Source organism: Pantoea sp. C8B4 (assembly GCF_051336905.1).
GTDB lineage: Bacteria > Pseudomonadota > Gammaproteobacteria > Enterobacterales > Enterobacteriaceae > Pantoea > Pantoea rwandensis_B.
The window spans coordinates 57,672-115,342 of record NZ_JBGMNK010000011.1; the positions used below are offsets into that span (position 1 = coordinate 57,672).

General features: G+C 53.9%; 50 protein-coding genes and 1 pseudogene (2 of these 51 cut by a window edge). 27 read left to right on the forward strand and 24 right to left on the reverse strand.

Going from position 1 to position 57,671, the window contains the following annotated elements; genetic code table 11:
- From ACCW76_RS14825 to ACCW76_RS14840, 4 genes are all read left to right on the forward strand, one after another.
- Window positions 1-163 carry the 3' portion of an ABC transporter ATP-binding protein gene (locus ACCW76_RS14825; RefSeq protein ID WP_045814894.1) on the forward strand. The gene continues 827 nt to the left of window position 1, outside the view, so only the last 163 of its 990 coding nucleotides appear in the window; its start codon lies beyond the left edge, outside the window; the stop codon is at window positions 161-163.
- A gap of 11 nt (window positions 164-174) precedes the next feature.
- Entirely contained in the window at window positions 175-1,005 is an 831-nt protein-coding gene (locus ACCW76_RS14830) for a phosphodiesterase (protein WP_436338984.1), read from the forward strand.
- 165 nt (window positions 1,006-1,170) lie between these two features.
- Window positions 1,171-2,763 carry a diguanylate cyclase gene (locus ACCW76_RS14835; RefSeq protein WP_436338985.1) on the forward strand — a complete coding sequence of 531 codons (1,593 nt, stop codon included), beginning with the start codon at window positions 1,171-1,173 and terminating at the stop codon, window positions 2,761-2,763.
- Between the two features lie 279 nt (window positions 2,764-3,042).
- A complete protein-coding gene (locus ACCW76_RS14840; RefSeq protein ID WP_038645487.1) occupies window positions 3,043-4,110 on the forward strand; it encodes an AI-2E family transporter in 1,068 nt (355 codons plus the stop codon).
- A gap of 34 nt (window positions 4,111-4,144) precedes the next feature.
- On the opposite strand, the gene bcp is transcribed toward ACCW76_RS14840, so the two are convergent.
- Entirely contained in the window at window positions 4,145-4,612 is a 468-nt protein-coding gene (gene bcp / locus ACCW76_RS14845) for a thioredoxin-dependent thiol peroxidase (RefSeq protein ID WP_034825761.1), read from the reverse strand.
- A 139-nt stretch (window positions 4,613-4,751) separates the two neighbouring features.
- Window positions 4,752-5,351 carry a glycine cleavage system transcriptional repressor gene (locus tag ACCW76_RS14850; protein ID WP_369800279.1) on the reverse strand — a complete coding sequence of 200 codons (600 nt, stop codon included), beginning with the start codon at window positions 5,349-5,351 and terminating at the stop codon, window positions 4,752-4,754.
- A 110-nt stretch (window positions 5,352-5,461) separates the two neighbouring features.
- Here ACCW76_RS14850 and dapA point away from each other — a divergent pair, with 110 nt between their 5' ends.
- From dapA to ypfH, 6 genes are all read left to right on the forward strand, one after another.
- A complete protein-coding gene (dapA, locus tag ACCW76_RS14855; protein ID WP_034825765.1) occupies window positions 5,462-6,340 on the forward strand; it encodes a 4-hydroxy-tetrahydrodipicolinate synthase in 879 nt (292 codons plus the stop codon).
- 14 nt (window positions 6,341-6,354) lie between these two features.
- Window positions 6,355-7,386 (forward strand): outer membrane protein assembly factor BamC, encoded by a 1,032-nt coding sequence (gene bamC, locus ACCW76_RS14860; protein ID WP_436338987.1) that lies wholly within the window; start codon window positions 6,355-6,357, stop codon window positions 7,384-7,386.
- Between the two features lie 144 nt (window positions 7,387-7,530).
- Entirely contained in the window at window positions 7,531-8,244 is a 714-nt protein-coding gene (gene purC, locus ACCW76_RS14865) for a phosphoribosylaminoimidazolesuccinocarboxamide synthase (RefSeq protein ID WP_034825771.1), read from the forward strand.
- 223 nt (window positions 8,245-8,467) lie between these two features.
- Window positions 8,468-9,331: a KPN_02809 family neutral zinc metallopeptidase gene (gene ypfJ, locus ACCW76_RS14870; protein ID WP_038645493.1), complete on the forward strand. Its 864-nt coding sequence runs from the start codon at window positions 8,468-8,470 to the stop codon at window positions 9,329-9,331.
- A complete protein-coding gene (locus ACCW76_RS14875) occupies window positions 9,331-11,412 on the forward strand; it encodes a tRNA(Met) cytidine acetyltransferase TmcA (protein WP_436338988.1) in 2,082 nt (693 codons plus the stop codon). The genes ypfJ and ACCW76_RS14875 overlap by 1 nt, the downstream gene beginning before the upstream one ends.
- Window positions 11,413-11,485: 73 nt before the next feature.
- Window positions 11,486-12,181 (forward strand): esterase, encoded by a 696-nt coding sequence (gene ypfH / locus ACCW76_RS14880; RefSeq protein WP_436338989.1) that lies wholly within the window; start codon window positions 11,486-11,488, stop codon window positions 12,179-12,181.
- Between the two features lie 120 nt (window positions 12,182-12,301).
- On the opposite strand, the gene ACCW76_RS14885 is transcribed toward ypfH, so the two are convergent.
- The 3 genes from ACCW76_RS14885 to ACCW76_RS14895 are packed head-to-tail and all read right to left on the reverse strand — an operon-like array spanning window position 12,302 to window position 14,013.
- Window positions 12,302-12,490 (reverse strand): YpfN family protein, encoded by a 189-nt coding sequence (locus tag ACCW76_RS14885; RefSeq protein ID WP_034825779.1) that lies wholly within the window; start codon window positions 12,488-12,490, stop codon window positions 12,302-12,304.
- Between the two features lie 25 nt (window positions 12,491-12,515).
- The gene (gene dapE, locus ACCW76_RS14890; RefSeq protein WP_436338991.1) at window positions 12,516-13,643 is read right to left on the reverse strand and encodes a succinyl-diaminopimelate desuccinylase; all 1,128 of its coding nucleotides are present in this window, start codon (window positions 13,641-13,643) and stop codon (window positions 12,516-12,518) included.
- 1 nt (window position 13,644) lies between these two features.
- Window positions 13,645-14,013, reverse strand: coding sequence for an ArsC family reductase (locus ACCW76_RS14895; protein ID WP_436338993.1), 369 nt, complete (start codon window positions 14,011-14,013; stop codon window positions 13,645-13,647).
- Between the two features lie 404 nt (window positions 14,014-14,417).
- Between ACCW76_RS14895 and ypfM the strand changes: the two genes are divergently transcribed.
- On the forward strand, window positions 14,418-14,480 hold the full coding sequence (gene ypfM / locus ACCW76_RS14900) for a protein YpfM (RefSeq protein WP_141399026.1): 63 nt from the start codon (window positions 14,418-14,420) through the stop codon (window positions 14,478-14,480).
- Window positions 14,481-14,575: 95 nt separating this feature from the next.
- Here ypfM and acrD read toward each other — a convergent pair whose 3' ends face one another.
- The 3 genes from acrD to narQ form a co-directional block, all read right to left on the reverse strand.
- Window positions 14,576-17,692: a multidrug efflux RND transporter permease AcrD gene (gene acrD, locus ACCW76_RS14905; RefSeq protein ID WP_436338995.1), complete on the reverse strand. Its 3,117-nt coding sequence runs from the start codon at window positions 17,690-17,692 to the stop codon at window positions 14,576-14,578.
- 195 nt (window positions 17,693-17,887) lie between these two features.
- The gene (locus ACCW76_RS14910; RefSeq protein ID WP_034825787.1) at window positions 17,888-18,520 is read right to left on the reverse strand and encodes a response regulator; all 633 of its coding nucleotides are present in this window, start codon (window positions 18,518-18,520) and stop codon (window positions 17,888-17,890) included.
- A gap of 41 nt (window positions 18,521-18,561) precedes the next feature.
- Window positions 18,562-20,250, reverse strand: a complete 1,689-nt coding sequence (gene narQ, locus ACCW76_RS14915; RefSeq protein WP_436338996.1) for a nitrate/nitrite two-component system sensor histidine kinase NarQ — start codon at window positions 20,248-20,250, stop codon at window positions 18,562-18,564.
- 242 nt (window positions 20,251-20,492) lie between these two features.
- Between narQ and ACCW76_RS14920 the strand changes: the two genes are divergently transcribed.
- The 7 genes from ACCW76_RS14920 (at window position 20,493) to nudK (ending at window position 27,329) form a co-directional block, all read left to right on the forward strand.
- Entirely contained in the window at window positions 20,493-20,765 is a 273-nt protein-coding gene (locus ACCW76_RS14920) for a YdgH/BhsA/McbA-like domain containing protein (RefSeq protein ID WP_045814881.1), read from the forward strand.
- A gap of 277 nt (window positions 20,766-21,042) precedes the next feature.
- Window positions 21,043-22,545, forward strand: a complete 1,503-nt coding sequence (gene ansP, locus ACCW76_RS14925; RefSeq protein WP_045831592.1) for an L-asparagine permease — start codon at window positions 21,043-21,045, stop codon at window positions 22,543-22,545.
- A 162-nt stretch (window positions 22,546-22,707) separates the two neighbouring features.
- The gene (locus ACCW76_RS14930) at window positions 22,708-22,998 is read left to right on the forward strand and encodes a chaperone NapD (RefSeq protein WP_200538116.1); all 291 of its coding nucleotides are present in this window, start codon (window positions 22,708-22,710) and stop codon (window positions 22,996-22,998) included.
- Window positions 22,995-25,481 (forward strand): nitrate reductase catalytic subunit NapA, encoded by a 2,487-nt coding sequence (gene napA, locus ACCW76_RS14935; protein ID WP_436338998.1) that lies wholly within the window; start codon window positions 22,995-22,997, stop codon window positions 25,479-25,481. Before ACCW76_RS14930 ends, napA begins: the two co-directional genes overlap by 4 nt.
- A gap of 11 nt (window positions 25,482-25,492) precedes the next feature.
- Window positions 25,493-25,924, forward strand: a complete 432-nt coding sequence (napB, locus tag ACCW76_RS14940) for a nitrate reductase cytochrome c-type subunit (protein WP_045814877.1) — start codon at window positions 25,493-25,495, stop codon at window positions 25,922-25,924.
- Between the two features lie 8 nt (window positions 25,925-25,932).
- Window positions 25,933-26,517, forward strand: coding sequence for a cytochrome c-type protein NapC (gene napC, locus ACCW76_RS14945; RefSeq protein WP_436338999.1), 585 nt, complete (start codon window positions 25,933-25,935; stop codon window positions 26,515-26,517).
- A gap of 233 nt (window positions 26,518-26,750) precedes the next feature.
- Window positions 26,751-27,329 carry a GDP-mannose pyrophosphatase NudK gene (gene nudK, locus ACCW76_RS14950; protein ID WP_038645520.1) on the forward strand — a complete coding sequence of 193 codons (579 nt, stop codon included), beginning with the start codon at window positions 26,751-26,753 and terminating at the stop codon, window positions 27,327-27,329.
- A 187-nt stretch (window positions 27,330-27,516) separates the two neighbouring features.
- On the opposite strand, the gene ACCW76_RS14955 is transcribed toward nudK, so the two are convergent.
- The 8 genes from ACCW76_RS14955 to ACCW76_RS14990 are packed head-to-tail and all read right to left on the reverse strand — an operon-like array spanning window position 27,517 to window position 35,440.
- Window positions 27,517-28,479: a ribokinase gene (locus tag ACCW76_RS14955; RefSeq protein ID WP_200681110.1), complete on the reverse strand. Its 963-nt coding sequence runs from the start codon at window positions 28,477-28,479 to the stop codon at window positions 27,517-27,519.
- Window positions 28,479-29,372, reverse strand: coding sequence for an allose kinase (gene alsK / locus ACCW76_RS14960; RefSeq protein WP_038645524.1), 894 nt, complete (start codon window positions 29,370-29,372; stop codon window positions 28,479-28,481). The genes ACCW76_RS14955 and alsK overlap by 1 nt, the downstream gene beginning before the upstream one ends.
- Window positions 29,369-30,061, reverse strand: a complete 693-nt coding sequence (gene alsE, locus ACCW76_RS14965) for a D-allulose 6-phosphate 3-epimerase (RefSeq protein WP_038645526.1) — start codon at window positions 30,059-30,061, stop codon at window positions 29,369-29,371. The genes alsK and alsE overlap by 4 nt, the downstream gene beginning before the upstream one ends.
- Entirely contained in the window at window positions 30,061-31,110 is a 1,050-nt protein-coding gene (locus ACCW76_RS14970) for an ABC transporter permease (RefSeq protein WP_038645528.1), read from the reverse strand. Before ACCW76_RS14970 ends, alsE begins: the two co-directional genes overlap by 1 nt.
- A gap of 13 nt (window positions 31,111-31,123) precedes the next feature.
- Entirely contained in the window at window positions 31,124-32,113 is a 990-nt protein-coding gene (locus tag ACCW76_RS14975; protein WP_436339001.1) for an ABC transporter permease, read from the reverse strand.
- Window positions 32,106-33,611, reverse strand: coding sequence for a sugar ABC transporter ATP-binding protein (locus ACCW76_RS14980; protein ID WP_038649967.1), 1,506 nt, complete (start codon window positions 33,609-33,611; stop codon window positions 32,106-32,108). The genes ACCW76_RS14975 and ACCW76_RS14980 overlap by 8 nt, the downstream gene beginning before the upstream one ends.
- 2 nt (window positions 33,612-33,613) lie before the next feature.
- Window positions 33,614-34,597 carry a substrate-binding domain-containing protein gene (locus ACCW76_RS14985; protein ID WP_038645532.1) on the reverse strand — a complete coding sequence of 328 codons (984 nt, stop codon included), beginning with the start codon at window positions 34,595-34,597 and terminating at the stop codon, window positions 33,614-33,616.
- A gap of 12 nt (window positions 34,598-34,609) precedes the next feature.
- On the reverse strand, window positions 34,610-35,440 hold the full coding sequence (locus ACCW76_RS14990) for a DeoR/GlpR family DNA-binding transcription regulator (protein WP_034825836.1): 831 nt from the start codon (window positions 35,438-35,440) through the stop codon (window positions 34,610-34,612).
- A gap of 578 nt (window positions 35,441-36,018) precedes the next feature.
- On the opposite strand from ACCW76_RS14990, the gene ACCW76_RS14995 reads away from it, so the two are divergent.
- Window positions 36,019-37,092: a DUF1176 domain-containing protein gene (locus ACCW76_RS14995; protein WP_436339003.1), complete on the forward strand. Its 1,074-nt coding sequence runs from the start codon at window positions 36,019-36,021 to the stop codon at window positions 37,090-37,092.
- A gap of 84 nt (window positions 37,093-37,176) precedes the next feature.
- Here the strand turns inward: ACCW76_RS14995 and ampH are convergent, their stop codons facing one another.
- The 3 genes from ampH to tal form a co-directional block, all read right to left on the reverse strand.
- Window positions 37,177-38,346 (reverse strand): D-alanyl-D-alanine-carboxypeptidase/endopeptidase AmpH, encoded by a 1,170-nt coding sequence (gene ampH / locus ACCW76_RS15000; RefSeq protein ID WP_038645536.1) that lies wholly within the window; start codon window positions 38,344-38,346, stop codon window positions 37,177-37,179.
- Window positions 38,347-38,491: 145 nt separating this feature from the next.
- Entirely contained in the window at window positions 38,492-40,501 is a 2,010-nt protein-coding gene (gene tkt, locus ACCW76_RS15005) for a transketolase (protein ID WP_436339004.1), read from the reverse strand.
- A 69-nt stretch (window positions 40,502-40,570) separates the two neighbouring features.
- Window positions 40,571-41,521 carry a transaldolase gene (gene tal, locus ACCW76_RS15010; protein WP_045814871.1) on the reverse strand — a complete coding sequence of 317 codons (951 nt, stop codon included), beginning with the start codon at window positions 41,519-41,521 and terminating at the stop codon, window positions 40,571-40,573.
- Between the two features lie 319 nt (window positions 41,522-41,840).
- On the opposite strand from tal, the gene maeB reads away from it, so the two are divergent.
- Window positions 41,841-44,120, forward strand: a complete 2,280-nt coding sequence (gene maeB / locus ACCW76_RS15015) for an NADP-dependent oxaloacetate-decarboxylating malate dehydrogenase (protein WP_436339006.1) — start codon at window positions 41,841-41,843, stop codon at window positions 44,118-44,120.
- A 752-nt stretch (window positions 44,121-44,872) separates the two neighbouring features.
- Here maeB and ACCW76_RS15020 read toward each other — a convergent pair.
- On the reverse strand, window positions 44,873-45,346 hold the full coding sequence (locus tag ACCW76_RS15020) for a hypothetical protein (protein ID WP_436339007.1): 474 nt from the start codon (window positions 45,344-45,346) through the stop codon (window positions 44,873-44,875).
- A gap of 216 nt (window positions 45,347-45,562) precedes the next feature.
- Between ACCW76_RS15020 and cui the strand changes: the two genes are divergently transcribed.
- Entirely contained in the window at window positions 45,563-46,093 is a 531-nt protein-coding gene (gene cui / locus ACCW76_RS15025) for a colicin immunity protein Cui (protein ID WP_436339008.1), read from the forward strand.
- Window positions 46,094-46,110: 17 nt separating this feature from the next.
- Here cui and ACCW76_RS15030 read toward each other — a convergent pair whose 3' ends face one another.
- The 4 genes and pseudogenes from ACCW76_RS15030 to amiA form a co-directional block, all read right to left on the reverse strand.
- Complete coding sequence (locus tag ACCW76_RS15030; RefSeq protein ID WP_436339009.1) at window positions 46,111-47,472, reverse strand: colicin-like pore-forming protein; 1,362 nt, start codon at window positions 47,470-47,472, stop codon at window positions 46,111-46,113.
- A 2,101-nt stretch (window positions 47,473-49,573) separates the two neighbouring features.
- Window positions 49,574-50,561 (reverse strand): annotated as a pseudogene (locus tag ACCW76_RS15035) (IS110 family transposase).
- A gap of 486 nt (window positions 50,562-51,047) precedes the next feature.
- Window positions 51,048-51,968 (reverse strand): oxygen-dependent coproporphyrinogen oxidase, encoded by a 921-nt coding sequence (hemF, locus tag ACCW76_RS15040; RefSeq protein ID WP_097118566.1) that lies wholly within the window; start codon window positions 51,966-51,968, stop codon window positions 51,048-51,050.
- A 47-nt stretch (window positions 51,969-52,015) separates the two neighbouring features.
- Complete coding sequence (gene amiA, locus ACCW76_RS15045) at window positions 52,016-52,873, reverse strand: N-acetylmuramoyl-L-alanine amidase AmiA (protein WP_038645549.1); 858 nt, start codon at window positions 52,871-52,873, stop codon at window positions 52,016-52,018.
- Between the two features lie 210 nt (window positions 52,874-53,083).
- On the opposite strand from amiA, the gene ACCW76_RS15050 reads away from it, so the two are divergent.
- The 6 genes from ACCW76_RS15050 to cysT form a co-directional block, all read left to right on the forward strand.
- Window positions 53,084-53,509: a GNAT family acetyltransferase gene (locus ACCW76_RS15050; RefSeq protein WP_034825851.1), complete on the forward strand. Its 426-nt coding sequence runs from the start codon at window positions 53,084-53,086 to the stop codon at window positions 53,507-53,509.
- Window positions 53,510-53,516: 7 nt separating this feature from the next.
- Window positions 53,517-53,975 (forward strand): DUF2919 domain-containing protein, encoded by a 459-nt coding sequence (locus tag ACCW76_RS15055; RefSeq protein WP_436339012.1) that lies wholly within the window; start codon window positions 53,517-53,519, stop codon window positions 53,973-53,975.
- Window positions 53,976-54,038: 63 nt separating this feature from the next.
- Window positions 54,039-54,659: an RpoE-regulated lipoprotein gene (locus ACCW76_RS15060; protein ID WP_436339013.1), complete on the forward strand. Its 621-nt coding sequence runs from the start codon at window positions 54,039-54,041 to the stop codon at window positions 54,657-54,659.
- 98 nt (window positions 54,660-54,757) lie between these two features.
- Window positions 54,758-55,654, forward strand: coding sequence for a Dyp-type peroxidase (locus tag ACCW76_RS15065; protein ID WP_436339014.1), 897 nt, complete (start codon window positions 54,758-54,760; stop codon window positions 55,652-55,654).
- A 194-nt stretch (window positions 55,655-55,848) separates the two neighbouring features.
- On the forward strand, window positions 55,849-56,865 hold the full coding sequence (locus ACCW76_RS15070) for a sulfate ABC transporter substrate-binding protein (RefSeq protein WP_436339016.1): 1,017 nt from the start codon (window positions 55,849-55,851) through the stop codon (window positions 56,863-56,865).
- Window positions 56,865-57,671 carry the 5' portion of a sulfate/thiosulfate ABC transporter permease CysT gene (gene cysT / locus ACCW76_RS15075; RefSeq protein ID WP_034825859.1) on the forward strand. It continues 27 nt past the right edge of the window, so only the first 807 of its 834 coding nucleotides appear in the window; its start codon is at window positions 56,865-56,867; the stop codon falls past the right edge of the window. The genes ACCW76_RS15070 and cysT overlap by 1 nt, the downstream gene beginning before the upstream one ends.

The following is a 57,671-nucleotide window of genomic DNA, read 5'->3' on the forward strand; positions in this document are numbered from 1 at the left end:
CCTTGCCAGCACCTTTTTAGGCGCGTCGCAGCGGCTGATGATCGACATCGGCCTTGCAATGCCGATTCAGGTCGATCGCCATGCGCGTGAAGCCTGGCATGCCGGGCAACCGGTGAGCTGGACGCTGGCGCAAGACGCCGCCCTGCAATTTTCTGCATCCTGAGGAAGAAATTCGTGTCTGAAGCATTGACGCTGATCGCGCAAATTAGCGATTTACACATCAAGGCGAACGGTCGCCTGTCTTACAAAAAAGTCGACACCCAGGCGGCGCTGTTGCGAGTCATTGACACCCTGAATCGTTTGACGCCGCGCCCGGATATTGTGGTGATCACCGGCGATCTGGTGGATTTTGGCACCGCAGAAGAGTATCAAACGCTGCGGACGGCGCTGCGTCGTCTGCAACTGCCGTACATGCTGATGGCGGGCAACCACGACGATCGCCAGCAGTTACGCGCGGCGTTCCCGGATCACCACTATCTGCAACGTGGCGAAACCCTGAACTGGCAGGCGCAGGTGAAAGGAGTGCAGCTGCTGGCACTGGATTCCAGCGTGCCGCAACAGCCGTGGGGTTACGTGGATGAAGCTCAGCTGGCCTGGCTGAAAGAGCAGTTGGAGCGCGAACCACAATTACCCACGCTGGTGATGCTGCACCATCCACCCTTGATCTCCGGCATTGGTCATATGGACAAGCAGCCGCTGCGCAATCCCGACGCGCTGGCGGCGATTATCCGCCAGCATCCGCAGGTTGAACGTGTGCTGAGCGGCCATCTGCATCGTTCGGTGCAGGCGCGCTTTGCCGGTACGTTAGCCTGCGTCGCGCCAGGCGTGTCGCATCAGGTGGCCTTTGATTTGTCTGAAAAGGGTCCGGCGAATTTCGTGCTGGAGCCGCCGGGTTTCCTGCTACATCGCTGGCATCCTCAGCAAGGTATGACGACGCACCAGTGCGCTATCGGCGATTATCCAGGACCGTGGCCGTTCTATGATGCGAATGGTCTGATCGATTAGCGCCAACGTTTGCTGAATAATTACGCGTGTCTGACAGGATGGTTCGTGCTCAATTTGGTTTGCAGGTGTACAATTGGCGGTTCCCTCACCAGGGGTAGCTCGTCCAACTATAACTATATTGTCAGGCACGCGAATAATGAATTTTCACACCAGGGCGGTTGCATCATGCTGATGCGCATCCGGCCAAAAACTGACCTGCGTACGCTGATTGCGTTGCTGGCAATCACCAGCATCGTCATTACGCTCGCCAATACCTTGTACGCCACCTGGCGCGTGCAGCGTATGGTGCTGATCGAAAGCACCCTTGAAGCCAACCGCGCCTATGCCACTAAACTCGCCGCGACGACAGAAGTCTTTTTCCAGCTGGCGCAGTCGCAGTTGCATTACAGCGCGACCCAATTAGGCAAGGATTTTGATAATCCAGAGCTGGCGCAGCAGGAAGTGAACCGTCTGCGTGAGCAAACCAATAGCTTTAACTCCGTTGCCGTGGTCGACACCAATGGGATAGTCAAAGCGATTTCGCCTGAGTCACTGATGCTTAAAGGTATGCAGCTCACCAGCCAGGCTTCACGGGAGGCGCTGGCACAGCGTCAACCGATGGTGAGTAAGCCGACAATTTCAGCGGCCAACAATCTGATTGTGTTCGTCTCCTGGCCGATCTGGAGCAACGAAGGGCGCTACCTCGGCTATGTGGGCGGCACCATCTATCTGAAGAAGAAAAGTATTCTTAATGCCTTACTCGGTGAGCAATTCTACCGGGATGGCACGCGCGTCTATGTACTGGATCGCAACAATCAGGTGCTTTATCACCAGAACAGTCAGCTGATAGGCAAAACTGCACCGGAAATCGTCAGCGAGCGTCAACGCAATGAGAGCACCAATGGCGAGGTGCAGGTCAAAGAAGAGGACACGGCGAAATTGGCGGGTTACGCCATCGTGCCAACCACCGGCTGGATGGTGGTGGCACTTAAGCCAACGGACGTCACCCTGCAACCGCTTTCTGGTTTGCTGCTGAAAGTGTTGAAAAACTCTGTGCCGTTTGCGCTCCTGACCCTACTGATGGCGGTGATCTTCGCCCGTCTGATTGCCTTGCCGCTGTGGCAACTGGCGCGTAAAGCCAGTCAGATGGATACCCAGGGCGTATCGGGTGAAATTGGCGGCATTCGTGCCTGGTACTTCGAAGCGGCTCAGGTGAAGCGCGCCTTGCTCACCGGGATCGGACTGGTACAGGACAAAATCGGTCGGCTTAAATCGGAAGTACAAACCGATCCGATGACCAGTTTGCTTAACCGCCGTGGCCTGAGTGCGGTGCTGAATTATTTCGAAACCATGCGTCAGCCCTTTGCGGTGCTGGCGCTGGATATCGACCACTTTAAGCGGGTGAATGACAACTTCGGCCATGATGTCGGTGACGAAGTGATCAAACAGGTGGCGCGGACCCTGCGTAACAGTGCGCGCCAGACCGATGTGGTGTGCCGTAACGGCGGCGAGGAGTTTCTGATGCTGCTGCCAGCCACCTCGACGGAAGAAGCGTGGGTGATTGCCGAGCGCGTGCGCACCAGCATTGCCGAGAGCTGGATTAACCATGTTGGGCATATCACGCTCTCAGTGGGCATCGCACATTGGGAGGCCGATAACGAGCCGCAAGATGTGAGCCTGAAACAGGCGGATGCCGCACTCTATCAGGCGAAAAATGCCGGACGTAACTGTGTGATGATTGCCGGCCAGGACGCGCTGGTGAGCAGTATTACCCGCTAGTGCCGCAAGGGTCGACCTAAATGGCGGCCCTATCACCAGCGTGCAGGATTTATCCGGTGTGCGCAAACGCACAAGATTCTGCAATTTATCCGGTGTGCATTAACGCACAATATCGAGTGATTTATCAGGCTCGATTGGACGCTAGCTGCGCAGGCTGTGCCGCCTGCATCTAAGCGCAGATCCTCATCGGGTTTCTTAAGATGCAGGTTTATGCACATCAGGTTTTCGCCGTAAATTTCTGTACAATCATCATCCCGTTTTTGGCGTCAAGGAAGTGAAATGCTGGCACTGCTTTTCCAATGGTACAAACGTCGCTTTAGCGATCCGCAGGCGATTGGCCTGCTGGTGATCCTGCTGATGGCGTTCTGTATCCTGTTTTTTTTCAGTGGTTTATTGGCACCGTTGCTGGTCGCGCTGGTGCTGGCTTATCTGCTGGAGTGGCCAACCGTTCGATTACAGCGCCTGGGATGCAGCCGCACCTGTGCCACCAGCATGGTACTGATTGTTTTTGCCGGTATTTTGCTGGTGATGGTGTTGATTGTCGCGCCAGTAGCCTGGCAGCAAGGCATCAACTTGCTGCGTGATCTACCGAATATGCTGAACAAGCTCTATGTGTATGCCGCCGGATTGCCAAAGCGTTTTCCGGCGCTGGTGGATGCGGGCATCATCGACATCATCGTTGAGAATCTGCGTAGTCGCCTGACCGGGCTGGGGGAATCATTAGTGAAGTACTCACTGGCCTCGCTGGTGGGGCTGATGACGCTGATGATCTATCTGGTGCTGGTGCCGCTGATGGTGTTTTTCCTGCTGAAAGATAAAGAGCAGATGCTCAATGCCGTGCGCCGTGTATTACCGCGCAATCGCGGTCTGGCGGGCGTGGTCTGGCAGGAGATGAATCAGCAAATCACCAACTACATTCGCGGCAAAGTGCTGGAAATGGTCGCGGTAGGTTTTGTCACCTGGATTGCCTTCCTGGTCTTAGGGCTCAACTACGCGCTGCTGCTGGCGGTGCTGGTAGGGATTTCCGTGTTGATTCCCTACATCGGCGCCATGGTGGTCACGATTCCGGTGATTGGCGTCGGTCTGTTCCAGTGGGGCTTAGGCACTGATTTCTGGACGATGTTTATCGTTTATCTGGTGGTACAGGCGCTGGATGGTAATGTGCTGGTGCCGATTCTGTTCTCAGAGGCCGTCAACTTGCATCCGCTGGTGATCATTCTTTCGGTGGTGATTTTTGGCGGGATGTGGGGGTTTTGGGGCGTGTTTTTTGCCATTCCGCTGGCGACGTTAATCAAGGCGGTGGTGCGTGCCTGGCCGGAAACGGCGCTGGAGCATCAGCAGGGGTAAAGAGAACGGGTGCACATTGTGCACCCGTTTTGTTTTATGCCGACTTCAGATAATCCAGCACGATGTCGTGGTGGTTCGACGTTTTGAAGTCGTCGAAGACTTTCTCAACTTTGCCGTTGCCGTCGATCAGGAAACTGATGCGGTGGATACCGTCATAGGTTTTACCCATAAAGGTTTTCTCACCCCAGACACCGAATTCCTGGCAGACCTGGTGATCTTCATCAGATAAAAGGGTGAAGTTCAGCACCTCTTTTTCGGCGAAGCGTGACAGTTTTTCAGGCTTATCGGTGCTGATGCCCAGCACTTCCACGCCCACGGTTTTCAACGCATCCATGTTGTCGCGCAGACCACAGGCCTGAACGGTGCAACCCGGCGTCATGGCCTTCGGGTAGAAATAGACCAGAACGCGCTGTCCCTGGAAGTCGGCCAAATTTACTTGTTCGCCGTCCTGATCGGGCAAGCTAAATTTCGGTGCGGTATCACCGGCTTTCAGTGGATTCATCACAACTCTCCATTTTTTCTTCATGCTGTGGGTAATACACCCTCGCGGCAAAAAGCCCCAGCGGGTGCCACCCTCTGGGTTATTTCACTACACGGTATGCCGCATGGCAGAGTGTGTGGAGAAATAACCCGGCGTTAGTTTACAGGGTGTTGTTGGCATCGTCGGTGACACTATAAAGACGAATTGAGCCTTGTGCATGCAGTTCTTCACACAGATTGTTGAAGGCCTGTTCAAACGGTGCGCTGGCCTGATTATCCGGGCTGTGTGCCGTCATCTGAATATACAGTGTCGGTGGGACACCTTCCTGTGCCGGGGTAATACGCGACACCAATTCGGCAATGTTCATCTGGTGTTTGTCGAACAAATCGGTAAAGCGCTCAATGAGATGAGGAGAATCCGGCACTTCCACCTGCACCCATACCGTGGCGGGCATCGGCGGGGTGACGCGCGCATTGGTGCGCTTCATCACAATCAACAGTTCCAGCTCAGCCCCTTTCATCGGCAGCGTGGATTCAATCAGGGTTATCGCGTTCCAGCTCCCCGAAAGCAGCATGATGAAGGTGAACTCATCACCCAACATCGCCAGACGACTGTCTTCAATATTGCAGCCGCAGCTACTGACGTGGCGAGTGATGGTATTGACGATACCCGGACGATCAACGCCCAATGCGGTGATCACCAGATGGTGCGGCTGTGACTGCGACAAAATGGTATTTCCTGTACGTTCGCTAATAACCATAAGGTAAACATAAAAAAAACTGCTGACAAGGGTAGGAATGGCTTGGCTCGCTTGCTTTTCTTTCGAGGTAAAACGTAACATGAGGCACTTGTTTGTCGAGGGGATAGCCCATGTTCACCGGAAGTATTGTTGCGCTCATTACGCCAATGAATGAAAAAGGTAATGTCTGCCGCGAGAGTTTGAAAAAACTGATTGATTATCATGTTGCCAGCGGCACCGCGGCGATTGTTTCTGTTGGCACCACCGGCGAATCCGCTACCCTCAGCCATGAAGAACATGGCGATGTGGTGATGCAGACCCTGGAGCTGGCGGATGGCCGTATCCCGGTGATTGCCGGAACCGGCGCCAATGCCACTGCTGAAGGTATCTCTCTCACGAAGCGCTTTACCGGCACCGGTGTGGTGGGTTGTCTGACTGTGACGCCTTACTACAACCGTCCAACCCAGGAAGGTCTGTTCCAGCACTTCAAAGCGATTGCCGAAAGCACCGATCTGCCGCAGATGCTGTATAACGTTCCATCACGTACTGGCTGCGACATGCTGCCAGAAACCGTGGCTCGCCTGGCCGAAATTAAAAATATTATCGGAATCAAAGAGGCCACCGGGAACTTATCGCGTATTTCTCAGATCCAAGAGCTGGTTAATGATGAGTTCATTATTGTCAGCGGCGATGACGCGACAGCTCTGGACTCCATGCAACTGGGCGGCAAAGGCGTAATCTCGGTTACAGCCAACATTGCAGCGCGTGAAATGGTAGAACTCTGTGCGCTGGCGCAACAGGGTAATTTTGCCGAAGCGCGTCGCCTGAATCAGCGTCTGATGCACCTGCACCAGACGCTTTTCTGTGAACCCAATCCAATCCCGGTTAAATGGGCAGCGAAACAGCTAGGATTAATCGCGGATGACACGCTGCGCTTGCCGATGACGCCACTGACCGAAGCCGGTCAGGCGAAAACGGCTCAGGCGCTGATTAAAGCGGGTCTGCGATAAATTAGGGAGAATCAATGAGTTATTCAGTTAAGCGCTCGACGCTGGCAACCGTGGTGGGCTTGTCCACCCTGATGCTGCTAACAGCTTGTTCCAGCGATCAGCGTTATAAGCGCCAGGTCAGCGGTGATGAATCTTACCTGCAGGCGCCTGAACTGCATGATTTAAAAGCCCCGGCGGGGATGATTCTGCCTCTGCAGAATGGCGATTACGATGTGCCGCACACTGTTGCGAAGGGTGCAGTAGGTAAAGAACTGGATATTCGTCCTCCGGCTCAACCTCTGGCGCTGCTGAACGGTACGCGTGCACAGTTCACTGGTAATACCGGTGTGCTGGCGGTTGAGAGCAGCCGTGGCTCTATCTGGTCACAGGTGGTGAATGTGATCCAGTCCTACAAGTTCCCGATTGCACAGCGTGATGATGCTGGGCAGCAGCTGACCACCGATTGGGTGCAGTGGAACCGTGCGGATGAAGATAACCAGTATCGCGGTCGCTACCAGATCAGCGTACAGAACCAGAGCTATCAGCAGGTGCTGACGGTTCGTCTGCTGGAATTGCAGCAGAAAGGTGAGACGGTGACTACACCTGCGCAGATCCAACGCTATACCGGCCAGATGTTGAACGACATCAGTACCGGTCTGGATAAGATTGATACCGCCAGCGCCGATGCCGCTGCAGGCCGTGCGACTGGACAGATTGACGTCCAGAGCGGTGCAGATGATACCGGTCTGCCACTGCTGGTGCTGCGTTCACCGTTTAACGTCACCTGGCAGCGTCTGCCAGCGGCGCTGAAGCGTGTGGGCATGGAAGTGACCGATGACAACCGCTCGCAGGGTAGTCTGAAAGTGACCTACAAGCAGCCGGGTAGCAGCGCGTTTGACGCGATTGGTGCGAAGGATCCTGAACTGCCAAACGGCGATTACAAATTGCAGGTGGGTGATTTGGATAACCGCAGCAGTCTGCAGTTCATTGATCCTAAGGGCCATGTGCTCACTCAGGCGCAGAACGATGCGCTGGTGGCGGTGTTCCAGGGTGCACTGAACAAATAAATTGCCAAAGGGCCGGAGATTCTCCGGCCTTTTTGTTTTGGATTTGGCATAATAGCGCCCGGCGAAGTAAACGATTGCGTCAGGCAGTCATCGCGCGGTGAAACACCGCTGAACACGGGTTCTTTCATGTTTGGAGTTAATGAGATGCAAAAGCGAGCTGAGTTGTATCGCGGTAAAGCGAAAACCGTATACAGCACCGATAATCCGGATCTGCTGGTACTTGAATTCCGCAACGATACGTCAGCAGGAGACGGTGCACGAATCGAGCAATTTGATCGCAAAGGAATGGTGAACAACAAGTTCAACCATTTCATTATGACCAAACTGCAGGAAGCGGGCATTCCGACCCAGATGGAAGCGCTGCTGTCGGATAACGAAGCGCTGGTGAAAAAACTGGAGATGGTGCCGGTGGAGTGCGTAGTGCGCAACCGTGCGGCAGGATCGCTGGTAAAACGTCTGGGCGTGGAAGAGGGCATGCTGCTCAATCCACCGCTGTTTGATCTCTTCCTGAAAGATGACGCCAAACACGACCCGATGGTCAACGAATCTTACTGCGAGACCTTTGGCTGGGTCAGCAAAGCCAATCTGGCGCGCATGCAGGAACTGACTTTCAAAGCCAACGACGTACTGAGCAAACTGTTTGATGACGCCGGTCTGATCCTGGTCGACTTCAAACTGGAGTTCGGTCTGTTCAACGGTGAAGTGACGTTGGGCGATGAGTTCTCGCCAGACGGCGCGCGTCTGTGGGACAAAGAAACCATGGACAAAATGGACAAAGACCGTTTCCGCCAGAGCCTCGGCGGCCTGATCGAAGCTTATGAAGAAGTGGCGCACCGCCTGGGTGTGAAACTGGATTAAGTCTTCAGTGATACCTTTTCGGTGCGCATTCCAGCGCACTGTAAACAGGGTGTCGTGATAAATGAAAGGTCGTCATCGCTGGCGGCCTTTTCTGTTTCTGCCCTGCCTGCACGTTATCTAATACGCCTCCTTTCTCTCAATCTCGCGACGCTAGCGCCGCAACGCTGGTGATTAGCGATGGCGCCAACTAAAATCATGCAAAACCTTTTAACAGGAGCGAGCCATGCGCTGGCAAGGTCGTCGTGAAAGCGACAATGTAGAAGATCGTCGCAATGATTCACCCGGATTGGGCGGCGGCGGTCGGCAAATCCGCATTCCGCGCGGCAAGGGCGGTATCATTCTGCTGATTGTGGTGGCCGTGGCGGGTTACTACGGTTACGACCTCACCGCGTTGCTGGAGGGGGGAACTCCGGTGACGCAACAGCAGCAGCGCCCGGTGAACTCTGCGCAGGATAATGAGGATGCCAAATTCACTAAGGTGATTCTCGCCACCACCGAAGAGACCTGGGGCACGCTGTTCCAGAAAATGGGCAAACAGTATGTGCCACCTAAGCTGGTGATGTACCGCAACTACACCTCAACCAGCTGCGGCACTGGCCAGTCGGCGATGGGGCCGTTTTACTGCCCGGCGGATCAAACTGTCTACATCGATCTGTCGTTTTACGATGATATGAAAACCAAGCTGGGTGCGGGCGGTGACTTTGCGCAGGGCTATGTGATTGCTCATGAAGTCGGCCACCACATCCAGAAGCTGCTGGGCATCGAGCCTAAAGTGCGTCAGATGCAGCAGGGTGCCACTCAGGCACAGGCCAATCAGCTGTCGGTGAAAATGGAGTTGCAGGCAGACTGCTTTGCCGGCGTGTGGGGCCATTATGTGCAGCAGCAAAATATGCTGGAAGTGGGCGACCTTAAGAAAGCGCTGGATACCGCAGAAGCGATTGGTGATGACCGACTACAGCAGAAAAGCCAGGGCCGCGTGGTGCCGGATAGCTTCACGCACGGTACTTCACAACAGCGCTATACCTGGTTCAAACGCGGTTTTGACAGCGGAAATCCGGGCGACTGTAACACCTTCGCCGCCAACTGATGTCGTTAGTTGATATCACCGCCGCGATGCAGCGAGCGGGCATTCGTCGCTTGTGTGTGATCGCCGGTGAAGCTAACTGGGCGCAGCAGCAGGCCGTTGAGTGGCGTGCGGCGCTGCCCGGCGACTGGCTCACGCTGAGCGACAGCGATGATTTCCCCCAACGCGTGGCGCCCGCCGCCCTGCGCACGCTGCTGGGGCGTGAATTCCAGCATGCGATTTTCGATGCCCGCAGCGGTTTCCATGCGGAGGCGTTAGCGGCGTTGGCGGGCACGTTGCGTGCGGGAAGCTGGTTATTGTTACTGACGCCGCCGTGGCAAGAGTGGGCCACGCAACCGGACTGCGACAGCCTGCGTTGGGCCGATGTCGCCGAACCCATCGCCACGCCTCATTTTATCCACCATCTGCAGCGGTTGATTGAGCAGGATCCGCAGGTCATGTTGCAGCACCAGCACCAGCACCAGCACCAGCACCAGCACCGGCACCAGCACGAGCACCAGTATCAACTTATTCGCTCGCCTGCATTGCCGGATCAACAGCAGCCTGCGCGTGCAGCCGGATTGCTGCACCAACATCGGCCTGCGCGTGCACCTGCGTTGCTGGACTTACCCGATTGGCAATGCCAGGCACCGCAGCAGCAGGCGCGGATCCTGCAACAGTTGCTGACAATGCCCTCTGGCGTGGCGGTGATCACCGCCGCGCGCGGACGAGGCAAATCCGCGCTGGCCGGGATGCTGGCACAACAGAATCAGCACTGCCTGGTAACGGCACCGGCCAAAGTTTCCACTGACGTGCTGGCGGCGTTTGCCGGTGAACATTTTCATTTTATGGCGCCGGATGCCATTCTCGCTTCAACCGCTGAGCGGTCAGCGCAATGGTTGATTGTTGATGAAGCGGCTGCGATTCCAGCGCCGTTGTTACAACAACTGATTCAGCGTTTTCCCCGCGTGTTGATGATCACCACCGTGCAGGGTTACGAAGGCACCGGGCGCGGTTTTATGCTGCGTTTCTGCGCCACCTTGCCTCAGGTGCAACATTTCCAGCTCGATGAACCTTTGCGTTGGTCAGCGCACGATCCGCTGGAACAGTGGCTAAGCCAGGCGCTGCTGTTTGAGGATGCCGCAGAAAGCGAATTTAACGGTGAGATTTCGGTTTTTCCGGCTAAACCAGAGCAAGGGGCACTGGAAGCGGGCTACCGTCTGCTGGCGAGCGCCCACTATCGCACTTCTCCAATTGACCTGCGGCGCATGCTGGATGCCCCCGGCATGCGCTTCTGGCTGGCAGGAGCGCCAGAAAATATTGTCGGCGCACTGTGGCTGGTGGAAGAGGGTGGGTTAGACAAGCCGCTGGCTGATGCCGTCTGGGCGGGGTTGCGCCGTCCGCGCGGCAATCTGGTCGCACAGTCACTGGCAGCCCATGCGGGATTCGCAGAAGCCGCTACCTTGCGATCGCAGCGTATCAGTCGCATTGCCGTGTTAGCCGCACAACGCCAGCGCGGTATTGGCAGCGCGTTGGTGGCCATGGCACATCAGCAGGCGGAAGGATGCGATTTCCTTTCGGTGAGTTTTGGCTATACCGAATCGCTGTGGCAGTTCTGGCAGCGCTGTGGATTTACTCTGGTACGCATTGGCTCACAGCGTGAAGCCAGCAGTGGCTGCTATGCGGCGATGGCGATACGCGGCTTAACGCCCGCCGGACAACAGTTGCAGCAGCAAGCGGCACAGCGATTTGCGCGTGACGCGGTGTGGTTGCGTGACATTATTGATCTTCCCTTCACGACAACCGAACACCCTCAGGCGCTGAGCAAGGATGACTGGCCGCTGTTGGCAGGATTTGCCTGGGCGCTGCGGCCGTATGAGGCGAGCTATGCCGCGTTGCAACGCCTGGTGCGCGCATCACCACAACCGATACTCGAAGCCATCCTTGTGCAAAAACAACCGCTGAGTGCCGCAACACAGCAAGCGGGTCTCAGTGGTCGTAAAGCCCTGATACAACGCTTACGCCAGGAGACGGCGGAGGCGTTGATTCAGTGCGATACCCGCCAGGCGGAGCAGTGGCGGCAGCAGTTGGCATCGTTGCAATAAATCCATCATCTCGTTCAAATTTTCCCAATATCACTCTCGCCAGAGCGGCGTATAGTGATTTGAGGAGGATCTTATGGCACTACGATATGTAATTGTTCAGCAACCGATGCACGCTGCGCAGCTGTTTTTGCTCTATCACGGCGTGAATGACAATCCTGATTCGATGGCGCAAATCGGCAACTGGTTCGCGAAAGCGTTTCCGGAAGCGCAGGTGGTGGTGGTGGGTGCACCTTACCCTGGCAGCGTGCCGCAGGGCCGCCAATGGTTTGCGGATATTCCCGCGCATGACCGATCAGAACAGCAGGGCGTTAATGCGGTGATGCCGATGTTTGTCGAATCGGTGCGCCATTGGCAACAGGCATCGGGTGTTCGGCCGGAGGCCACCGCACTGGTAGGCTTCTCTCAGGGCGGCACCATGGTGCTGGAAGGCGTCAAAGCCCATGCGGATCTGGCAGGACGCGCGATTGTGTTCAGCGGCCGCTACAGCACGCTGCCGGAGCGCGTCAGCTCTCGCAATACCATCCATCTGATTCACGGCGATTATGATGATCAGATTCCGCTGGAACATGCTGAAGCCGCTATGCAGCGCTTAACGGCGCTGGGCGGTGATGTGACACTCGATGTGGTGGACGATTTGCCGCACGCGATTGACGATCGCAGCATGGAACTGGCGTTGAATCACCTGCGTTATACCATCCCGCGTCGCTACTTCGACGAGGTGCTGAGCGGCGCTAAACCGGGTGATGATGATGTGGTGATGATGATGTGATGGCGAACCAGAGTCGTTTTAACGTAACGGCGAGATTAATCGCGCATTGCTGTAGCCCATTCGCTATCCGATGCGCGGCGCATCACGCCGCTACGTTTACAGGGAGGAGATTAACCGCAATTATTTTTTCTTCGGCCAGTCGTCGTCATCATCCCATTTATCGTTAAAGTCGCGATGCGGTGGTAAATCCGGTTTATTATCCATAAACTTTTTGTGATCGATACGTTTTAAGTCTTTATAAACGTTCATTAAAATACCGACCATCAGCAGGATCACTAAGATCCACCAGTACTCTTTAAAGAATTCCATCCCATTGCTCCTTTAGCGTGCTTACTTAAGCGATCAGCTGTTCCATGATGCGCTGGTACATACGACTCAGCATCTGCAAATCTGACGCTTTCACGCACTCATTGATTTTATGAATGGTGGCATTCACCGGGCCCAGTTCCACAACCTGCGCACCCATCCGCGCGATAAAGCGTCCGTCTGAGGTGCCGCCTGTGGTCAGTAACTGTGGCTTAATTTCATTATAGTGCGCGACAGCATTTACCACGGCATCAACCAGTTTGCCGCGTGAGGTCAGGAACGGCTGACCGGAAACATTCCAATCCAGCGTGTAACGCAACTGATGGCGATCCAGCAGGGCGGCTACACGCTCTTTGATCATTTGATCGGTGAGTTCGGTGCTGAACCGGAAGTTGAACTGCACGAAAAATTCACCGGGGATCACGTTATTGCTGCCGGTGCCGGCCTGCACGTTGGCAATCTGCATGCTGGTTGGCGGGAAGAATTCGTTGCCCTGATCCCATTCGGTGGCCACCAGCTCATTCAGGGCTGGCATCGCGCGGTGCACCGGGTTATCGGCCAGATGCGGATAAGCCACGTGTCCCTGTACGCCGTGAATCGTCAGATTGGCGGTCATCGAACCGCGACGACCATTTTTCACCACGTCGCCAACGATTTCGGTACTGGAAGGCTCGCCCACCAGGCAGTAATCCATGCGCTCGTTGCGCGCCATCAAACGTTCTACCACTTTGACCGTGCCGTTAACGGCGCTGGCTTCTTCATCGGAAGTGATCAGGAAAGCCAGACGCCCTTTGTGCTGCGGATTAGCGGCGACAAATCGTTCTGCGGCCACCACCATCGCCGCCAGCGAGCCTTTCATGTCGGCAGCACCACGGCCAAACAGCATGCCATCACGAATTGAGGGCTCAAACGGCGGACTGATCCAGCGGTTGGCATCACCCGGCGGCACCACATCGGTGTGACCGGCAAACGCCAGGGTTTCGCCCTGACCACGCGTGGCCCAGAAGTTCAGCGTATCGCCGATGTGCATCTGTTCGACCGTAAAGCCAATTGCTTCCAGACGCGCCACCAACAGCGCCTGACAACCGGCATCATCCGGACTCAGTGACGGGCGACGAATAAGCTGCTGAGCCAGCTCAATGACCGGACAGAACATGTTATGACTTCTCCTGGATAAACGCGTGATAAAGGGAATCTTTGAAACCGACCAGCAAGTCACCGTTAGGGGCAGACAATACCGGACGTTTGATAATGGCAGGCTGGGCGAGCATCACTGCTTTCGCGCTGGCCGCATCGGTGACGGCTGAACGCTCCGCTTCCGGCAGGTTGCGCCAGGTGGTGCCGCGCGTGTTCAGCAGCACTTCATAGCCAAGCTGATCGATAAACGATTGCAGCAGCGCGTCATCGATGCCATCCACGCGATAATCGTGAAAACGATAGTCGGTGCCGGATTCTGCTAAATAGTTGCGTGCTTTTTTTATGGTGTCGCAATTTTTAATTCCGTACATCACCCACTGCGCTGTCATCGCCTGTTCCCATCCTGTGAAAAATAAAGCGCGAGTTTACCATAGCGCTCTGCTGGCTGTGACCTCTGCGGCGTAAGGCGCTGCGTTTTATTTGTTTTTTAATGATAATTTCAGCGTTATCAATTCTATTAATTAGGTCCAGTAAACGTTTTCATTAACGTCCTGAATAGTTCCTGGTGGCATCATCAGTCTCCTAAGAATTATCCTAATCGTAAAAATGTGCTACCCGATAACGCAGGTGATTTTTCCCTGTGGTGTTAACGGCTTGCTGAAATGTGCGTCAGTACGCATTTTCGACAAATTGAAGGTTTTTTGCGCTTTTGCCGATAGTGTTGAGTGGTGGAAACGTATTCACCTGTAGAAAAAATCGGCGTAGAATCACCACTACAATAAGAGAGGGTATGATGGTTGACACCGAATTGGGGAACTGGAAAGAATTTATTGAAGCGATGTTACGTAGTAAGTAATCGCGAAGAGAAAAGCAGGGCACTCCCAACTTGCTGTAATTCAATCCAAATAACAACGGGGCTGCGAATATCGCGGCCCCGTTTTATTTTAGGCTTTAATCGTGTGACTTCTCTTTTAACGGGAAGCGACGACGCACCAGCACAAAGAACAGCGGTACGAAGAAAATCGCTAATATCGTCGCGGAGATCATGCCGCCCATGACGCCCGTTCCGACCGCATGCTGGCTGCCGGAACCCGCCCCGCTGCTGATCGCCATCGGCAGCACGCCGAAGATAAAGGCCAGCGATGTCATCAGAATCGGGCGCAGACGCTGACGTGAAGCCTCCAGCGTCGCTTCCATCAGCTCGCGTCCTTTACTGTTGATCTCATTAGCAAATTCCACGATCAGGATGGCGTTCTTCGCCGACAAACCAATCACGGTAAGTAAGCCAACCTGGAAGTAAACGTCGTTCTCGAGTCCGCGCATCCAGGTTGCCACCAGTGCACCCACCACGCCGAGCGGCACCACCAGCATTACGGAGAATGGAATCGACCAGCTCTCATACAGCGCGGCCAGACACAGGAATACCACCAGTAGCGAAATCGCATACAGCGCAGGCGCCTGTGAACCGGAGAGACGTTCCTGATAAGAGGCTCCGGTCCACTGGAAGCCGACGCCTAACGGCAGTTGCCCCACCAGTTTCTCCATCACATCCATCGCGGTGCCACTACTGACGCCATTGGCTGCCTCGCCAACAATCTCCAGTGAAGAGTAACCATTGTAGCGTTCCAGACGCGGTGAACCGGTCTCCCAACGGCTGGTGGCGAAGGCAGAGAAGGGCACCATGGTGCCGCTGCTGTTGCGCACGTACCACTTATTGATATCACCCGGCAGCATGCGGAATTCCGCTGCGGCTTGCACATAGACCTTCTTTACACGTCCGCGATCGAGGAAGTCATTGACGTAAGTCGAACCCCATGCGGTGGTCAGCGTGTCATTGATGGTATCGAGTGAAACGCCCAGCGCCTGGGCTTTACGCTGATCGACATCAATCTGCAGCTGCGGGCTGTCATCCAGACCGTTGTGACGCACACGAGACAGGGCCGGATTGCTGTCGGCCAGCTCCAGCAATTTGTCTCGCATCGCCATCAACTGGGTATGACCGATGCCGCCGTGATCCTGCAGTTCCATATCGAAACCGGAGGAACTGCCCATGCCGGTGATGGCCGGTGGGCTGCTAGCGATCACGCGGCCTTCTTTGATCTTATGGAAGGCTTTGGTGGCACGCTCGATGATAGCGAACGAGGTACGATCGCTGCCAGGGCGCTCTTCCCAGTTTTTCAGGCGCACAAACAGGCGCGCCACGTTTTGGCCGTTACCACCAGGACCGGCGCCGATGGTTGAGAACACCGATAGCACGTTGTCTTTTTCGGCGGTCATGTAATAGTTTTCGACCTTCGCCACCACATTGGAGGTTTGCTCTAGCGTCGCGCCCGGCGGCAACTGCACCTGCGTCAGGAATACGCCACGGTCTTCCAGCGGCAGGAACGAGGTAGGCAGGCGGATAAAAAGAAACGCCATCACGCCGATGATGCCGAGATAGAGCACCAGCCAGCGCCCACCCTTCATCAAAATACGCGCGACACCGCGCTCATAGCGTTCCGCGCTGGCGTTGAAAGTACGGTTAAACCAGCCAAAGAAGCCGCGACGTCCATGATGATGGCCTTGTTCCAGTGGTTTAAGCAGCGTCGAGCACAGGGCTGGCGTCAGAATCATCGCCACCAGCACCGACAACACCATCGCCGACACGATAGTGATCGAGAACTGACGATAGATAGCGCCCACGGTGCCGCCGAAAAAGGCCATCGGTACGAATACCGCCGATAGCACCAGCGCAATGCCCACCAGCGCACCCTGGATCTGTCCCATCGATTTTCGTGTGGCGGCGCGCGGTGAAAGTCCTTCCTCACTCATGATGCGCTCAACGTTCTCCACCACCACGATGGCGTCATCTACCAGCAGGCCGATGGCGAGCACCATCGCGAACATGGTGAGCGTGTTGATACTGAACCCACAGGCATACAGCACCGTAAAGGTGCCGAGCAGCACCACCGGCACGGCAATGGTCGGAATCAGCGTGGCGCGGAAATTCTGCAGGAACAGATACATCACCAGGAATACCAGTAGAATCGCTTCCAGCAGTGTTTTCACCACGTCAGTAATTGAGGCTTTTACAAACGGCGTGGTTTCGTAGGCGATTTTGGCTTCCAGCCCGTGCGGGAAGTAGTGCGACAACTCTTCCACGCGCGCGCGCACCAGCTTATCGGTATTCATTTCGTTGGCGCCAGACGCCAGCTTAATGCCGAGACCTGACGCCGCCTGACCATTGTAGCGGCTGAGGAAGTCGTATTTTTCCGCCCCCATCGCCACGTCAGCCACATCGCCCAGCGTCACCACGGAACCGTCGCTGTTGGTTTTCAGGGTAATGGCTTTGAATTGCTCTGGCGTCTGCAACATGGACTGTGCATTGACGGTGGCATTCAGCGCTTGTTTATCCACAGACGGCAAGCCGCCAACCTGACCCACGGCCACCTGTGTGTTCTGCGATTCAATCGCCTTCACCACGTCATCGGTAGTGAGTGCATAGGCAATCAGCTTGTTGGGATCGAGCCAGATGCGCATCGCATATTGTGAACCATAGGCATCAACTTGACCCACACCATCGATGCGGCTCAGCGGATCCTGAATGTTACTGGCGACATAATCTGAAATATCCTGTTTGTCCATACTTCCGTCGGTAGAGACAAACGCAATCATCAGGATATTGCTGTCACCGGTTTTATTCACCGTGACGCCCTGAGATTGAACGGCGGCGGGTAATTTACGCAGTGCGGTTTGCAGCTGGTTTTGTACCTGCTGGCGGGCTTCATCAGGATTGGTGCCAGCGGTAAAGGTGAGGGTGATTTGCGCCTGACCCGTGTTACTGCTGTTGGAGGACATATACATCAGGTTATCGATGCCGGTCATGTTCTGTTCGATAACCTGGGTTACGGTGTTCTCCAGCGTTTCCGCAGAGGCACCGGGATAGTTGGCAGTAATACGCACGTTAGGCGGTGCGAGATCGGGATACTGCTCAATGGGCAGGGAGATGATCGCTAGTGTGCCGCAAAGACAAAGCAAAATAGCCAAAACCCAGGCAAAAATGGGGCGGTCGATAAAAAAATTCGACATGGAACCGACACTCCTCAGCTGCGTATTTTTTACTTTTATTATGTAAAACGTGAAGCGCAGTCGGCTTCACGTCGGCGGAGTGCAAGGTGCTATCCCGAAAACTCCTGCTGCTGCTTACTGTACGCGGCGCAAATTAGAGAATCGTGGATAAATTATGGAGAAAGTGTAAATGTGGTGCTGGTTTTCTGTGCGCTGCTACACATTGCGGCTCTCTAGCCACAGCACGGTGGCGGCGACGCGCGAACGGACATCCAGTTTACGCAGCAGATTGCGGATGTGCACTTTTACCGTTTCTTCGGAAATATGCAAGGTGGCGGCAATCTCTTTATTGGATAACCCACGCGCCACTTCCTGCAACACATCCAGTTCACGCTCGGTGAGTTGTTTGAAAGGATTGGCGCTCGGCTGGCGCGTTGCCAGATATTCTGCCACCACTTCACTAAACACATTCTCACCCAATGCACCGCGCATGACCTGCGCCAGCAATAATTCCGGCTCGCTGTCTTTCAGCAAATAGCCATCAGCGCCGGCATCGACCATGGCGTATATATCATTGCGCGCGTCGGAAACGGTCAGTACCAAAATGCGCGAAGCGATCCCTTCATGGCGCAGGGCTTTCAGGGTATCTAAACCCGACATGCCTTTCATGTTCAGATCGAGCAATATCACATCGGGCGACAGGCGACGTGCTTCAGCCAGCGCTTCAGTGCCGTTGTTGGCTTCGGCCACCACTTCCAGACGCGGTTCCAGTGCCAGCAGTTGGCGAATGCCACGACGCATCAGCGGATGATCGTCAACGATCATAATAGTCAGGGAAGAGGGGGCCATAAATTCTCCAGTCAAAGTCCATTCAACATAAGTGTATCGCGTTAAGCCAGCCGGTGTGCCGGTCGCGGTGGGAAACGCAGCGTAACGCGCGTTCCACGCGTCTGCGGGGTAATCAGTAAGCTGCCGGAAAGCCGGGCAGCGCGCTCCGCCATTATCGTCAGGCCGTAATGGCCTGGGGGTTCTTCCAGGCTGCGGATGCCGCAACCGTCATCTTCAATCGTCAGCAAATGGAATGCGTCTTCATCGCGCTGATAAAAAATATGGATTTGCTGCGCCTGTGCGTGACGAATGGCGTTCAGCAGGGCTTCACGTGCGATCTGCAGCACATGCACCTGCTGTTGAGCATCCAGCGTTTGCAGGCCCGATTGGTAATCGAAGGCGATAGCGGCGTGAGACTGTTCCTGCAACGGAGCGATCATTGCCTGCATCGCCTGCACTAAATCCGCCTGTTCGATGGTCAGACGGAAGGTCGTCAGTAACTCGCGCAGTTGCTGATAGGCCTCGGCCAGTGCGCGATCAAACTCGGCAATAATCGATTGTGCCTGGGGCTGGGTGTGATCGACATTGCGGCGCAGCAGTGTGAGCTGGATGCGCAGGAAAGAGAGCGACTGCGCCAGCGAATCATGCAGTTCACGCGCGATGGTGGATCGTTCTTCTATTAATAGCATCTGCTGGTACTGTTTTTGCGTCTGCCAAATCCATAACGAACGCGCCAGCATGTTGGCCAGGCTTTGCATCAGTTCATCGGCAGGAGGCGCTCGCCGCGTTTGCCAGCACAGTTCGCCGAGTGACTGATCTTCTTGTTGCAGCGGCAAACGATGCCATTCGAGACCCTCTTCCGCCACGCCGGCCTGGAAATCAATATCGTCGCTGGTGATTCTCAATAGGGTCAATGCCTCACGACGTTGAACCAGCCGCAGCAATCCCTGGAACAACTCCGGATTAAGTGGGCTGCTGGTGAGGACCTGCGAGCATTCATAAAGTAATTTCAGCGTGCGGTTGGCTTGCGTCAGATCTTCCGTTTTATTGCGCACCGCCAGCTCAAGCAGGCGATAGTGCGAATGCAGACGTTCAGCCATGTGAGTAAAAGCTTGTGCCAGTACGCCCAATTCGGTGGGCTGAGAGACTGACAACGGGGGAAAGCTGAAATTCGCCTGCTCAACGTACTGGCTGGCGGTGACCAGCGAATCCAGCGGGCGCACCACATTGCGACGGATAAAGCGGATGGTCCACAGCGCCAATGCCACAATCGCCAGGACACCAAACAGGCTGCTGGCCGCCACCAGATGCATTTTCAGTTCGGCGTAATGTTGGAGTGCCAGCACAAAGCGGTCAATCTCACTCACGTAACTGGCAACGCGTTGCTGATAGATCTGCGCGCGTTCGGGCTGCAGCGTTTGCTGTAACTGCGGCCAGCTGTCGCGCAGATAGCGATAGCGGCTGGCCACTTCCTTCGGCACCCACGGGCGTTCCAGATGCTGCAAAGCCGGTGAGCTAAGGGTGTGCTGATAGATTTGGATGTGCTGCGCCAACTGCTGCGGATCGCGCGTGGTATCCCAGGCAAGGCGATAAATTTGCATGCGCAGTGAACCGGCGACATTCACCGCTTCGGCATCACGCAAACTGCTGGAGAGCGTTAACAGCGCCAGGCCGGTGGTGAGCAGCGATAACAACACAATCGCGCTCAGGGCACGGGCTATGGTGCGGGTAACAGGACGTTTCACTATCACAATAAAACCCTTATAAGAGCGTGGGATTATAAGGCAGCGTCTGGCGGACAGCGAGCCGGAAATCGTCACATCAGGTTACTTTTAGCAGAGAAATCCACTTCTCTTTACCTTTCCCTGGATTGCATGTCGTTAGCTGGCGAATTATTGAACGGCTTTACGGCCTGCTGTGCCTGCTTTTCATTACTTCGCTGATAATTTGCTGCGTAATCACTTTTCTGAACGGAAGACAACAGGAGCAAATGATGAAGACACCGATTGCCATTCTGACTGCTGCACTGCTTGCCACCGCAAGTTTCACGGCCTTTGCCGCGCAACCTTTAAGTGCTGAGCAGGCGGAAAACCTGCAAAGCAGCGGTACCGTTTCTATCAGCGGTGTTCGCGGTTCCATTGATGATGCAACGCGTCAGCTTTCGCAGAAAGCGGAAGATAGGGGCGCCAGCCATTACCGTGTCATTGGCGTACAAAACCCAGGCGACTCCAGCCTGTGGAGCGGTACCGCAGAGATTTATCGTTAATACCCCCCGCAATACTTCCCTGTAGCCACCCCTTTACCGGCCATTCACTGGCCGGTTTTTTTGTGCACCGCGACCGATTCTTACAAATCAACTCGTGCAACCAAACGGTATTTTTTGCTTCGTTCATGCAGAACGGGTAGGATTCATCGCCGTAAATTCCCGGCTCACCGCGCGACATCGTTCCGCCGTATCGGTAGCGGGTTTTACCCCATTTCGCACCGCCGCACGCAAACGATTGGTTAGGCGATGATTGATGGTCAGGACAAACAGGAAAGCTATGAATTCAACTAAAAAAACCGCAGCCGAACAACGCGCTGCGAAAAGACGCTGGCTCAATTCCCACGATAGCGGTTACCACAAAGCAATGGGTAACCGTCAGGTACAAATGATCGCCATTGGCGGTGCCATCGGTACCGGCCTGTTCCTTGGTGCAGGCGCGCGCTTGCAGATGGCTGGTCCTGCTCTGGCACTGGTTTATCTGGTGTGCGGTATCTTCTCCTTCTTTATCCTCCGTGCGTTGGGCGAACTGGTATTACACCGCCCATCAAGCGGCAGCTTTGTTTCTTATGCACGCGAATTCCTCGGGGAAAAAGCGTCATACGTGGCAGGTTGGATGTACTTCGTTAACTGGGCGATGACCGGTATCGTGGATATCACCGCGGTTGCGCTCTACATGCACTACTGGGGCGCGTTTGGTGATGTGCCGCAGTGGGTGTTTGCTCTCGGCGCACTGGCGATTGTCGGTACCATGAACATGATCGGCGTGAAGTGGTTCGCCGAAATGGAGTTCTGGTTCGCATTGGTGAAAGTGCTGGCGATCGTGGTGTTCCTGATTGTCGGTGTGGTGTTCCTCGGCAGTGGTAAACCGCTGGACGGCAATACCACCGGCTTCCATCTGATCACGGACAACGGCGGCTTCTTCCCGCACGGCTTGCTACCCGCGTTGGTGCTGGTGCAAGGGGTAGTATTTGCCTTTGCCTCGATTGAGCTGGTGGGCACCGCGGCCGGGGAGTGTAAAGACCCGAAAACCATGCTGCCAAAAGCCATCAACAGCGTGATCTGGCGTATTGGTCTCTTCTACGTCGGTTCGGTGGTGCTGCTGGTACTGCTGCTGCCGTGGAACGCCTATCAGGCAGGGCAGAGTCCGTTTGTGACCTTCTTCTCCAAACTGGGCGTGCCTTACATTGGGAGCGTGATGAACATCGTGGTGCTGAGTGCGGCGTTGTCGAGCCTGAACTCAGGTTTGTACTCCACCGGTCGAATTCTGCGTTCCATGTCGATGGGCGGTTCTGCACCACAGTTCATGTCGAAGATGAGCAAACAGCAGGTGCCGTTCGCCGGTATCCTCGTTACCATCGCGGTGTACGTGGTCGGTGTGGTACTCAACTACTATGTGCCTTCTCAGGTGTTTGAGATCGTACTGAACGTGGCCTCACTGGGCATCATCTCTTCGTGGGGCTTTATCGTGGTGTGCCAGATGCGTCTGCGCAAAGCGATTAAAGAAGGTAAAGCGGAAGACGTCAGTTTCAAGCTGCCGTGGGCACCGTTCACCTCTTGGTTGACGCTACTGTTCCTGGTGAGCGTGCTGGTGTTGATGGCGTTTGATTATCCAAACGGTACCTACACTATTGCGTCCATCCCGCTGATTGCAGTGGTACTGGTGCTGGGCTGGTTCGGTGTGCGCAAACGCGTGCATGCGGAAGCCATGAAAGAGCACGACCATCATCATGACGATCAGGATGATGGGGCAGCTAAGCTGGCGGAAGATAGCTCGCGTTAATCGCAGCCATTCTCATCAACGGGGGCCTTTTGGCCCCCGTTTTCAATTCAATTGTCCTTCCCTTGATCCCACATCGGGATATACACCTTTCGGGTGATATAGCCCTGCAAAACCTCAGGGTATTTTACGCCTCATCTCAAGCTGGCTAAACGAGGTGAGCGCATGACGCACTCCATTCTCCCTGAAAGCAGTTGGCACGTATGCGGTCTGGTCATCCAGGCGCGATCCCACGCCATCCCGGCGGTAAAGCAGGCATTGCTGTCGCTTTCTGATTGCGAAATCGCCGCCGAAGACAGCGCACGCGGCACGCTGGCCGTGACCTTAGGTGCCGCTGACAGTCGCGCCTTGCTGAATAACATCGAAGCCACCCGCAATATCCCGCATGTATTGGCCGTTTCTCTGGTGTATCACCAGCAAGACGAAACGGAATATCGTCACAAGGAAGCATCATGAAAGTCAGTCGTCGAGAATTTATGAAGGCCAATGCGGCCGCAGCGGCGGCAGTGGCCGCAGGACTTACTATTCCCAGCGTCACCAAAGCCGTGACCGCACTGGGCGCCCCGATCCGCTGGGAAAAGGCGCCGTGTCGTTTTTGTGGCACCGGCTGTGGCGTGCTGGTGGGCACCCAGGAGGGACGCGTGGTGGCCTCACAGGGCGATCCGCAGGCGGAAGTGAACCGTGGGCTGAACTGTATCAAAGGCTATTTCCTGCCCAAGATCATGTACGGAAAAGACCGCCTGACGCAGCCGTTGCTGCGCATGACCGATGGCCACTACGACAAAGAAGGCGAGTTTACCCCGGTGAGCTGGGATGAGGCCTTCGACATCATGGAAGAGAAGTTCAAAGCGGCGCTAAAAGCCAACGGGCCTGAATCCATCGGCATGTTCGGTTCCGGTCAATGGACGGTATGGGAAGGGTATGCCGCCTCTAAATTGATGAAAGCCGGTTTCCGCACCAATAACCTCGATCCTAATGCGCGTCACTGCATGGCCTCGGCCGTGGTGGGCTTTATGCGCACTTTCGGCATGGATGAGCCGATGGGCTGCTACGATGACATCGAGGTGGCCGATGCCTTTGTGCTGTGGGGCTCGAACATGGCCGAGATGCATCCGATTCTCTGGTCACGTCTGACCGCCCGTCGCCTGAGCGATGACAACGTTAAAGTCGCCGTGCTCTCTACCTACCGTCATCGCAGTTTTGAACTGGCTGATAACGGCATGGTGTTTACGCCGCAAAGCGATTTGGCGATTCTTAACTTCATCGCCAACTACATCATTCAGAACAACAAAGTCGATAAAGCCTTCCTGCAGAATCACGTCACGCTGCGTAAAGGCGTCACGGATATTGGTTATGGATTACGCCCGAGCGATCCGCGTCAGGCCTCAGCGAAAAACCCGGATAGCGGCGAATCCACGCCGATCAGCTTCGACGAGTACGCCAAATTTGTTGCCGAATACACGGTAGAGAAAGCCAGTGAGATGAGTGGCGTAGAGCAGGATCAGCTGATTGCGCTGGCCGAACTCTATGCCGACCCGAACATCAACGTGGTCTCCTACTGGACCATGGGCTTCAATCAGCACACGCGCGGCGTGTGGGCCAATAACCTGTGCTACAACATCCATCTGCTGACCGGCAAAATCTCGCGCCCTGGCACCGGTCCCTTCTCGCTCACTGGTCAGCCTTCTGCCTGTGGCACGGCACGTGAAGTCGGTACCTTCTCGCATCGCCTGCCTGCAGACATGGTGGTGAATAACGATAAGCACCGTGCGACGGCTGAAAAACTGTGGAAGCTACCGCAGGGCACCATTCCCGCCAAAATCGGCCTGCATGCGGTCGCACAGGATCGCGCGCTGAAAGACGGCAAGCTGAATGCGTACTGGGTGATGTGTAATAACAACATGCAGGCGGGTCCGAACCTGACCCAGGAGCGCATGCCGGGCTGGCGTGATGCACGCAACTTTATCGTGGTGTCCGATCCTTATCCCACCGTCAGTGCTTTGTGTGCGGACTTAATCCTGCCGACGGCGATGTGGGTGGAGAAAGAGGGCGCTTACGGCAACGCCGAGCGTCGTACCCAGTTCTGGCATCAACAGGTGAAAGCGCCGGGCGAAGCCAAATCGGATCTGTGGCAGATGGTGAATTTCGCTAAGCGTTTCCGCGTAACCGAAGTGTGGCCGGAAGCATTGATCGCCCAACAGCCGGCGCTGCGGGATAAAACCTTGTATGACGTGCTGTACGCCAACGGCCAGGTTAATCAATTCCCGTTGACTGAAGTGGCCGACGATCGACTGAACGACGAGGCGCGCGATTTTGGCTTCTACATCCAAAAAGGCCTGTTTGAAGAGTACGCCAGCTTTGGTCGCGGACACGGTCACGATCTGGCGCCATTCGATGCCTATCATGAAGCGCGCGGATTGCGCTGGCCGGTGGTGAATGGCAAAGAGACACGCTGGCGCTATCGCGAGGGCTTTGACAGCTATGTCAAAGCGGGCGAGGGCGTACGTTTCTATGGCAAGCCAGATGGCAAAGCCACCATTTTTGCCCTGCCGTATGAGCCACCTGCTGAAGCGCCAGACGCCGAGTACGATCTGTGGTTCTGCACTGGCCGCGTGCTGGAACACTGGCACACCGGCACCATGACGCGTCGCGTGCCGGAACTGCATCGCGCCGTGCCGCAGGCGCTGCTGTATATCCACCCGCTGGATGCCAAAGATCGTGGTTTCCGCCGTGGCGAGAAGGTCCGCGTGGTGTCACGTCGGGGGGAAACCGTGGCGACTGTCGAAACGCGCGGACGTAACCAACCGCCAAAAGGGCTGGTGTTTATGCCGTTCTTTGATGCTGGAGTGCTGGCTAATAACGTCACGCTGGATGCCACCGATCCGCTATCGAAGCAGACCGATTACAAAAAATGCGCCGTTAAGCTGGTCAAAATTTAAGGCAGGATGCAATGAAACCCTTATTTACTCTTATCACCGTTGCCGCCCTGACGCTGGGCGGCGTGGTTTACGCGGGTCATGGCGTGGATCTCACGCAATCCCCGGAAGTCACGGCCACGCAGCAGGGCACGATCCATCAGCCAAAAGAGCAGAGCCGCAAACCGCTGAACTACGTGAATCAGCCGCCGGTGATCCCGCACAGCGTCGATGGCTATCAGGTGACGAAAAACGTCAACCGCTGCCTGCAGTGCCATGGCACACAAAGTTACCTGACCACCGGCGCACCGCGCGTGAGCCCAACACACTTTACCGATCGCGATGGCCTGGTGAGCAGCACGGTATCGCCACGTCGCTACTTTTGCTTGCAGTGCCACGTCCCGCAGACCGATGCCAAACCGGTGGTGGAGAACACCTTTAAACCGGCCAATGGCTTTGGGCAGTGAGGTTATTAATGAAAGAAAGATTATTACGCATCTGGCGCTGGTGGCGACGCCCCAGCCGCTTAGCACTCGGCACGCTGCTGATTTTGGGTTTTGCCGGTGGGATTATTTTCTGGGGCGGTTTTAATACCGCAATGGAGATGACCAACCGTGAGCAGTTCTGCATTGGCTGCCATGAGATGCGCAACAACGTGTATCAGGAGTACATGCAGACGGTGCATTACAACAACCGCAGCGGCGTGCGTGCTACTTGTCCGGATTGCCATGTGCCGCACGAATGGGGCCCGAAAATGCTGCGCAAATTGCAAGCCAGCAAAGAGGTGTACGCGAAGGTGTTCGGCCTGATTGATACGCCGCAAAAGTTTGAAGAGACACGTATCGAGCTGGCTCAGAACGAGTGGCGCAGAATGAAGAACAATAACTCGCAGGAGTGCCGAAACTGCCACAACTTCGAGTATATGGATTTCACCGCGCAGAAGACGGTGGCATCAAAAATGCACAGCAAAGCGGTGGAGGATGGGCAAACCTGTATTGATTGCCACAAAGGGATTGCGCACCACCTGCCGGATATGAGCGAGCAGAAGAACGGTTTTTGACGCTCCAGTCAGCCCGGTGGTCAGGACCAAACCGGACACACAGGTAATTGCCATTGATGCGGATTCGGTCAGCGACTCCGCATTAAATTGCAGGGTCGCCATGGAGGGAGACCCGTCTGTGAATGCCGGGTCTCCACAGCACCCTGTATCCGGTTCGCCAATGCATTTCAGATAGTTTTCCCCGCCGCTAGCGCCTATTATCTCAGGCTCCCTCATTAAGCGGTGGAGCGGCCATGTCGTTAAAGATCAACATCATTAAAGATAAGTTACTGTCAGATAATTACTTTATCCTGCGTAACTTCACCTACGAACTGACCCGTAGCAACGGCGAAGTCATCCGCCACAAACGCGAAGTCTATGATCGCGGCAACGGCGCCACCATCCTGCTTTATAATCGCGATAAAAACACCGTGCTGCTGATTCGTCAGTTCCGCATTGCGACTTACGTTAACGGTAATGCCAGCGGTGAATTGATTGAGACCTGCGCGGGTCTGCTGGATAACGACACGCCGGAAGATTGCATCCGCAAAGAAGCAATCGAAGAGACCGGTTATGAGGTCGGCAAGGTCGAGAAGCTGTTTGAAGCTTATATGTCGCCGGGCGGCGTGACGGAAATCGTCCATTTTTTCGCAGCAGAATACAGCGATGCAATGCGCGCTAACGCCGGTGGTGGCGTGGAAGATGAAGAGATCACCGTGCTGGAGTTGCCTTTCCCGCAAGCGCTGGCGATGGTGAAAGACGGCCGCATCCTCGATGGTAAAGCGATTATGCTGCTGCAATATGCGCAAATTGCGGGTTGGCTGAGAGCTTAAACTTTCAAAATCTCATTAAGCCACGAGTCAATAAACGGTGGCGAATAGCCAGTGGCATCAAACAGTTTTGCTCTTTTTAACAACGCGCAATCAAGTTTATGAGCAGTCTGGTGCCGCCTCAAGGCGGCTCCAGACTGCGTTATCACGATTGGTTCAACTAACATCACCGAGACGTTGTTAGCTCAAATCAAGCCATCACTTCCAACGGCTCCGGCACGCACTCCGGATGTGCCTGCATACGCGCCAGTGCTTCAGCGTAAGACGGCATAGAGTTGGCCGCACCAGAACGCTCGACACACAGCGAAGCAAACGCCGAAGCAAATAAGGCCGCCTGTGGCAGTTCATCACCAGACGCTAAACGTGCTGCCAGCGCACCGTTAAACGCATCGCCCGCGCCGGTGGTATCCAGCGGTTGCGCCGGGAACAGCGGTATGCGCAGCGGCTGCTGTTCCGCATTGGACAGCAGTGCACCCGCCATCCCCAATGTGATAATCACCTGACGCGCGCCTTTACGGTGCAGCACTTCCGCCGCTTTCTGTGCGCTGGCAAAATCCGTGACCTTCACCCCGGTAATCTGCATTGCTTCGGTGCTATTGGGCGTCAATAAATCCACCTTCGCCAGCAGCGCATCACTCACTTTCTGCCATGGCGCTGGGTTTAAAATCACAAAGGTGCCCCCCGCACGCGCATTATCGATCATGCGCTGAATGGCATTCAGGTTGTTCTCCAACTGCACCAGCAAAATATCGGCCGCCGCCACGGTGGGCTGACAGCGCGACACTTCGGCCGCCGTCACAGTGGTGTTCGCGCCCGGAAACACCGAAATCATGTTTTCTGCATCATCCCCGGCCACATAGATCAATGCGTTGCCGGTGGGCTTCTCTTTACAGGTAAACAGCGTGATCGCATCGAAACCGGTCTTTTCCAGGTGACGACGGGCAAAGGTGCCAAAATCATCGTTACCCACTTTACCGATGTAGTGCACGCGAGCCCCAGCGCGCAGCGCCGCCGTGGCCTGGTTGGCTCCTTTGCCACCCGGCCCCATCATGCTGTTGTGCGCAGTCAGTGATTCACCGGGCATTGGAAAACGGTTCATCACCGCGACGACGTCGAGGTTAAACGAGCCAAACACACACACTTTTCCTTTCATCATGCACTCCTGAACAGGCGTTCGGCGGCTAAACAGGCACCGCGACAGCCAGTGTGATCGGTGGATTGACTAAACACGATCTTCAAATTGTCACGTGTGGCCGGTGGACGCAGATGCTGCTGAATCTGACTGCGTAACTGCGCCAGCGGGAAGTCCGCCATCGCCAGCACTCCGCCACCCAGAATCAGGTATTCGGGATCGAGGATGTTCATTTCGGTGGCAATCAGCTGCGCCAGACGATAAACAAAGGCCTGCAATTCCGGATGGTCGCCATGTTGCGTAAACAGCGCCGACATATCGGTATTCGGCACGTGAGCCTTAGCCCAGTGACTCAACCAATTTCCTGAAGTCACCGTCTCCGCACAACCCCGGTTGCCGCACGGGCAGGGCAGATCGTTACCGGCGATAGGCACATGGCCCAATTCACCCGCGCCGCCGTGCTGGCCGTGATAGAAGCGGCCATTAATCCACAAGCTGTTGCCCATGCCGGTACCGGGATACAAACCTACCGCGATATCCGGCAACTGCTCCAGCTGCATTAAATCCCACATCATCAGATGGTTAACATCTTTATCCATCGCCACCGGCACGCCAAGACGTTCGGTGAGGATCGCCGCCACTGGCTGATGATCCAGCGCCTGAATAAACGGCAGCGAAATCACCTGCTGACGATCACGACTCAGTATGCCGGGCAATCCCAGCATCACGCCGCTCACCGGTTGCTGCTCAAGTGTTTCACTGATTAACTGCCCGAGTGCCGTCAATGCGTCGGGCTGCTGCGCCCAGCTGGCCGTCGGCACCTTGCGGAAGCTGGACCAGATGCGCCCCTCTTCCATCAGCTGCAGACGTGTGCCGGTGCCGCCAATGTCGATACCCAGCCAGCGTGGAATCATGCGGATACCTTCGCCAGGCCCTGAGCTTCATCAATGCTGTCACGCATCATGTCCCAGGCCGTTGCCAGATCGTCATGGATGTTAAACAGGCCCGAGGTACCGACGATCAGCACTTCTGCACCTGCACCGACCAGCGTGTTGTAAGTGCGCGTGTTGCAGGAACCATCGATCTCAATCAGATATTTGTGGCCATGCTGCTGCTTCAGGGCTTTCAGTTCCTGCACTTTGGCTACCATTTCCGGGATGAATGGCTGTCCGGCATAGCCAGGATCCACGGTCATCACGGTGATTTTATCCAGCAGATGAATATAGTGATGGATAAACGACACCGGTGTGGCCGGGTTCAGCACCACGCCGACTTTCTTGCCAAAGCTGCGAATCAGGTTGATCACGCGGAACGCATCACGGTTGATGGTTTCTGCGTGTGGGCAGATGTAGTCGGCACCCGCTTTGGCAATCACTTCAATGAAGTCGGTCGGGTGTTCCACCATCAAATGCACATCCAGCGCCACTTTGGTGTGTGGGCGAATCTGCTCAATAAAGAACGGCGACAGCGTGATGTTCTTAACGTAGTGACCGTCCATGATATCGATATGGAGGAAGTCTGCGCGGGAGTCCAGCACTTCCAGCTGGTGCTTGATCTCCATCAGATTCATACACATCAACGACGGGGAGACTTGAATACGCATTAGACTTCCTTTTTTTCGGTCAGAGGATTAAGGGCCGCAGCGAGCTTGCTCAGCTTGACGGCACGATGTTCATTAAAACGGGCTTTAAATTGTTTGAAGGCCAACACCACAATCAGCACTGCGCCCCACATCGCCAGGCTTACGTGCTGGCTGATGTTCATCAGATTGAAACCGGTTGAGAGCACTTGCAGGGCAATCAGCGCCAGTACCACACCCGTGACGCGGCCGAAGCCACCGTTCGGGTCGGTGCCGCCGAGAATAATCGCCAGTACGGTCAGCAGCAGATACGCATCGCCGTAACCCATACGCGCTGAGTTAAAGCGCGCCATCATGATCAATCCGGCTAACACGCACAGCAGGCTGGAGATGACGTACACCAGCACCACCATGCGATGCGTGTTGATGCCGCTGAACCAGGTCGCGTTGATGTTGCTGCCGCCCATGTAGATACATTTACCGGCGCGGGTTTTGCCGAGGAACAGCGCCAGAAGCGCGGCCGCAATCAGAAATACCCACAGCGGCAGCGGCATACCCAACAGCGTGTTGGAACCCAGCGCTTGCACCACCGATGGCATGCCGCTGACAGCCGCACCTTTGGTCAGCCAGATACCGATGCCGTTCAGCGTCATCATGGTCGCCAGCGTCACCAGAATGGGGTGGGCACCAATTCGCGTCACCATCACGCCAGTGATCACACCGATAAAAGCGGCAATCAGCATCGCGCCGACGATAGCGATAAACAGCCACAGCAGTTGCTGACCAGTGCCGGCATCAGCGGGCAGGGCGCTCATTAGTGTCCAGGCGATAAACAGTGCGGTCAGGTTGGCGGTGGCGATAATCGCCAGGTTCAGGCCGCCGCTGAGGATGGCGATAAACATCGCCAGCGTCAGCAAGCCCAGTTCCGGCAACTGGAATGCCATACTCATAAAGGTCGAGTCGGTCATAAAGCGGCCCGGCAGCATGAAGGTGAAGACCGCCAGAGCCAGCGCAATCAACAGCATCAGGCCGATATTGGTGCCGTCCGGACGCAGAGCAGAGAGTGATTTCATGTGAATGCTCCTGTCAGACGAAACTGACGTCAGTTTCTTTACGTTTTTTGTAGTGAGTGACGGCAATCGCCACCATGATCACGCCACCTACCACGATGTTCATGAAGTAGTTGGAAACGCCAATCAGGTTGAGGCCGTTCTTCAGGATGGCGATCAGGAACACGCCCATTAGTGTGCCGCTCACCGTGCCTTTACCGCCCATCAGGCTGGCCCCGCCGAGCACCGTGGCCGCCAGCACATCCAGCTCGCCGCCCACCAGCGCATTCGGCACCACTTCACCCATGCGATAGACCTGCACCAGCCCGCCAATCGCCGCCATCGCACCGAGCCAACCGTAAGCGAAGACATGAATCAGGCCGACGCGGATCCCGATACGACGTGCCGATTCCGCATCGCCGCCCACCGCATACAGCTGGCGGCCGAGATTGGTTTTGTTGAGCAGCAGCGCGGTCAGTCCGGCAATCACCAGCATGGTGATCAGCGGCAGGCCAATCTGGAAGCTGTTGCCTTGCCAGGTGAAAGGCAGCACGCTGCGCAGCGTGATCCACCAGTCCGGCAATGAATACAGACTTTTGCCACCGGTCACCCACATCAACAGGCCAAACAGCAGCGACTGCATACTGATGGTGATGATGATCGACACCACGCGCAGCGAGGTAATCAGCAGAGCGTTAATCACGCCAAAGACGGTGCCACAGGCAATCGCCAGTAAGATGCTCAATGCCGCGTTATCAAACTGGAACTGTACAAACAGCGAAGCAATCAGGTATTGCACCACCGACGCTACGGCGGCGAAGGAGATATCGATCCCGCCGGTCACCAGCACTACAAACAGGCCGAGGGCAAAAATACCGGTCACCGCGTAGCTTTCGGCCAGATCCAGCAGGTTCTGTACCGAGAAGAACTGATCGCTGGCTACCGAGAAGAACAGGATGAAAGCCAGCAGTACCCACGCCAGCCAGCCTTGACTGGAGTGCGGGCGTAAACGAGAAAAATCAGGCATTGATCACCTCCGCCAGCTGTTCTTGCTCAACGGTATCGGGTTGGTATTCGGCATGAACGGTGCCATCACGGAAGTGCAGAATGCGGTCGCAGTTGTACCAAACCTCTGGCACTTCATCGGAAATCAGAATGATCGACAGACCTTCTTTCGCCAGCTCGTGGATCAACTGATAGATGCTGGCTTTAGCACCGACATCCACGCCCACGGTCGGAGAGTCCAGAATCAAAATGCGCGGCTGAGTCAGTACCCACTTCGCCAGCACGATCTTTTGCTGGTTGCCGCCGGAGAGGGTGGAGATCGCCAGATTGGGATCGGCCACGCGCACACCGAGCTGTTGAATCCATTGCAGGATCAGCTTGTTTTTGCGGTACTCGTCGATGATGTGAAAACGGTTTTGCAGCTTGTCGAGGATCGGCAGCACCATGTTGTCGGCCACCGATTGTTGCTGCACCAGACCGAGAGTTAAGCGGTCTTCAGAGACATAACCGATGCCGGCTTTGATGGCATCTTCATGGCCGCGGAAACGTACTGGCTTACTGTCGAGCCAGATTTTGCCGCTGTCAGGTTTGGTCATGCCAAACAGTGACAGAGCCAGTTCGGTACGACCCGAACCGAGCAGGCCACAAAGACCCAGCACTTCGCCCTGGTACAGTTTGAAATTGACGTCGTGATATTGACCGGCACGCGTCAGATTCTCAACTTCGAGAATGGCGCGGTCGGCATTACGCGTTGGGGCTTTCAGTTGATAATCGAGTTTCAGACCGGTCATCAGTTCGGTGAGATGATGCGGCGTCATCTCTTTGGCGGGCCAGCAGCCCATTTTGCGTCCGTCGCGGATCACCGTGACGCGATCCGAAATCTCCAGCACCTCGTCCAGACGGTGGCTGACGAACACCACGCAGATGTTTTTGTCTTTCAGATAGCGCACGGTGCGCAGCAGCTGGTTCACTTCGGTGCGGGTCAGAGAAGCCGTCGGTTCGTCCATGATCACCAGACGCGCATCGGCGACCAGTGCACGGCAAATCGCGACCTGCTGACGTGCGGCAATCGACAGCGCCGAGACTTTTTCATCCAGATCGAGATCGAACTTTAGCTCTTCAATAATACGCGCTGCCGTTTCACGCAGTTTGGCTTTGCGGTGCCAGCCGAGCAGGCCGTTGAGGTTGTGCTCAAAAGCGATGTTCTCGGCTACGCTCAAATTCGGGAACAGCGACAGATCCTGATAAATCACCTGGATACCGAAATCACGCGCCTGACGGGTGGTCAGACGCGGGAAGGTCGGGCCATCACCCAGGGTGATGCGGCTGCCGCTATCCGGGGCGTGCACCCCGGAAATCACTTTGATCAAGGTGCTCTTGCCACAGCCGTTGGTGCCAGCCAGGCAGTGCACTTCGCCCGCCAGTAAGCTCAGCGAGATATCGCTCAGTGCGCGGTTGCCACCAAAAGTTTTCGACAGGTTGTCGAGCGCGATTAACGTCTGTGGGATCACCTCTTTCATCATTACAGCCCCATTTTCACCAGTTTTGGCAGGTTTTCTTTATCCAGACTTTCGGTGTTGTTGCCGAGGATGGTGTGGGTCGCCTCGTCAACTTTCACTTTGCCCAGACCGTCGATGGTCATCCCATCGGTGATGGGTTCTTTCTTCTGCATCATGTCGGCGATACGCACGAACACTTCGCCTGCGGTTTCTGGGTTCCAGATGTAGCCGCCTTTGATCGCGCCACGCTGCACCAGTGAAGCCCCCTGGCCTGGGCTGAAGGCACCAATCACGCACACCTGATCAATCTTGTTGCGGTTCATCACCGCACGACCGGCACCGATTGGACCCTGTGAGCCGAACGCCATAATGCCTTTCAGATCCGGGTACTTGGACATCAGTTCGTTAGTGGTACGGATGGAGTCATCCAGCGATTCACCCACGCCGAACTTGTCGGTCACCATCTGCATTTTTGGATAGTGCTCTTTCTGGTAGTTCAGCGCGGCATCGGTCCACTGTTGGTGCAATGGCACCGTCAGGCTGCCAACGTACATGGCGTATTTGCCTTCTTCATGCATGCATTTCGCCAGTGCTTTCATATGGTTGATGCCATGCGTCGGGGCATCTACCAGTTCGAAGTCCCAGTTCGCGCCTTTCTGATCCGGTGATTCGTGGGTGATAACCTGAATGCCAGCTTCACGCGCACGTTTCAGCACCGGCTCCAGCACTTTCGGGTCATTCGGTACCACACCGATGATGTCGACTTTCTGCGCAATCAAATCTTCAATCGCACGCACCTGCAGCGCAGGGTCGGCGGCGGTTGGGCCCACCATCCATGCATCAATGCCGCGTTTTGCCGCTTCACTCTTGATGCCCGCTTCCATGGCGTTAAACCACGGAATACCGCCAATTTTCACCACGATGCCCATGCGTAATTTGTCAGCAGCGTGCGCGCCGGTGGCGGCAAACAGGGCAAGCAGAGAACAGGCGATAAGATGTTTTTTCATAAAGACTCCGGATTAATTTTTTATTAGCTGCATTGAATTGTTGCGCTGCGAGCAATCAATAATATTGACGCCGTTCCAGGCTAATTCTTGTTCCAGCTCTTTGTCTTTTAATTGGTCAGTGATGAGAAAGTCCACATCGCGATAATGACAAATACGCGCGAATGAGGGCCGCAGGAATTTACTGGCGTCCAGCAGCAGATGTTTTCTTTCTGCTGCCAGTAGCATCTGTTGTTTTAAATGTGCGTTGTTTTCGTTACCTTCACGTAAATAACCGTCATTGCCTAAACTGCTACAGGAAAAAAAGATTTTATTAATCTGAAATTCCCGTAAAGGCTGCTCAGCGACAACACCGTGGAAATCTTCATAACGGTCAGAATATTCTCCCCCCAGACAGATGGTGCGGATACTTCCCCGCGCCGCAAGGGTTTGCACAATTCTGATAGAGTTAGTTAACACCGTTAATTCAATATCTGGTAGCTGTCGCGCTAAATACCAGCAAGTGGTGCTACTGTCGAGTAATATACAATCGCCGGGGCTGATGAAATCGAGTGCACGTTTGGCTATCGCCATCTTTGCATCTACATGTTCATTCATGCGCTGGCGGAAAGATAATTCATACTCGTTAACACCCCTCGTATTCCCCTGAATGTTAGCGGCTTGTCGTTTTGCTGGTACCGCACCGCCGTGGCTGCGTTGTAATAGCCCACGTTTCTCCAGTTGAGTTAAATCACGGCGAATGGTTTCTTGCGAAACCTGACACAACGTGACTAATTCAGCGACAATAACCCGACCATTTAAATTTAGTTCGTCAATAATTCGCTGCTGTCTTTCAATCGGCAACATGACTTCCCTCCGATGGCTATAAAGTACTGGATACCGCAGCGGGAAAATGTGGACTGCGCACGAGTCCGCAGTGGTCAAAATGCCCGGCGACGTTAGAGTGATATGGATCAAATTTTTATGTAAATGAGATATCTATTTTTCATGTAATAGAGATCTGATTCACATAAACACGCGTGTTAGCGCTAAATCGAGGGATCGGTAGCAAACAATTATTACCGTATGAAAACACCTTATCATGACCGAGTATGACCGTTTGTGTGTATTTGACCGAATTGTGATGTGCGCTAAATTGTTTTTAGCCAAACCCTCTTTGACGGCATGACGTCGAGCGGACGGAGGTCTTACCCAGACACATGCTTTCAGACAAACATGACGCCATAGTCCGACGAATCCGATTGAGCGGAAATCAGTCGAAACGGATGATGGAATTCTTGCTTCTCCAGCCTCAGATCGCCCTCAGGCGACGGCTTTTTCAGCAGTGAGTACCGCTTTTAGGGCCAGGTCACAGTTTCGGCCTGCTGATGACCTTTCCGTTACGCTATGATTTCTTTTCAAGGAATTTGGGGACCTTTTTTTTGATGTCTTATTGGATGAAGTCGCTGCTTTTATTGCCCTTTGTGTTTGTCGCGTGCGTTCAGGCTGAGCCACTGCAAAAGTCATTTTCTGACTGGCAGCTCACCTGTAACAACGCGGCTTTTTGCGTGGCACGCAGCTTTCCGGGAGACAACGGATTAGTGATGACCCTCTCACGCGGCGCTGGCGTTAACGATCGCCCGCTGCTGCGTATTGATTACGGCAGCGCGTACAGTGGAGAGCTGCCCGGCGGATCGTTAAAGGATAATTTACTGCTGGATCAGCGTCGCCTGACGCCGGACCTCAAACACTGGAGCGTGGAGCCACATCATCTTGCAACCAGTAATGCCATTGCTATCGACGAATTTCTGGCGCAAACGCTGGATGCCCATATTCTGCAACTGACCTATCAGGCTAAAGCCACTATCCCACTCAGCGGCATGAAGGCGGCGCTATTGTTGATGGATGACGTTCAGGGGCGGGTAAATGGTGCCAGTGCCTGGGTGAAGCGGGGCGATCGCGCGCCATCGGACGTTCCCCCTGCGCCGCAGGTACCGCAACTGCCCGCTCCCTTACCGCAGCCAGCGCCGTTAACTCAGGAAGAAACCAGCGGTCTAATTGATTACGGTACCTGGCGGGTTAACACCGACAACTGTTCGCTCGATCCGCTCAGGCGAGAAGTGAGTGTGGCGCCGCTCACCGACACCAAAGCGCTGCTTTTAATCAGTTGTGAAGCCGGTGCCTATAACGTGATTGATTTGGCCTTTGAGGTGACGCGTAGCCAGCCTTACGTGGCGCGCGGGCTGACGTTGACCTTGCCATTCACGCCACCAGGACGCAGTGACAATCAGATGGAGTTGGTGAATGCTGAATTCGATGCCAGCAGCGGTTTGCTTTACACCTTCAGTAAAGGCCGCGGTCTGGGAGATTGTGGTGTCGCCACGCGTTGGCAGTACGACGGAAATGACTTTGTGCTGGCAGAGTATGCTGAAGAGAAAACCTGTGACGCATGGCATAGCAGTGATCATTGGCCCACGCTGTGGGTCAGCCAAACTCAGAATGCCGTTCAGTCGGATTAATGGCGCGCTGGCTGCTGAGGGCGCATCAATGCGCCCTCTATCCATGCAGGGCCGCCATTGATGGCGGCCGCAACGCCTCATGATTTACCGGATGGCGTTAACCGTCATCGGCGAACCATTTTGATTGCCCACCAACTCCGCCAGCAGGTTATTCACGCCATCGCTCATCGGAGTGAAGCGTGACAGCGGTGAACGCGTCACCACCACAAATACCCCGACGTTATTCTGTGGCACCATCGCCATGTAAGTAATAAAGCCGCCGCCGCCGCCGGTTTTTTCGATAATCCCTGGACGTCCCTCTTTTGGCCCCATATAGACCCAGCCCATGCCTAAGGCATCGGCACGACCAGGCACATCCATACCTTCCACTTTGGTCAGCTGGTCACGGCGATAGATCAGCGTTTGCAGACGATCAACCTGCGGCGTGCGGTGATTGACCGCCGAGTTGAGGAATTGCTGCATCCAGCGGCCCATATCATCTGGCGTTGAATACACGCCACCGCTGCCAATCGCTGCCAGCGTGTTATTGCACGGACTGGCTCCTTTCTCAGGGATCATCAGGCGCTGGCACTGATCGGGGGATGGCGTAAAGGTGGTGTCTTTCATTCCCAGCGGACGCGTCACCAGCTGTTGCAGCAGGGCGGGATAAGGCGTGCCTGCCGCTTTAGCCAGCGCATCACTCAGCAGATCAAAGCCAAGATTGGAGTAGGAGGCCTGTGTTCCTGGCGTGGCTTTCAGTTGTGCACCCTGCAGCCACTGCCAGCGATCGGTTTTGGTTGGCCAGACAAACACCGGACGATGCGGTTTGCCGCCCGGCTGTTCACGCGGCAGGCTACCGGTATGGGTGGCGAGGTTGATCAGGCGAATCGGCTGACCGTTGTAATTCGGGACGCGTGCGCCAGCCGGAGCATACTTGCTTAACGGGTCATCAAGGCGAATCTGCCCACGTTCCGCCATTTTGACCATCACTTCGCTGGTCATCAATTTACTGAGCGAGGCGATGCGAATCACTGAATCGAGCTGAGGGCGCACGTTATTGCCAGGGCTGGTATCGCCAAAGCTAGCAAATACGCGCTGATTGCCATCAATCGCCACCAGCGCCATGCCGGTTGCGCCGCTGCCATAGAAGATATGCTCGGCATAACGATCAACGATCTGTGAGGCCAGCAGCGGATCGGCTACCGTCTGCGCCATGCTTTTTAATGGAAGCACTGAAACCATTAAGGCCAGTAAAAAAGGAGTACGTTTTTTCAACGGGAAAGCGTCCGCAACAGGATTCGGAGGAAAGCTTATAGTAATCAGTTTGTGCGAGGCGTGAAGAGGGAAGACAGGATTTTTTTCTGTATCAGGCTGTGATCAAAAAACGGCCCTCACGCCAAAAGACGCAGGGCCGAATCGATTAGTGCGGCTTGAGTAATGCTTCGGTATGGCTCACGATATTCTCCACCGTAAAGCCAAATTCCGGGAACAGCTTACCTGCCGGCGCAGACTCACCGAAGGTAGTCATACCGACAATCGCGCCATCCAGACCGACATACTTGAACCAGTAATCGGCAATACCCGCTTCAACGGCCACGCGCGCTTTGACGCCGGAAGGCAACACCGATTCGCGGTAGGCGGCATCCTGCTTGTCAAACACGTCGGTGCAGGGCAGGGACACCACGCGCACCTTGTGGCCGCTGGCCCCGAGTTTATCGGCCGCGCCCAGCGCGATTTCAATCTCAGAACCGGTGGCGATGATGATCGCTTCTGGCGTGCCCACGCAATCCTGCAACACATAGCCGCCTTTGGCGATATCGGCCACCTGTGCTTTGCTGCGCTCTGGCTGCAGCAGGTTTTGACGCGACAGAATCAGCGCGGTCGGGCCATGCTGGCGCTCAACGGCGGCTTTCCATGCCACGGCGGTTTCTACCTGATCGCACGGACGCCAGACGCTCATATTTGGCGTCACGCGCAGGCTGGCGAGCTGTTCCACTGGCTGGTGGGTGGGGCCATCTTCGCCCAGACCAATCGAGTCATGGGTGTACACCAGCACCTGACGCGCTTTCATCAGCGCGGCCATGCGCACTGCATTACGCGCGTATTCAACGAACATCAGGAAGGTGGCAGTGTACGGAATGAAGCCGCCGTGTTGGGCAATACCGTTGCCAATCGCCGTCATACCAAATTCGCGCACGCCGTAGTGAATGTAGTTACCGGCGATGTCTTCTTTAATCGATTTCGAACCTGACCAGATAGTGAGGTTACTCGGCGCAAGATCAGCTGAGCCACCCAACAACTCTGGCAGCAGCTTGCCGTACACTTCCAGTGTGTTTTGCGACGCTTTACGGCTGGCAATTTTTTGCGGATTGGCTTGGAGATCTTCCACAAACGCCTGAGTCGCCTCACGCCATTTCGCCGGCATCCCCCCATCCAGACGACGGCTGAACTCGGCGGCAAGATTCGGGTGTGCCGCTTTATAGGCAGCAAACTTCTCATCCCAGGCTTTCTCTCGCTGACTGCCCGCTTCTTTGGCATCCCACTGTTGATAAATCTCTTTCGGGATTTCAAACGGTGGATAGTGCCAGCCGAGTTTTTGACGGGTTAAGGCCACTTCCTGCTCGCCCAGCGCCGAGCCGTGTGACTCTTCTTTACCGGCTTTATTCGGCGACCCAAAACCAATGACCGTGCGGCAGATAATCAGCGAAGGCTTGTCGGTGACACTCTGCGCTTCTCTGATGGCGGCTGCGATAGCTTCCGGATCGTGCCCATCAATGCCTTCCGCACTGCCGACGACATGCCAGTTGTAGGCTTCGAAGCGTTTGTGCGTGTCATCGGTGAACCAGCCTTCGGTTTCACCATCAATTGAGATGCCGTTATGATCGTAGAAACCAATCAGTTTGCCGAGGCCGAGGGTGCCGGCCAGCGAGCTGACTTCATGTGAAATACCTTCCATCAAACAGCCATCGCCCATAAACACATAGGTGTAGTGATCGACGATGTCGTGGCCGGGACGGTTAAACTGCGCCGCCAGGGTGCGCTCGGCAATGGCCATGCCCACCGCATTGGCCAAACCCTGTCCCAACGGACCGGTGGTGGTTTCCACGCCTGGCGTATAGCCAATTTCCGGATGGCCAGGCGTTTTGGAATGCAACTGGCGGAAGTTTTTCAGCTCTTCCATCGGCAGGTCGTAACCGGTGAGGTGCAGCAGGCTGTATTGCAGCATCGAACCGTGGCCGTTGGAGAGGATAAAGCGGTCGCGGTCAGCCCACGCCGGATTGTTGGGATTGTGTTTGAGAACGTCGCGCCAAAGTACTTCGGCGATATCAGCCATTCCCATCGGCATACCGGGGTGACCGGAATTTGCTTTCTGTACCGCATCCATACTCAAAGCACGAATCGCGTTAGCCAACTCTCTGCGTGAAGACATAGGGTACTCCCTTGTGATTGGGCAATAGCGGACGGGCAGACGCCCGTCCGGCGTGAGAAGTTTGGTGATTTACAGGCGTGATGCCAGCACATCTTCCAGCTTCTGCTGGTCAATGGCGAATTGACGGATGCCGTCAGACAGTTTTTCCACTGCCATCGGATCCTGGTTATGTTCCCAGCGGAACTCGGCTTCAGAGAGCGGAGCAGGCTGATGGAAGCCTTCAGTTGAAGGCTCCAGCTTGCGTTCCAGCGGTGCATCGCTGTTTGCCAACTCTTCCAGCAGGTTAGGGGAGATGGTCAGGCGATCACAGCCAGCCAGCGCCTGAATCTGCTCAACCTTACGGAAGCTGGCTCCCATGATCACGGTGCTGTAACGATGCTTTTTGTAGTAGTCGTAGATACGACGCACGGATTTCACGCCCGGATCTTCATCCACCACATACGGGTCCAGCGGTTTACGTGAGTTGTACCAGTCATAAATGCGGCCGACGAACGGGGAGATCAGGAACACGCCCGCTTCGGCACAGGCACGCGCCTGCGCAAAAGAGAACAACAGCGTCAGGTTACATTGGATGCCGTTTTTCTCCAGTTCTTCAGCGGCTTTGATCCCTTCCCAGGTTGAGGCCAGTTTGATCAGGATGCGTGAACGATCAATGCCGTTCTCTTCGTACATCCGCACCAGTTTTTCAGCTTTAGTGACACACATGCCACGATCGAAGGAGAGGCGCGCATCCACTTCGGTCGAAACACGGCCCGGTACGCTTTTCAGAATTTCCATACCGAGGTTGATTGCCACTTTATCGCTGGCGTTAATGATTTGCGTCTCTTTGCTGCCGCCCTGTTTTTTCGCATAGTCGATAGCGTCATCAATCAGATGTTTATAAGCATCGAGACCGGCAGCTTTCAGGATCAACGAAGGGTTGGTGGTCGCGTCTTCCGGATGGTAATGGCGAATAGATTCGATGTCGCCGCTGTCCGCCACCACGGTGGTGAACTGTTTCAATGCATCTAGCTGGTTCATCGCTTAACTCCTTGATTAGCAATAATGTGGGCAAATGGGTCGTGCCCTTTCCTGTTGAGTCGTGGCTCAACACAGTGCTACAGACGTTGCACGAAGAAAATGCGTTTTCTCTGATTGTGGCGCTGAAGGGCATCTGTCACGGAAGGGGGTGCCTGATCGGTTCAGCTACGTGTTTTGCCATCATTAAGGATAGCAGGCTGCGCCAAAGCCGCAGGCGAAGCCGTGGCAATCTGTGCCCTCGTTCTTTGAGCGCCTTCACCCTCTTTTGTGCCGCAGATTCCTATACTGGTGGTTTTTCAGCCGTGCCAAAGGATGCCAAATGGACGATCAACTCAAGCAAAGCGCGCTCGATTTCCACCAATATCCCACTCCCGGAAAAATTCAGGTTTCCCCCACCAAACCGCTGGCGACGCAGCGTGATTTAGCGCTGGCCTATTCGCCGGGTGTGGCGGCACCTTGCCTCGAGATTGCTGCCGATCCGCTGGCGGCGCACAAATACACCGCACGCGGCAATCTGGTGGCGGTGATTTCGAACGGAACGGCAGTGCTCGGTCTCGGCAATATCGGTGCGCTGGCCGGTAAGCCGGTGATGGAAGGCAAAGGGGTATTGTTCAAGAAATTCGCCGGCATTGATGTGTTCGATATCGAAGTGGATGAGCTGGACCCGGATAAGTTGATTGAGGTGATTGCCGCGCTGGAGCCGACCTTTGGCGGCATCAACCTCGAAGATATCAAAGCGCCAGAGTGCTTTTACATTGAGCAGAAATTGCGCGAGCGCATGAAGATTCCGGTGTTTCACGACGATCAGCACGGGACGGCGATCATCTGTACTGCGGCGGTGCTCAATGGTTTGAGCATCGTGAAAAAGGCCATCTCAGATGTGCGGCTAGTGGTGTCTGGGGCGGGCGCATCAGCCATTGCCTGCCTGAATTTGCTGGTGGCGCTCGGCATGCAGAAGCACAACATTGTGGTGTGCGATTCCAAAGGGGTGATTTACCGCGATCGTGAACCCAATATGACGCCGACCAAAGCCGAGTACGCCATAGAAGATAAAGGCGCGCGTACGCTGGATGAGGTGATTGCCGGTGCGGACATCTTCCTTGGCTGCTCGGGTCCGAAAGCGATGACGCCAGAGATGGTGAAGAAAATGGCGCAGAACCCGCTGATTCTGGCGCTCGCCAATCCTGAACCAGAGATCATGCCGCCGCTGGCGAAGGAGGTGCGGCCGGATGCGATTATCTGCACCGGACGCTCGGATTTCCCGAATCAGGTGAACAACGTGCTGTGTTTCCCGTTTATTTTCCGCGGGGCGTTGGACGTTGGCGCGACGGCCATTAACGAAGAGATGAAACTGGCGGCGGTGCATGCGATTGCGGCCTTAGCGCAGGCCGAGCAGAGCGATGTGGTGGCCTCCGCCTATGATGATCAGGATCTGAGTTTTGGACCGGAATATCTGATCCCGAAACCGTTCGATCCGCGTTTGATTGTGCAGATCGCGCCTGCTGTGGCGAAAGCGGCAATGGAGTCCGGCGTGGCGACCCGGCCCATCGCTGACTTTGATGCCTATCGCGAGCAGCTCACCGAATTTGTGTATAAAACCAACCTGTTTATGAAGCCGATTTTCTCGCAGGCACGCAAAGATCCGAAACGCGTGGTGATGGCCGAAGGAGAGGAGGTGCGCGTGTTGCATGCGACGCAAGAGCTGGTGTCGCTGGGGCTGGCGAAGCCGATTCTGATTGGTCGTCCAAACGTGATTGCGATGCGTATTCAGAAGCAAGGGTTGAAGATTGAAGCGGGCAAGGATTTTGAGATCGTCAACAATGAGTCCGATCCGCGCTTTAAAGAGTATTGGAACGAGTATTACCAGATCATGAAACGGCGCGGGGTCACTCCGGAAACGGCCCAGCGGGCAGTGATCGGCAATCCGACCTTGATCGGTGCGATCATGGTGCATCGTGGCGAAGCCGACGCGTTGATTTGCGGCACCATTGGTGATTACCGCGAGCATTACGATGTGGTGGAGAAGGTGTTTGGTTTCCGCGACGACGTGAAAGTCGCTGGGGCAATGAACGCGCTACTGCTGCCGAGCGGTAACACTTTTATTGCAGATACCTATGTGAATGAAGATCCCAGTGCGGAACAGCTGGCGGATATCACGCTGCTGGCGGCCGAAACGGTGCGTCGCTTTGGTATTGAACCGCGCGTGGCGCTGCTGTCGCACTCCAGCTTTGGCACGTCTAATGCGCCAGGGGCGCGTAAAATGCGCGAGGCGTTGGCGCTGATTCAAAGCCGTGCGCCGGAACTGGAGATCGACGGTGAGATGCACGGTGATGCGGCATTGGTGGAGAGTATCCGACGTGAACTGATGCCCGACAGCCCGCTGAAAGGCACCGCGAATCTGCTGATTATGCCGAACGTGGAGGCGGCACGTATCAGCTATAACCTGCTGCGCGTGTCCTGTTCGGAAGGGGTGACGGTGGGGCCGGTGTTAATGGGGATTAGCAAGCCGGTGCATGTGCTGACGCGGATTGCATCGGTGAGGCGCATTGTGAATATGGTGGCACTAGCGGTGGTGGAGGCACAGACCGAGCCGTTGTGAAGAAAGGGTGCGGAGGGGTTACTCTGAATGCTAGTTGCTAGTTGCTAGTTGCTAGTGGTGCTGTGGTGCGGGCCTTTTAAGAACATCCACCGCGTAAATACGCCCTGATATTTTATTCTGACCATAGATGTCAATGATACTGACGGTAAGGTGGAAAATGCGAATTTGCAAATTCAGATCTTCACTGACGCTGTGAATTATGGGTTAGCCGCTAAAGGCGAAAAGTTGCTGTTGAAATTTTGGGGCATTAACCACGTGCAGTTAAATCGATCAATTTGAACGATGCGCCTGAACTCATCTAGCTAAGCCCAGTAGCTAGATGAGTTCAGGCGCATCTGTAGAGAAATAGGTTGAACTTGGATAACAAGTAATAAAAGAGGGGGGCAGAGGCGGTAGTCGAAAATGAGCAATCGAGTGAATCAGCAGAGTCTGAATCAGATAAGGGCATAGTATGAGTGAGATAGCCTCAAATACCGAAAACCAAAATAGCCAGGAACAGGTACAGCAACGCTTAGTTCGTAAGCATTAAGAATTGATTCCAGTTCATTTGTGCAAAGCGTGATGATTAATGATGACTAGTGTCAAGGTGGTGGAATTGGAAGCAAACACCCCCTGTGAGCCAGACATGTTGTACAACTAACAAACCGACAGTTTTAGCGATTATGTCTCGATAGAGATAACAGGCGTTAACAAGACTATCAATAGGCATTGCTCAATATTCCCCACGTTTTCAATCATGGCGTGGTTACGGCTCAGGCTAACGTAGTTTGGTGTGTAAACGTAGTCCATTCGTCTGTAGCCATAGACCATAGCAATAGCCGCATAGTCTCCACCTTTAGTCGTCCATGACCGGCAATCAGCCTGCGATCGTTCCATGCAATAAACGTACGTTCGGTGTCAGTGTCCAGTAATTCCTGGGGGTGTGTAATGAAGGTATTGTCATCGATTTTGGTTTCCAGCGTGCGGTTTGACGGGACATCCATCAAAACGATTTTCTGTCCATCCATCGTGACCGCACAGGATTCTGACGGGTCCAGACTGCCCATTTTTATGGTAAAGCGCTGTGTGTAGTCGGAGTAGCCAAACATTTCGTCTAAAGCGATGCGTACTTTTACTTCCAGCGATACAAGTGTGACGCGAACGGCGATACAAAATGTATTTGCGGCCATTTTGCAGTGTGTATTTACGGATGTGATCGACAATGGAGAAACGGTCCATAACGACACGAGCCCCCTTAGTGTTAATCATGCTTTAACCTCAAGACTTCCAATGCGACTAGGTTGCACAGACTCAATCGCAAGTGAGTAAAGGCATAATTTATAGTCGCTCAGGTACCATAGAGTTTGCGAATGGCAATTTACATATGTTAATTTAATGAAGATGCATTTTTTAATGGGCTAGTAGGGATTAAACGAGCTTAAATTCATAAGGAGATATTAACAATGAAAAAAGGTCTGAAACTATCAACTGCAAGCATTAATCAAAAATCAAAAAACTACTTCATATTGATTGGTATTTTACCATTATTTTTATTTTATTTCTTGTCTAAAATGATTCCCAGTTTAAGCATTTTCGGTGACTGGCTTAACGGCTTTCAAAACGTACCCGGTATGACATCAAGTTTTAATCTACCCCTGTCAAAGCTGATGGATTTATATTGTAAGACATCACCTTTGTGGGGTTTTATTTGGTTTGTGTTTACCTTCGACCAATTAAAGCAAAAAAAAATAACAAGAAAAATAGATCTGATAAAAGCTACTATGTCATGCATCGGATTTACAGTGGTTATTGCATATTTTTTCTACTTTGATAATTTTGAATTAACTTCCGCAGGAAGGCCTTTAAAATACTTGGCTGTAAGCGATATTACATTGCTTTTTATATATTCAGGATACTATTTTATTACGCTAATGCTTTCGTATTTCTCGTTTGCATTAATCATGTTTTGGATTATGCTGAAAAAAGGGCGGTAGTACCGCCCTAAACTTATTTAGTGAGCAGACTTAATGATTTCGTTGTTAAGTTTTTGAATGAGTGCATCGTCAATCAGTGATGATATGAATGCAGCTATAAGAATACCAAACAATGCAATCGCAGTGATAGGAATGCCAACTATTAAACCTAGCTGCGCAAGAGTAGCTGAGAAAATACCTAAAGCAATACTTGCAGCAACACCACTTATAACCCATGATTCGACTTCAAGCATCAAGGGATACCAGTTGCCGGTTTCTAAGCCGGTGTTAACTTTGACTATTACATTTTTAATCTTTTGTACAAAATCCAACACCTGAAAACCTTTTGATAAATTAGATAGATTATTTGAAATGGTTTGAGCATTGACTGCCTTCAATGCGTTATTTATCGCTTCTTTATCACTTTGATTAACTTTTAAATCAGGGTTTGTGAATATTTTATTTAGGGATGACATCGCGTCATTGATATTTCTTATGGATTTGCCACGGAAGTTTCTAATGTTACTTGAAATATCGTTGGATAAGTTTTTGTAATTAATGCTGAGAGATGCACTAATCTTGTCACCAAGAGTAATAATCATGTCGCTAGTTTTATCTAGTAATTCTTGGGTTGAAGATTCTTTATTTCTATTTAAATTTTTATTTATATCATTGGAAACCGCTGGGATTAATTCGGCCATTGTAACTTTGGCGCTATTTCCAATTTGTTTTTTGTAATCATGGCCGTTGCTACCACCAGAGTAAAATGATTTCCAAATTTTATCAGGCATTTGGCTATAGGCGTTTTGATATGCTTGATTGATTTGATTTTTAGCCGCTTCTTGCTCGGTTAGTTGCAATTCATTGATTTTCATAATCAGTTTTTGATATACAGTAGTGCGAGAAAAGGCCGTATTCTTATTTACAATATAATTGGACGTCAGAGCGCTTATGGCAGTATTAACCAAAGTGGTATCAATTGGTCCGGGACCTGACCAACTCCCACCTGCAAGATAATTTTCAACATTAATTTGTGTTGGTGATTTATTAATACTGTTACCTTTTGGTATGGGTTTTTTCCCCAGTTCGCTATTTAAAACGCGAGTGATGCCGCCCCATGGGTTATCAACCATAGATGAATTTGATACAGTCATGATGATCCCATTCATCATAGGTTGACCTTGTGGACTTATAATCACTTTTCCCCATGGGGTAAGGTAGTATTCCCCTGGTTTAGCAACTGACACATCAATTCTTGCTGCTATTCCTCCATTAAGACCAGGGCTTTTAGAATCGTTATGATTTTGAGATGGGCTACCTGAAAGACCAGACCCCCAAGGGTTATTTTCTGAACTCCAACCTGATTGATCCGATGCACCACCGTAGTTGAATCCCGGCATATTCTTATCCTTAGATTTATTTAAGTGAGCGCTCATCAAACGCGTATTAGGGGTCTCAAAAAACCCAATAATTATTAATCGCGCAGAGAGTTATTTAGTTTGTAACTGATTAAAATCAGTTAAGAAAACACTACAGTTTATCATTCAATTAGTCAATGGATGGAAAATTCGACTAATTGATGGTTTTGTAAGGTAATACTTACGTGCATTGAAGGGTAATAGTATCTGAAGGTTTATTTTACTGAGTGGAATTTAATGTTGATTGCGGTTTGTGATTTTAATCTCCTAATAAAGTATACTCGAGAGGCTTGGGGATTAAGATTTCATGAGGCTATCATCGAATTCAACTAGTTCTTTCTAAGATTTCTCTTGTAGGGTAAGTGCGCACGGTGCGCTCTCTATCGCTGGTGCTTCTTCAGCTTTCAGCACCATGAATTCAGAGTAAATCTTGTTTTATGTATTCAGTGGCATTTTGAGAGTGTCAGATAACATCAAAGTAACCAGTGTTTGCAATCCAACCAGTTTCTGATTATTCATAATTGTATCCAGTACGCTTACTAGACCGGAAATATAGCTGATGTTGCCTTCGTGCTCTCGGTCATTCTCTGCCTTAAGGTATTGTTATTTAAATTTAATTCTGCGCGATAAAGGTGGTTGTTTGATTGGTAATCCTTCTCGTATTTAAATGCACAATGAATATCAATAATACGGTTTAGCGTTGTGTATGCTGCATTGCGAATCCACAAGCCGCGATGTGCCCTTTGAATCGCCGTCTCCGCCAGTCATTTGATCCAATCAGTCCATCAAAGATGCGTCCGAACCGCTCGATGCGCATAACTGTCGCAGGTAGAACATCACATCTTCAATGCCTTAAATATCCACGGGGAGAGGCTGCGTGTCAAAAGTGACGCCACTTTGTTACCCATCATTGGCATTAAAAGGTTTGGCTGTTTAGGTATTTCATTGCCATTGGGGGAACATGCGCGAATTCATCCATGCTGCGCTTCAGTCTCTGCCTAACATTGCAGATATGGTTAGCGACGTTTACTGAGTTGAGTTCATCGGTGGCTATCACGATTAGTCGGTTAATGGTAGTTGAGTTACGGCGCGCTGCTTTTAATGCCCGCAGGGAATTACAGAGATTTATGTATGTCTCATAACTTTATTCAAGAAAACTGGTGCCATAGTTCTGCGTTTCTGACAAGTGGCGATAAGCCGGTTCCTGAAGAGGAAAATAGCTGGTGGGGCCAATAGAAGCAGGAGGATCGTTTATGTCTGGTATCCCGTAGGGATTTTCCATCGAAAGCAGATCCCACGGCTTTACCAGCACTTGCTGGAAAGTGGTAGGGCCGAACAGATAATCCCCCTTAAAACCAGCCAGGTCTCCGCCACAGTAAAACTCGCTAATGAAGTGAAGTGTGGGAGTGTGAAATAACTTGATACAAAGCTCTGAATCCCTTTCCCTTCACGGGCCTATGGCCGGATATTCGAGACGCCAAAGGTGGTCATAATCATGGTCCATGATGGCAAGTCGGTGTTTAGCATCTAAACAAATCATTGAGTATTTCCTGGCAGCGAGTGGCCGTCTAATTGTCGGTGGGTCAATTGGCAAACACAGGCCGCCTTTCTTATCCACTGAGTGCAAGCTCGATTCGTGGGTATTCAGCGCCACCGACGAAATGGGCGATCGCATCATCTGGTCAAACAACGCGTAACGAGACAAGCGAACCGGTGGCATAACTATGCTGGCTTCCGTGCTGTCTCTTGATGAAGCCATGCCGGTGTTTTGTTCGCCATAAATGCTTGGCAACACCTAGCGGCAACAACAGCGCGCCAAGTGGTGGTCGTTGGTACATTCAGAATGCCGTCATCCGCATGCGTAGCCACGCATCAGGCTTTTAAGCACGGTATGGGGTTGTTAGAACAGAGTTGATTCATGGTTAGTTTTTGGAAGATGGGATGCTCTATACTGGAACGGTTGTGCACTTTTCAACAGCACGAAATGATGTTGAGCATCAGTTGGGGCCGCTTTGGGGCTGGAATTTCGCAGCGGTGCACAGAGTGAGGATGCCAGAGTAGCCCGCAGCTACCGTCTTGAACGTCAAGCCGCTACTGCGTAATTCTCGTCATATTTCTGTTGTTTCATCAGTACACCGAAGCAGATATGTACCAGCTTTCTCATCACACCACCCAGCGCTGATCTCTTCGCCTTGCCAGCCGAAACAAGGCGTTCATAAAACGTTTTAAGATGAGGATTATGCTTCGCTGCGACCATGGCAGCCATATAGAGTTTGGCCCTCACCGACGGGGGGGCCACATTTTGACAGTCTTGTCCTTCCCCGTACTGAGCTTCCCGAGCGCTTTTCCTTCGGAACTACCCCCAGCCAGGCCGCGGCCTGCTCCGCACTCCTGAAGTGATTTCCCCGCAGAACCGCCAGCATAGTGCTGCCAACCGCTGTACCGACCCCTTTTATCGATGTCAGATGCTCCATATCCCGCTTCAGGTCGGGATGGTTGTCGATATGGTCATCTATCAGTGCCTGAACGGCTTCCAGCTCGCCATTCAGCGCCTGCAGTATCTTCCTGACTGATAACTCGACCCGTGCTGAGCCGCAGGTTGAAAGCAGCTTCTCAAGCCGGTTATTCTCGCGGTTTACATCCTGCACCAGCGCATCACGCCTGCTGAGTAGCGCTTTCAGTTCACGGATGGCCAGAGACGGTGGCTGCCACACATCCGGCTGGCGCATGGCACCATAACGGGCCAGTACATCCGCATCGACAGTATCATTTTTGGTCAGAATGCCCATGCCCTGAGCAAAAGACCGGACACGCGCAGGGTTGGCTATCACAACGCGCACTGCCCGGTCATGAAGGCCATAAGCCAGATGCTCGTGATACGTGCCGGTGGGTTCCATGACGACCTGCACCTCTGAGTGGCTGACCTTCTGTCTGGTCAGCCACTCCAGTACAGTGACGGCAACATCCGGCCCGTTGAGTAGAACTTTGGTCTTCTTACGACCGTCCGGACCATCAGGTTTAAGGCATAAATCTATTTTGCTCTTACCAACGTCAATTCCTAACTGGATCATAGTGTTCCCCTTTCACATAGAAACCATCACGCCCGTTTTCCTTGTGCATACGGAGTCTGAGCTCCTGGCAACCGTTCAAAGTTAATGCTGGCGTGAAAGGTGAAACAGGGGAGCTAAGCTGCGGGACAAGGTCTTACCTTAATGGACGCGTCAGATTCACCCTGTTTCAGGTGAAGGTAGCTAACCATCACCTACTGCAAGATTCAAGATACAAGGACGCAGGCGTAAGGCGGGGCGGCACAGGGATGTGCCATCCTCCGCCGTTCCGTAAGGCGGACGAACTGCATAAAGGTACCGCGTCAGCGGCGCGAGGACCGCCAGCCCCAAAGCGACTCCAGCCAGCGTTATCATCAGACCCAATACGCAGCTTCAAACAGTGTTTCATTCAGAATCTACAAGCAGCCCAGGACAGCGTTCTCCACTGCTAAGACGGCATTACCATCAGACCCAATAATCAGCCTTAACACTAGTTTGTATGAAATAAGGTTATTCACCCAATCCCAGCCAATCCTTCACCGGCAAGAAATCACTGTAAAGCGCCGCTTCTGGCGTGCCGGCTTCGGTTTGATAATCATATTCCCAGCGCACCAGTGGCGGCATCGACATCAAAATCGATTCGGTGCGGCCGCCGGTTTGCAGGCCGAATAGCGTGCCGCGATCCCACACCAGATTGAATTCGACATAACGCCCGCGGCGATAGAGCTGGAACTGGCGCTCGCGATCGCCCCACGGCAGCGCTTTGCGCTTCGCGACGATCGGTAAATAGGCATCCAGATATCCTTTGCCCACCGCCTGCATAAAATCGAAGCAGTGATCAAAGTCTGGCGTATTCAGGTCATCGTAAAACAGCCCGCCAATGCCACGCTGCTCGTTACGATGTTTGAGGTGGAAATAGTCATCACACCATTTTTTGTAGCGCGGATAGACGTCTTCGCCAAAAGGCTGGCACAGATCAAACGCGGTTTGATGCCAGTGCAGCGCATCTTCCTCAAAACCGTAATACGGAGTGAGATCGAAACCGCCGCCGAACCACCACACCGGATCGGCACCCGGCTTCTCAGCAATGAAGAAACGCACGTTGGCGTGACTGGTTGGGATGTACGGGTTTTCCGGGTGCACAACGAGTGATACGCCCATGGCTTCAAAGCTGCGGCCGGCCAGTTCGGGGCGGTGCGCAGTGGCGGAGGCGGGCATCTGATCACCGTGTACGTGAGAGAAGTTCACGCCTGCCTGCTCAAACACCGCGCCGTTGCGCAGTACGCGGCTGCGTCCGCCACCGCCACCGGGACGCTGCCAGTCATCTTCGGCGAAGGTCGCTGTGCCATCGGCTGCTGCCAGCTGGGCGCAAATTTCATCCTGCAGCGTCAATAAAAACGCTTTGACGCGGGAAATATCGGGATTGCTCATGAGTCACTCGTTCCGGAAATTTGCCGCGATTCTACCACAGGACAGCGCTACGCCTGGCGACGATCGTACTCGTTGAAGTAATTGACGATACCGTCGGCAATCGCGCTGGCGATCTTCTGGCGGAAGGCAGTGGTACCCAGCAGTTGCTCCTCACGCGGGTTGGTAATAAAGGAGGTTTCGACCAGCACTGACGGAATCGAGGGCGACTTCAACACGGCAAACGCGGCCTGTTCGGTATGCTGGCTGTGCAGATGATGCACCGGGCGAATCTGATCCAATACGTGTTTGCCCAGCGTCAGGCTATTGCGGATGGTATCGGTCTGGACCAGATCGAACAGAATCTGATTCAGATAATTATCTTTCTCCTGCACTTCCGCGCCACCGACTTTATCGGCATCGTTTTCGCGCTGCGACATGTAGCGCGCCATGGCGCTACTGGCACCGCGGTTCGACAGCGCGAATACTGACGCACCATTGGCATCCGGGCTGGTGTAGCCGTCAGCGTGGATCGACATAAAAAGATTGGCACCGTGCTGATGCGCGATTTCGACGCGTTGATAGAGCGGAATAAAGTGATCGCTTTCACGCGTCAGTCGCACTTCCACTTTCGGGTGATTTTGCAGCAGCGTGCGCACGGTATTGGCAATTGCCAGAACGATATGTTTCTCTTCCGAGCCCTCTTCGCCAACCGCGCCCGAATCAATACCGCCGTGACCGGGATCGATCATCACGATGCGTTTACCGTTAGTCGCCGGTTTAGGCGGGGTGTGACCTTTGCTGACGCGCAAATCGGCGCTCTCTTCTTTTGCCATCACCGCACGGGGTGACAGCACCGCCAGCGCCAGGCCAGAAAGAATCAGCTGGCGGCGATTGGTAAGGCGCTTCAGCAGTGAAATTTTATTCATAATAGTGTCCCTGACAGGAAATCCTGCCCAGTGTTATATCGTAACAATTGCCCTGCGGCGACTTCACAACCATTTCAGCGCATTACTTTGTATTACACGGTACTAACAGCAATTTAGCCGTTTTTTTCCGCCGTTGCGCGGCGTGAGGGTTGCGCCTGGCAAAGAATGCGTGATAATCAGCGAATTGTGCCTAACAGCAGGGTAACGCCGATGGAAATCCGCTCATTCCGCCAGGAAGATTTTGAAGAAGTGATCACGCTCTGGGAGCGTTGCGATCTGTTACGTCCGTGGAACGATCCGGAACTGGATATCGAACGTAAAATGAACCACGATCCCGAACTGTTTCTGGTGGCGGAAGTGGGCGGCGAAGTGGTCGGCACGGTGATGGGCGGTTACGATGGCCATCGCGGATCGGTCTACTATCTGGCGGTGCATCCCGATTATCAGGGGCGCGGCTTTGCGAATGCCTTAATGAATCGCCTGGAGAAGAAGTTAATCGCGCGTGGCTGTCCGAAAATCAATCTGATGGTGCGTGAAGAAAATGACCAGGTGCTCGCCTTCTACGAGAAACTCGATTACGAGCCTGTGGACTCGGTGTTACTGGGTAAACGTTTAATCGAAGACCGCGAGTATTAAGCCGCCGATGATGGGGCTGAAATATTTGCCAGACGAATACGATGCAAAAGGGCAGCTACGGCTGCCGTTTCTTTTCTGGCTGATTCTGTTATTGCAGGCGCGCACCTGGCTGTTACTGGTGATGGCGGGAGCGTCCCGTCAACAGGGTAACGATCTGCTGGCGCTGTTCTATCCCGACCGTCAGAGCTTTTGGATTGGATTGGCGCTGGGCATTCCGGCGGCAGCGGGTTTGCTGCTGACCGGCTATCGCCAACGCTGGCCGCGCCTGTGGCAGACCTGGCGACATGTGCTAAGTGTGTCGTTGTTGATCAGCCTGCTGTCGCAGGGCTACGGTCTTTGGCAAGGCGCTTTTCCTGATTCCCCGCTGCCGCTGTTGTTAACCCTGTTTGACTTGCTGGCGCTGGTCTGGCTGCAAACCCATCAGCGCCTGCGCGACTGTTTTCTGCCGGAACATCACATCGAATAAACTTTTTGCCGATTTGCGACTCCAACAGGCACGCCAATCGGCACAAGAGATCAAGGAGCATTCATGAAAGTTGTTCGTCCCGCACTGCTGGTTAGCGCCATGATGCTGGCAGGTTGCGCCAGTTCAGGTTCCTCTTCCGCCTCCAGCGCGAGCGAAAGCCATTGGTATAATCCGCTGAGCTATCACTGGTCGGCACTGAATCCAATGAACTGGTTTGGCGGTTCGTTAACCGTGACCGAGCAGGGTGTGGCTGGACTCAGCAGCACCACGGCGATGTCGGAAGCGGCGATTGGTAAAGCGCTGAACAACGATTACCAACTGCGTCAGGGGATGCGCACGCAAAATGGTCAGGTGGTGGATTTCTGGCAGGCATTGGATGACGGCAAACTGAAGCTGGTGATCAATGGTCAAAGCAGCGTAGAGCGCATTGAAGTCTTGGATACCGCAGCCAAAAGCGCTGATGGCAGCAAAATCGGCGATCTATTTAGCGACAAATTCAGTAAAGCCTTCGATAACTGCAAACTGGTCTCGGGATTAGATGCGCGCGATGTGGAATGCCGTGCGCCGGGTAGCCAGCACATCTCCTATATCTACAGCGGAGAAGGACACGGCCCCGAGGGTTTGATGCCCGCTGACGATACCTTAAAAAGCTGGAAAATCAGCAAGATCGTTTGGCAGCGCTAAGCGAAAAAAAGTTGCGTTAACGCACAACCTCAGTGTGGCTTTCCGGTATGATACAGGCGAAAAAAACGTCTTAACTCATCATGCCGGAGAGCAGTGCAATGTCTCAATTTCAGAGCGGGATCCTGCTGGAACACCGCCGTTTCGCCATTTGGCTTGAAGCCCGCGTTACGGGTGACCTCAATGCGCTGCGTCAGGGCAGCAAATCATTTCTGCAGCAACTCGAAGCGCTACAACAGAAATTTGCCGATGCCGGCTTGGGCGCGGTGATCGCCTTTGGTGATGCGTTGTGGCGCGACCTGCAAGGTGCCTCTTCCGCGTCGGAATTGAAAGCTTTCGCGCCACTGGGTAAAGGTATTGCGCCTGCGACCCAGCGTGATTTGCTGATTCATATCCAATCGTTACGTCATGACGTGAACTTCTCGCTGGCGCAGGCCGCACTCGCCGCCTTTGCTGATGCGGTCGTGATTGAAGAAGAGACGCACGGCTTCCGTTGGGTTGAAGATCGCGATCTGTCGGGCTTTGTTGATGGCACCGAAAACCCGCAGGGCGATGCCCGTCAGCAGGTGGCGATTATCGCCGAGGGGCCGGATGCGGGCGGCAGTTACGTGTTCACTCAACGCTGGGAACACAATCTCAAACTGTGGAACCGCATGGCCGTAGAGAAACAGGAAGCGATCATTGGTCGCACCAAGGTGGATAACGAGGAGTTACCCGGCGACCAACGTCCCGTGACCTCACATCTGAGCCGCGTTGATCTGAAAGAAGAGGGCAAAGGGCTGAAAATCCTGCGCCAGAGCTTGCCGTACGGCACTGCTAGCGGCACGCACGGGCTGTACTTCATCTCCTATTGCAACCGCCTCTATAACATCGAGCAGCAGTTGCTGAGCATGTTCGGTGAGCGCGATGGCAAGATGGATGCGATGCTGCGTTTCACCAAACCGGTCACCGGCAGCTACTTCTTCGCGCCTTCACTGGACGCATTACAAGCGCTGTAACAGGCGGGTGAGCGGCCCTCTGCGCCGCTCACGGTTAATCCTGCTCTTCGCATAAACTCTCCCGCCGTCTTATGCCTTTTTAGACTTTGAAATCCCCAAACGATATATAAAACCGTTACTGGTTTGCCCTGAGTTATAAATACACTGACAGCATCTAATGGCATTGGCGATTTCGCCGACTAGCAGGGTGCAGTATGACACTTCCGATTGCGAAAAAATGGATGAGCGGAATCGCCTTGTCACTGGCGTTAGCCGGTGCAGCGCAGGCAACAGAGTTGTTGAACAGCTCTTATGATGTCTCGCGCGAGCTGTTTGTTGCCCTGAATGCGCCATTTGAACAACAGTGGAATGCAGCACATCCCAATGACAAGCTGACGATTAAACAATCGCATGCCGGGTCATCAAAACAGGCGCTGGCTATTCTGCAAGGGCTGCGCGCGGATGTGGTGACCTACAATCAGGTCACTGACGTGCAGGTGCTGCATGACAAAGGCAACCTGATCCCGGCTGACTGGCAAACCCGTCTGCCGAACAACAGCTCACCGTTCTACTCCACCATGGCGTTTCTGGTGCGCAAAGGGAATCCTAAGCAAATCCACGATTGGTCGGATTTGGCGCGCGATAACGTGAAGCTGGTGTTCCCGAACCCGAAAACCTCCGGTAATGGTCGCTATACCTATCTGGCGGCCTGGGGCGCTGCCGATCAGGCGGATGGTAAAGACAAAGCCAAAACCGAAGCCTTTATGACGAAATTCCTGAAAAACGTCGAAGTGTTTGATACCGGCGGCCGTGGCGCGACGACCACCTTCGCCGAACGCGGTTTAGGGGATGTGCTGATCAGCTTCGAATCGGAAGTGAACAACATCCGCAATCAATACGGCAAAGATGACTACGAAGTCATTGTGCCTAAGACCAATATTCTGGCGGAGTTTCCGGTGGCGTGGGTCGATAAAAACGTCGAGCACAACGGCACCGCAGACGCGGCAAAAGCCTACCTGAATTTCCTCTATTCCCCTGAGGCGCAGAAAATCATTACCGGTTTCTATTATCGCGTGAACAATCCGCAGCTGATGGCGGAACAGAAAGACCGCTTCCCGCAGACCGCGCTGTTTAATGTGCAGGATGCCTTTGGCGGCTGGGATAACGTGATGAAAACCCATTTTGCCAGCGGCGGTGAGCTGGATAAATTACTGGCAGCGGGGCGCGGTTGATGTTTGCCTTAGCGCAAAAGCGCGTGCTGCCGGGGTTCGGTCTCAGCCTCGGCACCAGCCTGCTATTTACGTGCCTGATCCTGCTGTTGCCAATCAGCGCGCTGCTGATGCAGTTGTCCAACATGACGCTGGCGCAGTATTGGGATGTGGTCACCAATCCACAGCTGATTGCGGCTTATAAAGTCACGCTGTTGTCGGCGGGCGTGGCATCCATTTTCAATGCGTTCTTTGGCATGTTAATGGCCTGGATTCTGACCCGTTACCGTTTCCCTGGCCGCGCGTTGCTGGATGGCTTGATGGATCTGCCGTTTGCACTGCCTACTGCTGTCGCCGGCCTGACGCTGGCGGGGTTGTTCTCGGTGAGTGGTTGGTATGGTCAATGGTTGGCCCATTTCGACATCAAAGTCTCTTACACCTGGCTGGGCATTGCAGTGGCGATGGCCTTTACCAGTATCCCGTTTGTGGTGCGTACGGTACAGCCGGTACTGGAAGAGTTAGGCCCGGAATATGAAGAAGCGGCTGAAACGCTGGGTGCGACACCGTGGCAAAGTTTCCGCCGTGTGGTGCTGCCAGAGGTGGCGCCCGCGCTGTTAGCGGGCACGGCGTTATCCTTCACGCGCAGCCTGGGTGAGTTTGGTGCGGTTATCTTTATCGCAGGTAACATCGCGTGGAAAACCGAAGTCACTTCGCTGATGATTTTTGTTCGCCTGCAAGAGTTTGATTACCCGGCGGCCAGTGCTATCGCCTCGGTCATCATGGCCGCTTCGCTGCTGTTGCTGTTCGCGATTAACACCTTGCAGAGCCGC

Excerpts from the sequence above, each read along its gene's own strand:
- napA (WP_436338998.1), top strand. The coding sequence starts at position 22,995 with ATGAAAGTCAGTCGTCGAGAATTTATGAAGGCCAATGCGGCCGCAGCG.
- ACCW76_RS14885 (WP_034825779.1), bottom strand. The coding sequence starts at position 12,490 with ATGGAATTCTTTAAAGAGTACTGGTGGATCTTAGTGATCCTGCTGATG.
- ACCW76_RS15030 (WP_436339009.1), bottom strand. The coding sequence starts at position 47,472 with ATGCCGGGATTCAACTACGGTGGTGCATCGGATCAATCAGGTTGGAGT.
- bamC (WP_436338987.1), top strand. The coding sequence starts at position 6,355 with ATGAGTTATTCAGTTAAGCGCTCGACGCTGGCAACCGTGGTGGGCTTG.
- ACCW76_RS14980 (WP_038649967.1), bottom strand. The coding sequence starts at position 33,611 with ATGAAAGAGGTGATCCCACAGACGTTAATCGCGCTCGACAACCTGTCG.
- alsE (WP_038645526.1), bottom strand. The coding sequence starts at position 30,061 with ATGCGTATTCAAGTCTCCCCGTCGTTGATGTGTATGAATCTGATGGAG.
- ansP (WP_045831592.1), top strand. The coding sequence starts at position 21,043 with ATGAATTCAACTAAAAAAACCGCAGCCGAACAACGCGCTGCGAAAAGA.
- ACCW76_RS15060 (WP_436339013.1), top strand. The coding sequence starts at position 54,039 with ATGAAAGTTGTTCGTCCCGCACTGCTGGTTAGCGCCATGATGCTGGCA.
- ACCW76_RS14840 (WP_038645487.1), top strand. The coding sequence starts at position 3,043 with ATGCTGGCACTGCTTTTCCAATGGTACAAACGTCGCTTTAGCGATCCG.
- ACCW76_RS14970 (WP_038645528.1), bottom strand. The coding sequence starts at position 31,110 with ATGAAATCACTCTCTGCTCTGCGTCCGGACGGCACCAATATCGGCCTG.
- ACCW76_RS14850 (WP_369800279.1), bottom strand. The coding sequence starts at position 5,351 with ATGGTTATTAGCGAACGTACAGGAAATACCATTTTGTCGCAGTCACAG.
- ACCW76_RS14930 (WP_200538116.1), top strand. The coding sequence starts at position 22,708 with ATGACGCACTCCATTCTCCCTGAAAGCAGTTGGCACGTATGCGGTCTG.
- dapA (WP_034825765.1), top strand. The coding sequence starts at position 5,462 with ATGTTCACCGGAAGTATTGTTGCGCTCATTACGCCAATGAATGAAAAA.
- ACCW76_RS14910 (WP_034825787.1), bottom strand. The coding sequence starts at position 18,520 with ATGGCCCCCTCTTCCCTGACTATTATGATCGTTGACGATCATCCGCTG.
- ACCW76_RS14875 (WP_436338988.1), top strand. The coding sequence starts at position 9,331 with ATGTCGTTAGTTGATATCACCGCCGCGATGCAGCGAGCGGGCATTCGT.
- ACCW76_RS14895 (WP_436338993.1), bottom strand. The coding sequence starts at position 14,013 with ATGACAGCGCAGTGGGTGATGTACGGAATTAAAAATTGCGACACCATA.
- ACCW76_RS14990 (WP_034825836.1), bottom strand. The coding sequence starts at position 35,440 with ATGTTGCCGATTGAAAGACAGCAGCGAATTATTGACGAACTAAATTTA.
- ACCW76_RS14985 (WP_038645532.1), bottom strand. The coding sequence starts at position 34,597 with ATGAAAAAACATCTTATCGCCTGTTCTCTGCTTGCCCTGTTTGCCGCC.
- tkt (WP_436339004.1), bottom strand. The coding sequence starts at position 40,501 with ATGTCTTCACGCAGAGAGTTGGCTAACGCGATTCGTGCTTTGAGTATG.
- alsK (WP_038645524.1), bottom strand. The coding sequence starts at position 29,372 with ATGATTCCACGCTGGCTGGGTATCGACATTGGCGGCACCGGCACACGT.
- acrD (WP_436338995.1), bottom strand. The coding sequence starts at position 17,692 with ATGTCGAATTTTTTTATCGACCGCCCCATTTTTGCCTGGGTTTTGGCT.
- ACCW76_RS15065 (WP_436339014.1), top strand. The coding sequence starts at position 54,758 with ATGTCTCAATTTCAGAGCGGGATCCTGCTGGAACACCGCCGTTTCGCC.
- ACCW76_RS14835 (WP_436338985.1), top strand. The coding sequence starts at position 1,171 with ATGCTGATGCGCATCCGGCCAAAAACTGACCTGCGTACGCTGATTGCG.
- napC (WP_436338999.1), top strand. The coding sequence starts at position 25,933 with ATGAAAGAAAGATTATTACGCATCTGGCGCTGGTGGCGACGCCCCAGC.
- ACCW76_RS14955 (WP_200681110.1), bottom strand. The coding sequence starts at position 28,479 with ATGAAAGGAAAAGTGTGTGTGTTTGGCTCGTTTAACCTCGACGTCGTC.
- hemF (WP_097118566.1), bottom strand. The coding sequence starts at position 51,968 with ATGAGCAATCCCGATATTTCCCGCGTCAAAGCGTTTTTATTGACGCTG.
- nudK (WP_038645520.1), top strand. The coding sequence starts at position 26,751 with ATGTCGTTAAAGATCAACATCATTAAAGATAAGTTACTGTCAGATAAT.
- ypfJ (WP_038645493.1), top strand. The coding sequence starts at position 8,468 with ATGCGCTGGCAAGGTCGTCGTGAAAGCGACAATGTAGAAGATCGTCGC.
- ypfH (WP_436338989.1), top strand. The coding sequence starts at position 11,486 with ATGGCACTACGATATGTAATTGTTCAGCAACCGATGCACGCTGCGCAG.
- ACCW76_RS14995 (WP_436339003.1), top strand. The coding sequence starts at position 36,019 with ATGTCTTATTGGATGAAGTCGCTGCTTTTATTGCCCTTTGTGTTTGTC.
- dapE (WP_436338991.1), bottom strand. The coding sequence starts at position 13,643 with ATGTTCTGTCCGGTCATTGAGCTGGCTCAGCAGCTTATTCGTCGCCCG.
- cui (WP_436339008.1), top strand. The coding sequence starts at position 45,563 with ATGAAAAAAGGTCTGAAACTATCAACTGCAAGCATTAATCAAAAATCA.
- bcp (WP_034825761.1), bottom strand. The coding sequence starts at position 4,612 with ATGAATCCACTGAAAGCCGGTGATACCGCACCGAAATTTAGCTTGCCC.
- napB (WP_045814877.1), top strand. The coding sequence starts at position 25,493 with ATGAAACCCTTATTTACTCTTATCACCGTTGCCGCCCTGACGCTGGGC.
- ACCW76_RS15050 (WP_034825851.1), top strand. The coding sequence starts at position 53,084 with ATGGAAATCCGCTCATTCCGCCAGGAAGATTTTGAAGAAGTGATCACG.
- ACCW76_RS14920 (WP_045814881.1), top strand. The coding sequence starts at position 20,493 with ATGAAGACACCGATTGCCATTCTGACTGCTGCACTGCTTGCCACCGCA.
- maeB (WP_436339006.1), top strand. The coding sequence starts at position 41,841 with ATGGACGATCAACTCAAGCAAAGCGCGCTCGATTTCCACCAATATCCC.
- ACCW76_RS14975 (WP_436339001.1), bottom strand. The coding sequence starts at position 32,113 with ATGCCTGATTTTTCTCGTTTACGCCCGCACTCCAGTCAAGGCTGGCTG.
- tal (WP_045814871.1), bottom strand. The coding sequence starts at position 41,521 with ATGAACCAGCTAGATGCATTGAAACAGTTCACCACCGTGGTGGCGGAC.
- purC (WP_034825771.1), top strand. The coding sequence starts at position 7,531 with ATGCAAAAGCGAGCTGAGTTGTATCGCGGTAAAGCGAAAACCGTATAC.
- ACCW76_RS15055 (WP_436339012.1), top strand. The coding sequence starts at position 53,517 with ATGATGGGGCTGAAATATTTGCCAGACGAATACGATGCAAAAGGGCAG.
- amiA (WP_038645549.1), bottom strand. The coding sequence starts at position 52,873 with ATGAATAAAATTTCACTGCTGAAGCGCCTTACCAATCGCCGCCAGCTG.
- ACCW76_RS15070 (WP_436339016.1), top strand. The coding sequence starts at position 55,849 with ATGACACTTCCGATTGCGAAAAAATGGATGAGCGGAATCGCCTTGTCA.